Raw genomic sequence first — 56297 nt, 5'->3', positions numbered from 1 at the left:
GCACCGGGCACGGCCTGCAGCAGCGCCAGCGCTTCGGCATCGGCCCGCATCTCCACCCCCTTGGCGGCAAACACCGCGCCAATGCGGGGCAGAAAATCTGCCGCCACGGCGCGCGCCACCAGCAGGCTTTCGGTCGCATTGCAGGGGCTGTATTTCTGCGTCTTGGCGTTTTCGGTCACCTTGACGGCCATGTCCAGATCGCTGGGCGCATCGATATAGGTATGGCAGTTGCCATCCAGGTGCTTGATCACCGGCACCTTGGCTTCGCGGCTGATGCGCTCGATCAGGCCCTTGCCGCCGCGCGGAATGATCACATCGACAAATTCGGGCATCGCAATCAGCTGGCCCACGGCCTCACGGTCCGTGGTCTGCACCAGCTGCACACCGGTGGCGGGCAAACCGGCCTCCAGCAGCGCCTGCTCTACCAGGCGCGCCAGCGCCTTGTTGGAATCGATGGCTTCGGAGCCGCCGCGCAAGATGCAGGCATTGCCGCTCTTGATCGACAGGCTGGCCGCCTCGATGGTCACATTGGGGCGGCTTTCATAGATCATGCCGAAGACACCCAGGGGCACGCGCATCTGGCCCACGCGGATGCCGCTGGGCGTCTGCTTCATGCCCACCACCTCACCCACCACATCGGCCATAGCTGCCAGCTGCTCGCAGCCCTGGGCGCAGGTCTCCAGCACCTTGGGCGTCAGACGCAGACGGTCCACCATCGGCGCCGACAGGCCATTGGCCTGCGCGCGCGCCAGGTCCTTGGCGTTGTCGGCCTGCAAGGCCTCGGTCTGGTCGCGCAGCAAACGTGCCAGCGCCAGCAAGGCCTTGTTTTTGATAGCAGAAGGTGCTTTGGCCATCTGGGCAGAGGCTTGTTTGGCCTGCAGCCCCAGGGCCTGCATGGTTTCCGAAATGTTCAGGGCATTCATGGGGGCTATTGTCGGGCATTTGCGCTAGGGCAGCCAGGCTGCACGGCCAATGGCCCCTGGCAAATCCCAGGCTCGGCCGGCACAAAGGCCTCTACACTGCAGCCATGTTGAGCCACCAGGAGACCACGATGCAATCGGCTGCGCTGCGCCAGTTGGGCGCCTTACAAGACGGGCTGGACCATTTCGAGGCCAGCCACATGGATGCGGCGGCCCTGAGCCAGCAGGCACGCAGCTATACCGATTTGCTCGGCGCGCTGCCTGCGCAGTTCCAGGAGGTCTTGCTGCAGCTGCTCGACCGGCTCGAATCGAGCGCGCTGTTTGACGAGGAGAGTTGCTCGTTCAGCCGCAAAGACCTGGTGGACAGCCTGCGCCTGTGGCTGAAAAAAGCCGATGCCAGGCTGAGCGCCACGGCCTGAGCGGGCCGCAGCACACACCAGTCTGCGGGGCCCATCAGGCCCCCTGCCGTCAGGCCGTCAGGCGTTCCAGCGCTTCGCGGTACTTGGCAGCCGTCTTGTCGATCACTTCTTGTGGCAGGCGCGGTGCCGGGGCCGTCTTGTCCCAGGGCTTGCCGTTGACCTTGGCCTGCTCCAGCCAGTCGCGCACAAACTGCTTGTCATAGCTGGGGGGGTTGGCGCCGGTCGCCAGCGCGTCGGCATAGCCTTCCACCGGCCAGTAGCGCGAGCTGTCGGGCGTCAGCACCTCGTCCATCAGCACCAGCTTGCCGTCTTCGTCCAGGCCAAACTCGAACTTGGTGTCGGCAATGATCATGCCCTTGGTCAGCGCAATCGCGGCGGCCTTCTTGTAGATGGCGATGCTGATGTCGCGGATCTGCGCGGCCAGCTCGGGGCCCACCATCTCGACGGTGCGCTCGAAGGTGATGTTCTCGTCGTGCTCGCCCGCCTCGGCCTTGGCCGCTGGCGTGTAGATGGGCTCGGCCAGCTTGGCGGAATTGATCAGGCCTGCGGGCAGGGGCACGCCGCAGACCGCTTGCGATTCCTGGTATTCCTTCCAGCCGCTGCCCGCCAGGTAGCCACGCACCACGGCCTCGATCGGCACGGGCTTGAGGCGCTTGACCAGCATGGAGCGCAGATGCACCTGGGCCACTTCATCGGGCTGCACGGCCGACTCGGGCGCCTCGCCGGTCAGGTGGTTGGGGCAGATGTCGCCGAGCTTGTCGAACCAGTACAGAGCCATCTGCGTCAGCAACGCGCCCTTGCCCGGGATGGGCTCGCCCATGATCACATCGAAGGCCGACAGACGGTCCGAAGCCACCATCAGAATGCGGTCGTTGCCGACGGCGTAGTTGTCGCGCACCTTGCCGCGGGCCAGCAGGGGCAGGGAATGGAGCTTGGAGGTATGCAGTGCAGAAGGTACGGGCTGGGTCATGGTGATGCAGAACTATGGACAGGCACCCTGCGTAAAGACAGTCAGCACGGACAGCCGCGCAACCTCGGCAAGGCAAGCGCTCGATTGTAGTCGTCCACCCCCATGACCTCGCCCGGGCTGCCGGGATGCCTTGGATTGCGGTGCAGTATTGGGCGCTGCGGGCCCCGAACACGTAGGCCCTTACGTGACAGCGCCCAGCATCGGCATGCCCTGCCAGCGCTTGCAATCGCCCCCAAAGCGCCCAGCACGGCGCATGGGCCCTCCATTTTTTGCAGCACGGCGCAGGCAATTTGTAACCAATGCAGCAGCTTCTGGCGGCCCATGCAAGCCAGAAACCCAGTGGACCGGGTTGTCATAGACTTGCAATTTTGTAGGTCCAGGCGCATCATGGTTTACACGCATGCATGTGTTTCCCCCTCGGGGTGGCCTGGCTTCCAACGGATCCGGTCACTTTTCTTGGTTTGCAGAAGGAGACTTGTTCATGAACCTGACGATCAGCGGTCACCATTTGGCGGTGACCCCGGCGCTGCGCGAATATGTAACATCCAAGTTGATGCGCATTACGCGACACTTTGACCAGGTGGTGGATGCCAAAGTTTTACTTTCGGTGGAAAAGCAGAAGGAAAAGGAGAAACGGCAGCGTGTGGTGTGCAATCTGCGGGTCAAGGGCGACGAACTCTGTGTTCAATGCTCTCACCACGATTTGTACGCCGCGGTAGATGCTTTGGTCGACAGGCTGGACCGTATGGTCGCCCGTCACAAGCAACGTGTTCAATCTCACTACAGCGATGCGTTGCGGCAAGCAATGGCGTAAACCCTCTGCTTTTTGCCGAGGAAAAAGATTCTGTTTGAGTACTGACCGATAATACGTGCAGCAACACCTGCATCCAGGTGTTGCTGCGTTCGTTTGATCATGCTCTCAGTAGCTAGCCATATAGCCGCACTCCACTATGAACTGTCTTGCCTCTATCTTGCCTCCAGCTCAAGTGCTAGTGAGTGTGGATGTTTCCAGTAAAAAACGTGCATTTGAAGAAGCGGGCCTGCTGTTCGAGAGTCTGCACGGCCTCTCGCGCGCCTTGGTCACCGACAGCCTGTTTGCACGTGAGCGACTGGGCTCGACCGGTCTGGGGCATGGCGTGGCCATTCCGCATGGGCGCATCAAGGGCCTCAAGTCCCCGATGGCGGCGGTCTTCCAGCTCGAGCGCGCCATTGGCTTTGACGCGCCCGATGAACAACCGGTCAACCTGCTGATCTTTTTGCTGGTGCCCGAAGCCGCTACCCAGCAGCACCTGGAGATCCTCGGCGAGATTGCCGAGCTGCTGTCCAATGCCAGCCTGCGCGAGCAGATGAAGGCCAGCACCAATGCCGAGCAGCTGCACCAGATGATCGACACCTGGCAATCGTCGGCCAACAACACCTCGACCGCCCACGCCTGAACGCCGCGCGCCTGCGCCAGCAGGCCCCAAGCGAGCACCCGTATCTGCCTTGAACCCCGTTTTTCCTGCTAGTCTTTGACACTGGCGGGTGGCGTTGCTGCGCGCTCTGGCTTTGAAAGGACTGCACCGTGAAACCCAATGTCGTAAGCGCAGATGTGTTGTTCGAGGAGTTCCGTGCCTCGCTGCGCTGGGAATGGCTGGCGGGCCTGGGGGCCTCCGAGCGCCGCTTTGACGAAGTGGCGGTGCGCAGCGCCCGCTCCAGCGCCGACCTGGTGGGCTACCTCAACTACATCCACCCCTACCGGGCGCAGGTGCTGGGCGAGCGCGAGATCGCCTACCTCACCAACTCCACTACCGAAGACTGCCGCCGCCGCATTGCCCGCATCGTGACCCTGGAGCCACCGGTGCTGGTGCTGGCCGATGGCCAGGGCGCGCCCGATGAGCTGCTGTCCATGTGCGAGCGCGCGCACATCCCGATGTTCTCCACCAAGGAGTCGGCCGCCTTTGTCATCGATGTGCTGCGCGCCTTCCTGTCCAAGCATTTCGCCGACCGCACTACCATGCATGGCGTGTTCATGGACATCCTGGGCATGGGCGTGCTGATCACCGGTGAATCCGGCCTGGGCAAGAGCGAGCTGGGCCTGGAGCTGATCACCCGGGGCAACGGCCTGGTGGCCGATGATGCCGTGGACCTCTACCGCATCAACCAGACCACGATCGAGGGCAAATGCCCCGACCTGCTGCAGAACCTGCTCGAAGTGCGCGGCATCGGCCTGCTCGATATCCGCGCCATCTTTGGTGAGACGGCCGTGCGCCGCAAGATGCGGCTCAAGCTGATCGTGCACCTGGTGCGCAAGGAAACCATGGAGCGCGACTACGACCGCCTGCCCGCTGCACCGCTGACCCAGGACGTGCTGGGCATTCCGGTGATGAAGGTGGTGATCCAGGTGGTGGCCGGCCGCAATATCGCGGTGCTGGTCGAAGCGGCCGTGCGCAACACCATCTTGCAGCTGCGCGGCATTGACACCTACCAGGAGTTTGTCGACCGGCACCGCAAGGCCATGGCCAGCGGGCGTGAGTTTTAAAACGATCCAGCGGGATCAGACCAGCCGCAGGTCCTTGACCGAGGCCTGCGGAAACACCTGCTGCAACTGCGCCGGCGACAGGCCGTACATGCGCGCAAACAGACCGCCCAGCACGCTGCGGTACTCGTTGAGCACGGGGTAGTCGCGGTTCTGGAACAGATTCGCCTCGCTCACCTCGATCTGCTCGCCGACAATGCGCCCGCCGGCCTGCGCCGACAGGCCGCCGCCCAGCATCCAGTACGCGGTGCCATGGCCGTGGTCGGTGCCCTTGTTGCCGTTTTCGCGGAAGGTGCGGCCAAACTCGCTGACCACCGCGACCACGGTGTGGCGCCAGGCCTCAGGCCCCATTTCCTGCGCAAAGGCGGCCAGGCCCCGGCCCAGGTCGTCGAGCCGGTTGGCCAGGTTGCCGCTGGCATTGCCCTGGTTCACATGGGTGTCCCAGCCGCCCACATCGACAAAGCCGAGGTCGAACTGGTCGCGCATCAAGGTGGCCATGCGCTGGGCCACCAGGCTGAAGCCCTTGGCGCTGATGGCATCGCGCCCGGCCTTGTCCATCTCCTCCTGCATGCCGCGCAGCACGGCCGCGCGCACCTCAAAGCCTTCGTTGACGGCCGGCGCCAGCGCGGTGCCGGCATACATGGCGGCAATGGCGCGGCTGCGGTTGGCATCCACGCCGCCCTTGCCGACATTGGCCAGCGCAGTGTTGGCAATGCGGGCCGGCCCGCGCATGCACAGCGGCAGCTGCGCGGTAAACGCCATCGGCGCCAGGTCGCTGCGGCCCTGCAAGGTTTGCGCCAGGCGGTTCATGAAGCCGCTGCGTAAACTCTGGTGGGCATCGAGCGGCTGGCCCAGCTCGATCGAATCCTGGGTTTCAAAATGGCTGCGCGAGAGGTCGTCGGTGCCGGCAAAGGGCACAAAGCAGGCCTGCTTGCTGTGCCACAGCGGCAGCACGCTGCCCTCCATCGCCGGGTGCAGACCCCAGCGCGCATCCAGCGGCAGCGCGCCATTGGCCTCGCCCGGGCGGGCGATGGCGATCGTGGGGCGCGCGGCATAGTAGAAATCGCTGTGCGTGGGCACCAGCAGGCTGTTGCTGTCATAGGCGCCGCGCAGGAACACCAGCAAAAAGCGCGGTGTATCGCTGCGGGGCGCGGCTGCGCGGGCCCGCGCCAGGCTGAAGGCCAGCGGCAGGCTGGCGGCGGCGGAGAGAAAGTGGCGTCTTTGCATGGTGGACCTCGTCAGCGAACCATCATTTCGGGGGCGGAGAGAAAGTAGGTGTTCCAGTCGGGCACATTGCGCGCCTTGGCCAGTGCGTCGCGCGATGCCGCGCTCCACTGGGCCACGCGGGCCTGGGCCGTGGCGCGCTGCGCCAAGTCCGGGTACGGCGGCTGCTCCAGCGCGGCCTGTGGTTCGGCGCGGAACAGCACGGCACTGCGCGTCGCGATCTGGCGCGCCACATCAAAGCGCGCGGCCATCTGGCCCGAGCTGGCCCAGTCCGATTGCGAGGCGGGGTAGCCATCGGGCGTTTCATGGCCATAGATGGGCTGGCCCAGACGGTTGATCCAGCCGATCACCGGGCGCACATCGCTGGCCACGCGCCCGTCATAGCCCAGGCGCACGGCGCCCAGCACATAGTGCATGGGGTCCTTGAAGCGCTGGCCTTGCTGGGCCAGTGCCTCGGGCGCGGTCAGCAGCGCACGCAAGGTGGCGGCAATATCACCATGGCTGCGGGCAAAGGCCGCTGCCGTGCGCTGCACCAAGGCGGGTGGCGGGTTGTCGCTGATGAAGAACACCGCCAGCTTGCGCGCCATGAACTGCGCCGTCGCGGGCGAGGCCACGATGCGGTCCAGCGCCTCGTCCACCGCCGCCATGCCCTTGGCCCGCAGCGGCTGGCCCAGCAAGACCTGGGGCGCATAGTCGTGCCGCTTGGGGTTGAACTCGAAAAAGCCATCGCGCAGGTAATCGGCCTGCAGCGCAGGGGCCATCCGGGGCGGCGGCGCATCGGCATCGCGGGTGCTGAAACCCACGCCCGTCAGCACATGGGCCATGGCCTGCACATCGGCCTGGGTGTAGCCGCTGCCCACGCCCATGGTGTGCAGCTCCAAAAGCTCGCGGGCGTAGTTTTCGTTGATGTGGCCCTGGGCGTTGCTGGCGTTGTCCAGGTAGAGCAGCATCGCCGGGTGGCGCATGCTCGCTTCGAGCAGCGTGCGGAAGTTACCCAGGGCGTTGGGGCGGATCGCCCGCTCCTCGTAATCACCAATCCACAGCCGGGTTTCGGCCTTGCGCGTGCTGACATTGAAGTGGTTCATCCAGAACCAGGTCATCTGCTCCTGCAGCTGGGCCGGTGAGTAGAGCGAACGCAGCACCTGGCGCTGCTGGGCCTGGGCGGCGAGCTGGTTCAGGTGGCGCTGCACCTCCTGGCGCAGGCGCGCGCCTTCGCCCTCTCCCTGGCCTTGCTCGGTGGCCGCGCGGGCGGCCTGGCGCTGCGCAGCAATGTCGCGCTGCAGCTCCAGCATACTGCGCTGGCTGATTTCCAAGGCCGCAATCTGCTGCTCTGCCTGCGCGGGCAGGCGGGGCGGCTGGCGCGGCGCGAGCTGCGCATCCAGCCAGCGCTGCAGGCCCAGGCGCTGGAGCTGCTGGTCGGCGCTGTCGCTGGCGCCCCAGCTGACGCGGTCCAGCCATTGCAGGCGCTGGGTGGCGCTGAGCGGCACCACGGCCATATCGGGCAGTGCGGCCTGCGCGCTGGCCGCATCTGGCGGCGCATGGGAGGCGCAGGCGCCAAGCCACAAGGTGCCCGCCAAGGCAGCGGCGCTGAGGGTGAGCAGTCGGGGCAGTCGAAGCAGTCGGTTAGGGCGCATGGGGAGTCTGGAGCCTGGTGCAGAAGGCTCCATGCTGCGCCTGTGCCGTCGCGCTGCTGTAAAGCTATGTATGCAAAACGTAAAAAAGCGAAGCGTTTGAGGCGCTTCGCTTTTCAGGGGTTGGCGGGCAACAGTGGGGCGCTGTGCTTATTTGGCTTTGACGGCGCACTCCGCGCATTGGCCGTACAGGGCCATCGAGTGGTCATGCACGATCCAGCCCTTGCTCTTGGCAATGGACTGCTGGCGCTTTTCGATCTCGGGGTCATAGAACTCCTCGACCTTGCCGCAGCTGGTACAGACGAAATGGTCGTGGTGCTGGCCTTCGTTGAGCTCGTAAACCGCCTTGCCGCTCTCGAAGTTGCTGCGGATCAGGATGCCGGCCTGCTCGAACTGGGTCAGCACGCGGTAGACCGTGGCCAGACCGATGTCGGAGCGCTCTTCCAGCAGCACGCGGAACACATCTTCCGCCGTCATGTGGCGCTGAGCACCATTCTGGAAGATATCCAGAATCTTCAGCCGAGGCAGCGTTGCCTTGAGGCCAGTGCTTTTGAGTTCTTCAATATTTTTCATAACAAGGTCTTTCAAGTGGGCCCGATTGGTATACGGACTTCTGGAGAAGGCCTGGAGACCAGCCGCTACAATGGCCGATCATATCGCTATGTCTAAAACCATGCCTGAATTTGTTCGTTCCGGTGTCCGCATGGCGGCGCTGTTGGCCCTGGGCGCCAGTGTGGCCGCTTGCGGCTCCTTCAATGAAGCCAGCCGTAAGTTCGCCAGCGCCATCACCCCCTACAAGGTGGAGGTGGTGCAGGGTAATGTGATCACCCAGGAGCAGGTCAACGCGCTGCAAAAAGGCATGAGCCGCCAGCAGGTCAAGGATCTGCTGGGCACCCCGCTGCTGGCCAGCGTGTTCCACGCCAACCGCTGGGACTACGTGTTCACCATCAAGCGCAAGGGTGTGCCCGAGCAGGAGCGCCGCTTTACCGTGTACTTCAACGACACCGGCCTGGAGCGCTTTGAAGGCGATGAGATGCCCAGCGAGCAGGAGTTCGTCGCCTCGGTCACGACCTCGATCAAGAACCCCAAGGTGCCGCGCCTGGAAGCAACGCCCGAGGAGCTGGCCAAGTACAAGGCCGATCAACCGGCCCCCGCCCCGAGCGCCGACACCAGCAGCAGCGACACGAGCACCGCCACGCCGCCCGCCAGCTACCCGCCGCTGGAATCCCCCCAGCGCTGATGCCATGGCGCTGGCATGCCCCCGCCCTGCACTGGCAGCGGGTGGCCAGCGCCGTCTTTGGGCCGTGTCCGATGTTTGCTGAGATGCCGCCCGTTTGAGCCCCAGGAAACCACCCATGACCGCCCCCCTCTCCCCCGACAACAGCCCCCGTATTGCCGTCGCCATTGCAGGCGCCAGCGGCCGCATGGGCCGCATGCTGATCGAAGCCGTGCTGGCCAGCACGGATCTGCAACTGAGCGGCGCGCTCGATGCCGCCGGCAACCCCAGCCTGGGCAGCGATGCCGGCGCTTTTCTGGGCCGCAACACCGGCGTGCAGATCACCGCCGACCTGGCCCAGGGCCTGCAAGGCGCGGATGTGCTGATCGACTTCACCCGCCCCGAAGGCACCCTGGCCCACCTGGCGCTGGCGGCTGAACGTGGCGTGGGCGTGGTCATCGGCACCACGGGCTTTAGCGAGGAGCAAAAGGCGCAGATCCGCCAGTTTGCCGACAAGACGGCGGTGATGCTCTCGCCCAATATGAGCGTGGGCGTGAACGTGACCTTCAAGCTGCTGGAGATGGCAGCCAAGGCCTTGCAGGAAGGCGGCTACGACATCGAAATCGTCGAAGCGCACCACAAGCACAAGGTCGATGCCCCCTCGGGCACGGCCTTGAAAATGGGCGAGGTGATTGCCGAAGCCCAGGGCACCCAGCTGGCCGACCGCGCCGTCTACGAGCGTTTTGGCCACACCGGTGCACGCGTGGCCAACAGCATCGGCTTTGCCAGCATGCGCGGCGGCGATATCGTCGGCGACCACACCGTGCTGTTTGCCGGCGATGGCGAGCGCATCGAGATCTCGCACAAGTCCAGCAGCCGCGCTGGCTACGCCAATGGCAGCCTGCGGGCAGCGCGCTACCTGGCACGCCAAAAAGCCGGCCTGTTCGACATGTACGACGTGCTCGGTCTGAAATAAACCCAGCCCGGTACCCCCACCCCGCTTTTACAAGGACGGCCAACCATGACGATGGGGCAATGGCTCTCGCAAGCAGACGGCGTCGCCCGGGCCACGGCCCTGGTCTTGTTGCTCATGTCCGTCACCAGCTGGGTGCTGATTCTCTACAAGGCCTGGTGGCTGGGCCGCGCCCATGGCGCCACCTTGCGTGCCACCGATGCCTTCTGGCAGGCGAGCAGCTGGGAGCAGGCACGCCTGGCGCTGCCAAGCATTGACCGCGCCGCCTTGCTGACCCCGGTGGCTGATGCGATTGCGCACATTGTGGCGGCCGAGCCCGCAGCCAACCACAGCCTGGCCGTGGCCAGCGGCGCCCAGGTGCAAACCACCCGCGTGCTGCGCGAGGCGCTGCATGGCGCCAGCCACCGGCTGCAGTGGGGGCAGACGGTGCTCGCTTCCATTGGGGCCACGGCCCCCTTTGTCGGCCTGCTGGGCACCGTCTGGGGCATCCACCAGGCGCTGGCGGCGCTGGCCGGTGCCGACCATGTCAGCCTGGAGCAGTTGGCCGGCCCCGTGGGCGAGGCGCTGGTGATGACCGCCGCCGGCCTGGCCGTTGCCTTGCCGGCCGTGCTGGCCTACAACCTGCTGGGCCGCAAGCTCGCGCAGGTCGAGGAGCTGCTCGAAGGCTTTGCCCACGACATGCAGACCTGGGCCTTGCAGCAAGCCGCCCAGGCGCCGCAGGCCTACGCCGGCATGCAGGCCCACAATGCCGTCGATAGCATCGCCCTGGTGGGCAGCCGCTGAGCCGCCGCCAACCCAGCCCCTTCGCACCATGGCATTCGGTCGCTTCAACAAAACCCCGGCCAGCGCGCCGATCAGCGCCATCAATGTGACGCCGCTGGTGGATGTGATGCTGGTGCTGCTGGTCATCTTCATCATGGCAGCGCCCTTGCTGGCCGCCTCCATCCGCCTGGACCTGCCCCAGGCCGCCAGTGCCACCCGGGCCAATCCGCCAGCGGCGATTGCGGTGCAGCTCAATGCCCAGGGCGCGCTGTTTGCCGATGGCCAGCCCACCGACATGGACGCCCTCAAAGCCCTGTTCAAGCAGCAGGCCGAGCGCAATCCGCAGACCGAGGTGCAGCTGTCCATCGACCAGAGCCTGCCCTATGCCCGCGCCGTCGAGCTGATGGACGCGGCGCAGAGCGCCGGCCTCAGCCGCATGGGCTTTGTCGCCCAACCCCAGGCCGCCGCGCGCTGAGCGTCCCGGCCCGGTCTCGCCTGGCGGGCTCCGGCAGTATCGTTTGAAGCTACCTGACCTGGCGCACACCTTAGCCCAGAAGCGTTTGGTTATATTGCAGGCTGTGTGCCGGCTGCCTGGGGCGGCTGCACCAGGGCCACCGCTGCACCGCCGTGCAAGCCGGCCCACCAACGAGGAACAAACGCATGGACTCCACCCTGTACCAGGTCAGCGCCCAGTCGGCGCCGGGCGACCCGCGCATCGCGCCGCTGTATGCACTGGCTGTCTCAGCCGGTGCCCCGGCCGATCTGGCCCGCAAGATCCGCGCCGGCCTGCTGCTGGTGGGCGCGCTGCTGGTGGCCAGCGGGCTGATCTTTTGGGTCGCGGCCAACTGGCAGGCGCAGTCGCACTGGTTCAAGCTGGGCCTAATCGAGGGCACGCTGGCGCTGTCCGTGCTGGCCGCCTGCCTGTGGCCGCGCCTGCGGCTGGCGGCGCTGCTGTGCGCCACCCTGGTGCTGGGCGGCCTGCTGGCCTATGTGGGCCAGACCTACCAGACCGGCGCCGATGCCTGGCAGCTGTTTGCCGCCTGGGCGGCGCTCTCGCTCATCTGGGTGGCACTGGCTGCCAGCGATCTGCTCTGGTGCGTCTGGGTGCTGATCGTCGCAGCCGCCATCGTGTTCTGGACCGGCAAGCTCGACCTCTGGCAGGTTCTGGTCGCTGACCGCGATACCCTGCCCCAGCTGCTGCTGCGCCTGGCGCTCTGGCTGGCGCTGGCGCTGGTGCCGCTGCTGGTGTACTGCGTGCCGGCCCTGCGGGTGCGCGGTGGCATGGGCTGGTGGTCGCAGCGCCTGGCGCTGGGCGGCGCGCTGGCAGCCTGGTCGGCCATTGCCACCGTACAGCTGTTTGACGAGGCCACGCGCCAGACCCTGGCGGCCTTTGCGCTCAGCGGCGCCTTGGTGGCTGCCAGCTTGCTGGTGGCGCTGTTCAGCCGTTTTCGCGACTTTATCTGCACCTGCCTGGCCACCTTGGCCGCCAATGTGCTGGTGCTGTCGCTCATTGCCCGCTGGATATTCGAGTGGCATGAAACCGAGGCCCTGCTCGCCTTTGCCGTGGTGGTGATGGTCTGCCTGGGCGCCTCGGTCAAGGCCTTGATGGCCGCGCAGCACTACCTGCATGCCCAGCAGCGCGACCACCAGGAGGTGCTGTGATGGCTGCTATCCGACCTCTGTCATTTCTGCGCACGCAACCGGCCTGGTGGTCCCCGGCCCGCCAGCAAGGCCTGGTGCAAGGCGATGCACCTGTGCAGGATCTGGATGAGCCCCCGGTCCTGGTGCTGGCGCTGGCCATGCTCGGTGCGCTGGCCAGCCTGGTGCCGCTGGCGGTATTTCTGGCGCTGGCGCTGGGCGAGCGTTTTGTCTTTGGTGCCGGCGGCGTGGTGCTGGGCCTGGTGTTTCTGGCCGCAGCCGGTGGTTTGATGCGCCAGTCCCGCCATGCCTTCATCAACTGCGTGGCGCTGGTGCTCTGGTGCGCGGGCGGGCTGCTGGTGCTGGTCAACCTGGGCGATGTGGCTGACTCGCGCCTGGGTGTGCTGCTGATTGGTACCGTCTCGGCGCTGGTGCTGATGCTGGGCGCCGCGCTGGCGCAGATGCGCTGGATCCAGTCGCTGATGGGCCTGGGCTGGGGCATGGCCGTGGTGGTGAGCCTGATGGCGCTGCAGTCCTGGCTGCAGTCCTGGCTGCCGGCCTTGCTGCCGCTGCAGCTCGATGCGTTGCTGCCTGCGCTGCTGTGGTGCCTGTGGTTGCGTGGCGAACCCGCGCGCCTGGCCACGCCGGCGCAGCGCTGGTCCCAGCCGCGCTGGGCCGCCTTTGCCGATGCGGCCATCGTCGGCGTGCTGATCAGCAATTTCGCCTCGGGTTATGTGGCCCGCGCCATCTTCTGGGAGCAGAGCGGCGACTTCATGCCCTGGGCCTTTCCTGCCGGGCGCGCGCTGGCCGTCGTCGTGGTGGCGCTGTCGACCTGGATGCTGGCCCGCCAATGGCGCGCGCGCGGCACCACCAACCGCCAGGGCGAGCACAGCCTGCTGCTGGCGGGCGCCATGCTGGCACTGGCCGCCTGGTTCAGCACCGGGCTGGCCGTTGTTGGCCTGGTCGCTGCGGGCGCCTTGCTGGCGGCGCGCTGGCGCATTGCGGTGCTCTGCGCGCTGCTGGCGCTGGTCGCCCTGGGCCAGTTCTACTACCACCTGGGTTGGTCGCTGGCGGCCAAGGGCCTGGGCCTGGCGCTGGCTGGCGCGCTGCTGCTGGCCTGCCTGTGGGCGCTGCGCCGCGCGGCCGATGCCGGCGCTGGCGCAGACACGCAGCCCGCAGCGCCGCAGCGCCGGCTGCAATGGATCGGACTGGTCGTGGGCGCAGTACTGGCGCTGGGCCTGGTCAACTGGGATGTGCGCGGCAAAGAGCAGGTCATTGCCCATGGCCAGCGCATCCTGGTACCGCTGATCCCGGTGGACCCGCGCTCCTTGATGCAGGGCGACTATATGGCGCTGAACTTTTCGCTGCCCTTTGAGATGCGTGAAAAGCTCAAGGACATCGTCAGCGCCAGCCAGCTGGTGCGCGCCAGCGTTGACGACCAGGGCGTGGCCACCATCTTGGGCTTGCTGACCGCGACCGAACCCTTGCAAAAAGGCGAGCTGGCGCTGCCGCTCAAGCGCCTCAAGGGCCAGTGGGTGCTGGTGACCGATGCCTACTTCTTCCCCGAAGGCCAGGGCCGCCATTTTGAGCAGACCCGCTATGGCGACTTCCGCGTGCTGCCCGATGGCCGCGCGCTGCTGGTGGGCCTGGCCGATGGCGATGGCCAGCCGGTGCTGCCGCTGCCCGGCCGCTCGATCTGGGAAAGCCCGCTGGGCATCACCAGCCCGGAAGCGACCGGCGCGGCCAGCGAAGCGCCAGTGCCAGAGGCCGACGAGCCGGTGGCCGTGGCGCCCGAGCCGCTGCCCGAGGCGGTGGCGAATGTGCCCTCACCGTCACCCGCGCCAGCACCGGCCCAGGGGGCGCGGCGCTAGGCAACAGACAGGCTCAGCGCTGCAGGGCCTGCACTTCGTGCTGGCGCAGCGCCACCTGCATGTCATTGCCCGATGGCACCTGGAACACGCGCAGGCCAAACTCCGGCAGGATGGCGATCAGGTGGTCAAAGATATCGCCCTGGATCGCCTCGTACTCTAGCCAGGCGGTGGTGTCGGTAAAGGCATAGATCTCGAGCGGCGAGCCCTGGTTGGTCGGCTCCATCGCGCGGGCCATCAAGGTCATGTCCTTGCGCAGCTTGGGGTGGGCCTGCAAATAGGCATTGCAGTAGGCACGGTAGGTGCCGATGTTGGTGAGCTGGCGCAGGTTGACGATCTCGTCGGCCATGTCCGGTGCCTTGGCCGAGAAATCCTGGTTGTAGGCAGTGATCTCGGCGACCTTGCCTTCCAGGTAGGGGCGCAGCAGGGCGATATGGCTCAGCTCGGCGATTTCAGCGCGGGTCAGAAAGCGCACCGAGGTGGTGTCGATGCACAGGGGCCGCTTGATGCGGCGGCCGCCCGATTCCGACATGCCGCGCCAGTTCTTGAAGCTGTCGCTCATCAGGCGCCAGGTGGGGATGGTGGTGATGGTGTTGTCCCAGTTGCGCACCTTGACGGTGTTGAGCGCCATGTCCACCACGGCACCATCGGCGCCGACCTGGTTCATCTCCAGCCAGTCGCCCACGCGCAGGATGTCATTGCTCGACAGCTGCACTCCAGCGGTGAACGACAGGATCGTGTCCTTGAACACCAGCATCAGCACTGCCGACATGGCGCCCAGGCCGCTGAGCAAAATCAGCGGCGAGCGGTCGATCAAGGTCGCCACCATCACGATGCCCGCGACCACCATCACCAGCATCTTTCCCAGCTGCACATAGCTTTTGACCGAGCGCGTGCTTTGGGCAGATTCCAGCTGGTTCTCGTTGGCCTCCTGGATGCCGTCCATGATGGCGCACAGCAGGCGCGCCACCTGCAGCGCCGTCACCGCAATCGCCACATTGCGGATCACCGTGCTGGCGATGACCGGCAGGTGCGGCACCGCAGCAATGCCCGTCTGGACCACCAGCGAGGGCACGATCTGCGCCACGCGCACCAGAATGCGGTTGTCCAGCAAGGTACGCAGCCAGGCCGCACCCAGGCTGGAGCGAAAGCGCGGCACGATCTGCAGCAGCGCCATGCGCACCACCAGGCGCAGTGCATAGGCCAGCAATACCAAGGCCGCCAGACCGGCGGCCGTTTGCATCCAGGGTTCGTATTGGTCCAGGGTTTCCCAGGTCACGAGGCAGAGTCCTTTCAAAGGGGGATAAATCGGATGGAAATGGGGAGATGCGGCTGGCGCGGCCCTGGGCGCACCGCCTAGGGCGAGACACCAGCATATTGGCTATCAATACAGAGATAACCATTTATTTTTACATGGCATGTATAACCGCACCCCAGCGTGCGGCACTCGCCATCCACGGGCTATGGCGATGGGCCTACAATCTTTGCCCAATTGACCTCGCCCCGGAAAGCCCGTGGGCGGCCGCTTTTTCCTGACCAGTTCCATGCAAGAAAAATACAACCACTCCGACGTAGAAGCCGCCGCGCAAAGCCAGTGGCAAGCCCAAGATGCCTACCGCGTGTCCGAGGACGCGGGCAAGAAAAAGTTCTACGCCTGCTCCATGCTGCCCTACCCCAGCGGCAAGCTGCACATGGGCCATGTGCGCAACTACACCATCAACGACATGCTCACGCGCCAGCTGCGCATGCAGGGCTACAACGTGCTGATGCCCATGGGCTGGGATGCCTTTGGTCTGCCGGCCGAGAACGCCGCGATCAAGAACAGCGTGCCGCCTGCGCAGTGGACCTACGACAACATCGCCTACATGAAAAAGCAGATGCAGGCGATGGGTCTGGCGATCGACTGGAGCCGCGAAGTGGCGACCTGCGACCCCGACTACTACAAGTGGAACCAGTGGCTGTTCCTCAAGATGCTGGACAAGGGCATCGCCTACCGCAAGACCCAGACCGTGAACTGGGACCCGGTGGACCAGACCGTGCTGGCCAATGAGCAGGTGATCGACGGCCGTGGCTGGCGCACCGGCGCGCTGGTGGAAAAGCGCGAGATCCCGGGCTACTACCTGGCCATTACCCAGTACGCGCAAGAGCTGCTGGACCATGTGCAGATGGGCAACGACAAGGCGACCTTGACCGGCTGGCCCGACAAGGTGCGCCTGATGCAGGAAAACTGGATCGGCAAGAGCGCCGGCGTGCGCTTTGCGTTCACGCATGGCGTGAAGAACGCCGATGGCAGCTTGATCGGCGACGGCAAGATGTATGTCTTCACGACGCGTGCCGACACCATCATGGGCGTGACCTTCTGCGCCGTGGCCCCTGAGCACCCACTGGCCACGCATGCCGCCGCGTCCAACCCAGAGCTGGCGGCCTTCATCGAAGAATGCAAGAAGGGCGGCACCACCGAGGCCGAACTCGCCGTCAAGGAAAAGGAAGGCAAGCCCACGGGCCTGTTCGTCACCCACCCGATCACCGGCGCGCAGGTCGAGGTCTGGATCGGCAACTATGTGCTGATGAGCTATGGCGACGGCGCCGTGATGGGCGTGCCCGCCCATGATGAGCGCGACTTTGCGTTTGCCAACAAGTACAGCCTGCCGATCCGCCAGGTGGTGGCCGTCGAGGGCGAAGGCCCCTACGACAGCCAGCAATGGCAGGACTGGTATGGCGACAAGGAACGCGGCGTACTGATCGCCTCGGGCGACTTTGATGGCCTGCACTACAAGGAAGGTGTGCAAGCCGTCGCCAAGGCGCTCGAAGCCAAGGGCCTGGGCGAGCTGAAAACCACCTGGCGCCTGCGCGACTGGGGCGTGAGCCGCCAGCGCTACTGGGGCACCCCTATCCCGATCATCCACTGCGAAGACTGCGGTGCCCAGCCCGTACCCGAGAAGGACCTGCCGGTCGTGCTGCCGCAAGACCTGGTGCCCGATGGCTCGGGCAACCCGCTGATCAAGAGCGAAGCCTTCCACGCCGGCGTGGTCTGCCCTTGCTGCGGCAAGCCGGCCCGCCGCGAGACCGACACCATGGACACCTTTGTGGATTCGTCCTGGTACTTCATGCGCTATTGCGATGCCAAGAACAGCGAGAAGATGGTGGCCGACGGCGCCGACTACTGGATGCCGATGGACCAGTACATCGGTGGTATCGAGCACGCGATCCTGCACTTGCTGTACGCACGCTTCTGGACCAAGGTCATGCGCGACCTGGGCCTGGTCAAGGTCGACGAGCCCTTCACCAAGCTGCTCACGCAAGGCATGGTGCTCAACCACATCTACAGCCGCCGCACCGCCAAGGGTGGCAAGGAATACTTCTGGCCCAAGGATGTGGAGCAGGTATTTGACGAGACCGGCAAGGTCGTGGGCGCCCAGCTCAAGGTGGCTGTGGACAGCGCCGATGGCCTGCTGCCCGTTGGCACCGCGATCGACTACGAGGGCGTGGGCACCATGTCCAAGTCCAAGAACAACGGTGTCGACCCGCAGGACCTGATCGAGAAGTACGGCGCCGATACCGCGCGCCTCTACACCATGTTCACCGCACCGCCCGAGCTGACCCTGGAGTGGAACGAGTCGGCCGTCGAAGGCAGCTACCGCTTCCTGCGCCGTGTCTACAACTTCGGCAGCAAGCTGCATGCGCCAGAGTTCGATGCTGCGCGAGCCCAGGCGGCCAGCGCTGCCGGCGCCGCCTTCGGCAAGGAAGCCAAGGCGCTGCGCCTGGAGATCCACACCGTGCTCAAGCAAGTGGCCTATGACTACAGCCGCATGCAGTACAACACGGTGGTGTCAGGCGCGATGAAGATGATCAACGCGCTGGAAGATTTCAAGGCCGTGGACAGCGAAGGCGGCCGCGCCGCGTTGGTCGAAGGCTTTGGCATTTTGCTGCGCGCGCTCTACCCGGCCACGCCCCACCTCACGCAGGTGCTGTGGGATGCGCTGGGCTACCAGCAAGCCTTTGGCGGCCTCCTGGATGCCGCCTGGCCCGAGGTCGATGCCCAGGCGCTGGTGCAGGACGAGATCGAGCTGATGCTGCAGGTCAACGGCAAGCTGCGCGGCTCCATCATCGTCGCTGCCGGCGCTGACAAGGCCACGATTGAAGCCGCTGCTTTGGCCAATGAAGACTTCCAGAAAATCGCCAATGGTGCGACCCCGAAGAAAGTCATCATCGTGCCGGGCCGCCTGGTGAACGTGGTAGTCTAAGCGCCATGCAAAAACGCACGCTGCTTACTGCCCTGGCAAGCGTGCCGCTGCTGGCGGCATGCGGCTTCAAACTGCGCGGATCGGTGGATTTCGCCTTCAAATCGCTGTATTTGAACGGCAACGCCAATTCGGGCTTCCTCAAAGAGCTGCAACGCCACCTGGAGGCTGCCGGCAGCCTGCAGGTGCTGCGCGACCCGAGCCAGGCCACGCAGGCCGAGGCCATCTACGATGACCTGGGCCAGCGCCGCGAGCGCGTCGTCGTCTCGCGCAATGCGGCCGGCGAGGTGCGCGAGCTGCAGATCCGCCTGATCACGCGCTTTCGGGTGCGTGATGCCAAGGGCGCCCTCTATGTGCCCGATTCCGAGCTGATGCAGTACCGCGAGATCAGCTACCTGGAAACCTACGCACTGTCCAAGGCGAACGAAGAGGAAATGCTCTACCGCAACATGCAGACCGACATCGTTCAGCAGATCGTGCGGCGCCTGGCCATCGTCAAGTCCGTCACCCCTACCGAATGACAAGCGCTGCGGCCACGCAGCGCTGGAAGCGCCACCAAGCATGCAAGTGCCGTTGAATCAGTTGAGTGCCCAGCTGGGCAAGGGGCTGCGGTCTCTGTACACCGTGCATGGCGACGAGCCCCTGCTGGTGCAGGAGGCCGTCGATGCCATCCGCGCCAGCGCGCGCGCCAACGGCTATACCGAACGCAGCAGCTTTACCGTTGCCGGCGCGCATTTTGACTGGAGTGCGGTGCTCGCTGCCGGCGGGAGCCTGAGCCTCTTTGCCGACAAGCAGATCATCGAAGTGCGCATCCCCAGCGGCAAGCCCGGCAAGGACGGCAGCACGGCGCTGCAGCAGCTGGTCAGCAGCAGTGTGGACAACGACAGCACCTTGACCATCGTGGTGCTGCCGCGCCTGGACAAGGCCACCAAGACCGGCGCCTGGTTTGCCGCGCTGGAGTCGCATGGCGTCACCCTGCAGGTCGACAGCATCGAGCGCGCCGCGCTGCCCGCCTGGATCGCCCAGCGCCTGCAGCAGCAAAAGCAGCATGTCAAAGCCGGTGAGGAAGGCCAGCGCACCCTGGCCTTTTTTGCCGACCGGGTCGAGGGCAACCTGCTCGCCGCCCACCAGGAAATTCAAAAGCTCGGCCTGCTCTACCCGGCAGGCGAGCTGGGCTTTGAGCAGGTCGAGCAGGCAGTGCTGAATGTCGCCCGCTACGACGTGTTCAAGCTCTCGGATGCCGTGCTCTCCGGCCAGGTGCTGCGCACCGAGCGCATGCTCAACGGCCTGCAGGCCGAGGGCGAGGCCGAGGTGCTGGTGCACTGGGCGCTGGCCGAAGACATCCGCGCGATGAAGCGGGTGAAGGACGCGCTGCGCAACGGCCGGCCCATGCCCATGGCCCTGCGCGAGAACCGCGTCTGGGGCAACAAGGAGCGCCATTTCGAGCGCGTGCTGCCCCGCATCAGCGATGCCACCGTCGCCCGCCTGCTGCACTCGGCCCATGCGGTCGATGGCATCGTCAAGGGCCTGAAGGTGCCCGAGTGGCCGGCCAACGGCTGGCAGGCGCTGCACCGCCTGGCCCTGCAAACCTGCAAGGCCTGCAGCAGCCGCTAAAGTCCCTCAGCCCCACTCCCTGCCGTGGTCTGAACACGGTCTCGGGCGCTCGGCAAGCGCTGCATGGCCCGCTGGTGCGGGTCCAGGAATATGTTCTAAAAAAAAGGCGCCCACCATGCAAGCACTGCAGTTCGGCTACACCATCGTCTATGTGCCCGATGTTGCCGCATCGCTGGCCTTTTTCTCGCAGGCCTTTGGCCTGGCCACCCGTTTTCTGCACCCCTCGGGCAGCTACGGCGAGCTGGAGACCGGTGCCACCACCTTGGCCTTTGCCGACCATGCGCTGGGCCATGCCAACTTCAGCGGCGGCCATGTGGCGGCCATGTGGCGGCCTCTGCATCGGCTCAGCCGCTGGGTGTGGAGATTGCGCTGGTCAGCAGCGATGTCGCTGCGGCCTACGAGCGTGCACTGGCCGCCGGTGCAACCGCCTTGGCAGCACCGACCACCAAGCCCTGGGGCCAGGTGGTGGCTTATGTGCGCTGCCCGGATGGCAGCCTGGTGGAACTGTGCTCGCCGGTGGCCAGCTCCTAGCTTATCGCCTCCACCAGCGGTTGCGCATCAAACATCGTGCGCCGGGTGTTGGTGAAATGCGGCCGCACGCGCGCGCTCCATGGGGTACCCCGCACCGCCAGCCAGGCCGGGCAGCCCATCACCTCGGCATCGACCAGGTCATAGCAGGCCAGCGACAGCGGCCCATGGTCCAGGTTCAGGTAGCGAAAGGCCTGGGCGGTGCCGGCCACGCTGGCCAAGCCAGGCAGATGCTCCTGGTCATACCAGGCAAACAACTCGTCCTGCCAATCGGCCTCGGGGTCCATCTCGACGGCGTAGTGCACCGGCGTGGCTTCACCATTGGCCGGACCGATACAGTGCATCACCAGCTGCAGGCGCGAGAGCTCGCAAGCGGCCAGGCCGGCGCTGCCTGCGCTCTGCAAGCGGCGCTCGGCCTGCCGCGTTTGATCGGCGCTCAGCGGCTGCGGGCTGCCGAGTGCGAAGTACAGATAGGCGATGCCTTGGGGCTGCTGGGCCACGCGTACTAGCCGCAGATCAGCAAAATCCCTGCGCAGCAGCGCCAACGCGGTCTGCGCCAGCGCGCTGGCGGTTTCATGGGCTGCCGGCGTGCAGCGCAGCAGCAGGCTGTCGATAGCGGTAGCAGGTGCGGGTGCGGGCATCAGTGGCCAATCTCAAAAGCGTTCAAAAAGCGCGACACCATGTTGTAGGCGCCGATGGTGGCAAACAGCTCCACCTGCTCTTGCGCATTGAAGCGCGCGGCCACTTGTGCAAACAGGGGCTCGGGCACCTGCAGATCGCGGGTCAGCGCATCAGTCACTGCAATGGCCAGCTGCTGCAGGCCATCCCAGGCCGGGCTGGCGGTGGTGCCGGTGTCGCGCGTCGCATCGATGGCGGCCTGCGTCACGCCGGCCTTGAGCGCATGCGGCACATGGGCCTCGAACTCATAGGCCGCCTGGTTGAGCATGGCCACCCGCAGGATGATCAGCTCGCGCAGCCCGGCATCGATGCTGCTGTAGTTGCGCACGGCAGAGAGCATCTGCTCCCAGCCTTTGGCAATGGCGGGGCTGTGCAGCAGCACCTGGTAAAGCGGCGAGATGCGGCCGCGCTCGGCGCGTATCTGTTGCTCCAGCTCCGCCAGCGCACTGCGGCTGCCTGGCTCAATCGCTTCAATGCGCATGGCAGTCTTTCAATCTCAATCGGGGGTGATACGGTTGCGGCGGATGATGGCGGTCCACTTCTCGGTATCGGTCGCCAGCTGCTGGGCCAGCGCTTCGGGGCTGGAGCCCACCACCTCGGCGCCCGAGGCCTCGATCTTGCGCTGCACATCGGGTGCATGCAAGGCCGCATGGATGGCGCGGCTCAGACTGGCCGCTACCTGGGGGCTGGTGCCCTTGGGTGCAAACACCGCATACCAGTTGTTCGAATCCACGCCCTTGTAGCCCAGCTCGTCAAAGGTGGGCACGTTCGGGTAGCGGGCGCTACGCTTGGCAGCGGCAATGCCCACGGGCCGGAACTTGCCGCTGTCAATGGCGCCCACCAGGCCGGGAATATCGCCAAAGAATCCATCGACATGGCCGGCCATCAGGTCGGTGATGGCGGGGGCCGCGCCCTTGTAGGGCACATGCATCAGGTTCAGGCCTGCCGATTCATTGAGCTGGATGGCTGCCAGATGCGGCACGCTGCCGGTGCCCGAGGAGGCCATGGTCATCGGCTTGTCCTTGCGCTGGCTGGCGGCCTGCACAAAGTCCTTGCCGTCCTTGAAGCTGGTCTGCGCGTTGACCACCATGATCTCCACGTTGTTGACCACCAGCGAGACGGGCACCAGATCGCTGGCAGGCTTGTAGTTCAGCTTGGGGTAGAGCGCGGGGTTGATCGCTACCGCGCCCACGCTGGTCAGCCACAGGGTCTTGCCATCGGGGGCCGAGCGGATCACGCTGTCGGCGGCAATCGCGCCGTTGGCGCCGGGCTTGTTTTCCACAATCACCGGGTGGCCCAATTCCTTGGCCAGCTGCTGCGACATCGTGCGCGCAATGAAGTCCACCGGGCCGCCGGGCGGAAAAGCCACCAAAAGGCGCGTCATCTCGCTTTGCGCCATGGCGCTGCTGGCGCAGCCCAGGGCGGTGCCGAGCAAGGCAGCGTGCAGCCACTGGCGGGCTGCGGGAAAGGCTTGGAATCTCATCGTTGTCTCCTTCAATAATCTTGCTTTATCCGCAGCGCACGGTCATACCGCCGTCCACCACAATCTCGGTGCCCGTCACAAAGCGCGATTCGTCACAGGCCAGGAACAGCGCCGCATTGGCGGTGTCGCGCCCATCGCCCATGAAGGGCAGCGGAATACGCGCCTGGCGCTGGGCCAGCAGCGCCTCGACATCGCCACCTGCGCGCTGGCCGGCCAAGCGGGTCTCAACCATCGGCGTGTGCAACTGGCCCGGCACCACGGTGTTCACGCGGATGCGGTGCGGCGCGTACTGCACGGCCAGCACCTTGGAAAACTGGATCACCGCAGCCTTGCTCGATGCATAGGCAATCTGCGCCGCGCCGGTCCAGCGCATGCCCGAAGTCGATGAGATATTGACGATGCTGCCCGCGCCCTGCGCCTGCATCAGCGGCAGCACCGCCTTGCAGCACAGAAACACGCTTTTGAGGTTGTAGTCCAGCTGGGCATCCCAGACCGCTTCGTCCATCTCGACCGGCCCACCCTTGGCCGAGCCGCCCACGTTGTTGACCAGCACATCGATGCGCCCCAGCGCCGCCTGGCAGGCCTGCACCGATGCCGCTATCGACGCCGGGTCCATCACATCGCAGTGGCCGGCGACAAACTGGCCGCCCGCACTGCGGATGCTGCCCTCGGTCTCGCACAGCGCCTGGGCATTGCGGTCCACGCCAAACACCAGTGCGCCTTCCTGCGCAAAGCGGATCGCCGTCGCCCGGCCGTTGCCCCAGCCTGCGCCTGCGGCCCCGGCACCGGTGATGTAGACCACCTTGCCGGCCAGCCGGCCTTGCGGGTTGACGGGGGTGTGGGCATCAAAAATCGCCATGCTTTTTTCCTTGTGCACGTTTCAGGCTGGGAAGCGGTAGAGGCGCTGGGGGTTGTCCACCAGCAGGGCCTGCAGATGCGCCGGGTTGGGGCTGAACTGCGCGAGCGCATCGACCAGCACGCCGTCATCGGGCACATGCGTGTGGTTGGGGTGCGGCCAGTCACTGCCCCAGAGCACGCGCTCGGGCGCATGGGCCACCAGCTCCTGCGCACGCGCAATGCCGTGCTGGTAGGGCGGCGTTGCATCGATGCGGTCGATACCGCTGACCTTCACGTAAAACAGTGGCTGCTCCAGTAGCCGCAGCAGTGCCTGGAAATCGGCGCCTTCCCGGCCCAGCGTCGCGTCAACACGGCCCATATGGTCAATCACCACCGGGCAGGCCGATTGCTGCAGCACGGGGCCCAGGCTGTGGATCAGCGCGCTCTCAAAATGGATCTGCAGGTGCATGCCCAGCTCGGCCAGCATCGGCGTCAAGGCCACCACGTCCTCGACCGATGCGCCGGTGTTCAGGTGCTTCATGAAGTTGAAACGGATCGCCCGAAAGCCTGCTGCGGCCAGGCGCTGCAGCTCGGTGCGTTCGACCGACAGCGGCACCAGCGCCACACCCAGGTAGCGGCCGCCGCCATGCGCAATCGCATCCTCAACCACGCGGTTGTCATAGCCATGGCAGGCCGATTGCACGATCACGCAGCGGCTGATGCCCAGATGGCGGTGCAGCGCGAACAAGGTCTCCTTGCCCGCATCGGCGGGGGTGAAGCTGCGCGGCTCGGCATACGGAAAAGCATCCACCGGGCCGAACACATGCACATGGCTGTCGCAGCTGCCAGCGGGCAGCACCAGGCTGGGCTTAGAGGGCGCCAGCATATAGGTCTGTACGGGCTGCTGGAGGTCGGGGGTCGGGGCGTTCATGCAAGGCCATCAAAGAGTCGTCTTGAGCGCATTGTGGAACTGCCAGTTTTTTGATCACCTATAAAATCCAAATATCAGATATAGAGGTGATGCATGGATTTTGTGCGCTTGCAGTACTTCATGGCGGTCGCCCAGGCACAGAGCTACAGCAAGGCCGCTGCGGCGCTGAACCTGAGCCAGCCGACCCTGAGCCGCCAGGTGCAGCTGCTGGAGGCTGAGCTGGGCCAGCCGCTGCTCGAGCGCCATGGCCGGGGCGTGCGGCTGACTGAATCGGGCAAGGCCATGCTGGCCCATGGGCGCAACATCAGCGCGGCCGTCGATGCCGCCAAGGCCGACATGGCCGCGCGTCTGCAAAGCCCGCGCGGCAAGGTGCGCCTGGGCCTGCCGCCTTTGGTAGCCAGCCTGGTCACCCCCGATGTGGTGCAGCAGTTTTTGCAGGCCTGCCCCGATGCCTCGATCATTGTCGAAGAGAGCCTGAGCATTCGCCTGCGCGAATGGCTGCTGGCCGACCGGCTCGATGTGGCCGTGTTGTTTGACCCCAGCCCCACCCCGCAGCTCTTGACCGAGCCGCTGACGCGCGAGCCCCTGGTGCTGATCAGCACCCGCCCCTTGCCCGAGCGGGTCAAGGTCGCCCAGCTGGTGGACTACCCGCTGGTGCTGCCCAGCCGCCCGCAGGCACTGCGCATGATTTTTGACGACGCGGTCGAAGACCAGCAGCTGCCGCTGCGCATCGTCGCCGAGGTTGATTCGATCAAGATGGTGCTGTCCCTGGTCGCCCGCAATGTGGGCTGCTCGGTCGTGCCCGCCAGCGCTGTGAAGACCTGGCCGGGCAGTGCGCCGGTGTTCACCGCCCAGGTCAGCCATCCGGTGATCCGCAACCGCATCGTGCTGGCCACACCGGCCGCGCGGCCGCACAACCGCTTGGTCAAGGCCGTGCACGGCATCCTCAAGCCGCTGATGAAGCAGCATTTCAGCGCCTGAATCCACGTCGCTTCAGCGCGCGCCCCAGCGGCATTTGCGCCAGCCCATGGCTGCTTGGCGGCTATTTGTTTCAGAAATTCTTGAAATATCCGGTACACATCAGCCAGCGATGGACTTTATTTCTCACCACAATGGACATTTTTTCTCACACAAGACAAGGTCTGTAGCAGCGACTGCTTCGGGCCCTCTGCACAACGCCCCTCCCGGGCCTGGTGCAGAGGGCTGCTGCGCCTGCCAGGCCCAAGACAGATTCGAGGATCGATATGACACAACAAGCGCGTGTACCGTCACTGGCCGTGCGCCTGCTGCTCGGCGTGCTGGGCGCAGTGCTGGCTATCGCCGGCCTGGCCTTTCTGGTCGGCGGCGGCAAGCTCATCAGCCTGGGCGGCAGCTGGTACTTTTTGCTGGCAGGCCTGGGCCTGCTGCTGTCGGGCGTGCAGGTGCTGCGCGGCCGCCGCTCGGGCGGCTGGCTGTACCTGGCGACCTTTGCCGCCACGGTGCTCTGGGCCTTGGCCGAAGTGGGCCTGGACTACTGGAGCCTGGTCTCGCGCCTGCTGGCGATGACCTTTGGCGCAGCGGTGGTCAGCGCCTGCCTGCCGCTGCTGCAAGCGGGCAGCCCCCGCGCGCGCAGCAGCAAAGGCCCGTTGGCACTGGCGGGCGTGCTGCTGCTCGTGGGCCTGGTGAGCTTTGCCTCCATGTTCCAGATCCATCCTGAGGTGCAGAACCAGGCGGCCATCAGCCGCAAGCCGGTGGATGCCGCCAGCGCGCAAAAGGACTGGAGCCATTACGGCAACGGCACGAACAACGACCGCTTTGCGGCGCTGGACCAGATCAATGTGGACAACGTCAACCAGCTGCAGGTGGCCTGGACCTTCCACACCGGCGATGTGCCCCAATCCACCGGCGCCGGAGCCGAGGACCAGACCACGCCGCTGCAAGTGGGTGACAAGGTCTTTGTCTGCACGCCCAGCAACAACGTGATTGCGCTCGATGCCGACACCGGCAAGCAGCTGTGGCGCCACGACACCAACTCGCATGTGGGCGGTGTCTGGGAACGCTGCCGGGGCCTGGCCTACTTTGATGCCAATGCGCCGCTGCCGGTGCCGCAGGTGGCGGGTTCGTCGCCCGTGCAGCCCGTTGCGCTGCCCGCAGGCGACCAGTGCCAGCGCCGCATTGTGATGAACACCATCGACGCGCGCCTGTTTGCGATCAATGCCGACAATGGCCAGCTCTGCGCCGGCTTTGGCAACCAGGGCATTGTCGATCTGAAGCAGGGCCTGGGCGCCATTGCCAACCCGGCCTACTACACCCTGACATCGGCCCCCACCGTGGCCGGCACCACCATCGTCGTCGGCGGCCGTGTGGCCGACAACGTGCAGGTCGATATGCCCGGCGGCGTGATCCGTGGCTTTGACGTGATGACCGGCGCGCTGCGCTGGGCCTTTGATGCGGGCTCCAACACGCCCAACGAGGTGCTGGCCCCTGGCGCCACCTACACGCGCTCGTCCGCCAATGTGTGGGCCGGTACCACCTACGACCCCAGCTCTAACACCGTCTACCTGCCGATGGGCTCGCCCTCGGTCGATCTGTATGGCGTGCCCCGCTCGGCCGCCGATCTGAAGTACGGCGCCTCGATCCTCGCACTCGATGCCTCCACCGGCCATGAGAAATGGGTCTACCAGACCGTGCACAACGACCTCTGGGATTTTGATATTCCGATGGCCCCGACCTTGATCGACTTCCCCCAAAAGGATGGCAGCAGCACGCCCGCACTGGTGGTAGGCACCAAGGCCGGCCAGATCTTTGTGCTGGACCGCCAAAGCGGCCAGCCGCTGACCCAGGTGGACGATGTGCCCGTCAAGCCCGCAGGCATTGCCGGCGAGAAATACGCCCCCACCCAGCGCGTCTCCGTCGGCCTGCCGCAGATTGGCACCCAGACCCTGACCGAAGCCGACATGTGGGGCGCGACGCCGCTGGACCAGCTGGTCTGCCGCATCAAGTTCAAGTCGATGCGCTATGAAGGCCTGTTCACCGCGCCTGACACCGATGTGTCGCTGAGCTTCCCCGGCTCGCTGGGCGGCATGAACTGGGGCGGTATCTCGGCCGACCCGAACAACCACCTGATCTTTGTCAACGACATGCGCCTGGGCCTGTGGGTGCAGATGATGCCGCAAAAGCCCAAGGCCGCGCTGTCCGATGGTGGCGAGCAACCCAACACCGGCATGGGCCAAGTGCCGCTGGGCGGCACGCCTTATGCCGTCATCAAGGACCGCTTCATGTCGCCGCTGGGCATCCCTTGCCAAAAGCCCCCTTTTGGCACGCTCTCAGCCATCGACATGAAGACCCAGCAAGTGGTCTGGCAGGTGCCCGTGGGCACCGTGCAGGACACCGGCCCGATGGGCATCAAGATGCGCATGCCGATGCCAGTGGGCCTGCCCACCCTGGGCGGCAGCCTGTCCACCCAGGGCGGCCTGGTGTTCTTTGCCGGCACGCAGGACTACTACCTGCGCGCCTGGAACACCGCCAACGGCCAGGAGATCTGGAAAAGCCGCCTGCCCGTGGGCAGCCAGGGCGGCCCGATGACCTACCAATCGCCCAAGACCGGCAAGCAGTATGTGCTGATCTCCGCTGGCGGCGCGCGCCAGTCGCCCGACCGTGGCGACTATGTGATCGCCTACGCGCTGCCTGACAAGGCCCAGTAAGCACCTGCATGGGGTCGGACCCAGCCCCTTGACCCACAACCCGCCATGGCCTGCACTGCAAGCCATGGCTTTTTTATCGCCGACGCTCCGCGAAGGGCGCCCATGGTACGCTTGCCCGCTTGTGTCCACGGAGATCCGGCAGTGAGCAAGCAGCAAGGCCAGCAAGAGCCAACCTCTCAACCCCCCCAGGCCGATGAGCCCGGCGCATCGGCAGGCATGCGCCAGGCGCTGCTCGATGCTGGCAAGACCGAGTTTGCCAACTATGGCTATGACGGCGCCCGGCTCGAACGCATTGCCGCCAAGGCCGGCTGCGCCAAGCGCATGCTGTACTACTACTTCGGCAACAAGAAGGACGTGTACCTGGCCGTCATCGAGCAAAGCTACACCGATATCCGCGCCTCCGAAGAAAGCCTGAACCTCGACGCACTGGCGCCGCTGGAAGCGCTGCATGCGTTGGCGCAAAAAAGCTTTGACTACCACGCCAACAACCAGGCCTTCACGCGCCTGGTGCTGCAGGAGAACTTCCAGGGCGGCGAAATGCTGGGCCAGATCTCCAATACCGACTCATTGCGCCGGGCGGCCCTGACCCCCCTGGAGCGCATCCTGGAGCGCGGCGTGGCCCAGGGCCTGTTCAAGCCCGAGGTCACTGCCACCGATGTGCACTACCTGATCTCTGCGCTGAGCGGCTTTCGCATCGACCACGCCGCCACCTGGCGCAGCCTGCTGCAGGTGGACCTGCTGGGCGACAGCTTGCGCGAGCGCCATCTGCAGATGCTGCTGGACCAGGTGGATGCGCTGGTGTGTGTGCGGGCGGCGCAAGGCTGAGGACGGACGCAGAAACACGGGCCGGTGAGCCGTGTTTCGAGTTCACACTGACTTCATCCTCATCTGCATGCGCGCTTTGATAATCCGCGCATGCACCCCGACAACCCCCCTCTATCGCCATGGCCGCATTGGGAAGTCATGGCCACCTTCTCTTTCATGCTGGCCTACGCCGCGGGTGTGTACTTCCATGCTGCCACCGCATCACTTTCGGATGCCTACCAGCCAGGGTTGGATAGCCTCAAACGCTATGTGCAGCCGGACATTGCCCTGTGGGTGCTACCGCTGATCGCCTACGGATGGAAGTCTGTTCACCTCGCCAAAGTCGCACAGCGCTGCGCGTTGGGTGGCTTGGTTTGCTGCGCCATGCTGTATGTCTTCTGTTCAGTCCACCAATCCACAGCGGGCATGTCCTGGGTCGCTCCTGCAGATCGCACGCTCGCCAGCACCGTTCAGCGGTCGCTTTTCAGCCCCTCCTTTTCCGGCCGCTCTATGGGCTCTATCACGGGCAGTGCCATATTCGCAGCGATGGCGTGGGGGCTGAGCATCCGGATCAACCGAATGCTCAAGCAGCGCCCATCCGGCACACCCAGCGACTGACCGCATGAGCGCCTTGTCCGCGCTCATTGTTGGTAGAACTGGCGTTCCTGTCGCGTCGTTTGCCAAACCCTCCAAAAGCACGTGCAGCCGCATCCATGCCAGCGTCCCCATCCGCGGCCTTTGCACCGGCCTCAGCGTTGGCCAGTGCAAAAAAACATTAGTCGCTTGCTGTGGTTCCTAGCGATATCCCGGTGGGCCAAGTACGCACGGAACCCAAGCACCGGGAAAGCGCCAGCAGCGATCACTGCGGACGTTGGCGTGCAGCGACGCGTGTGGACAGTGCAGGTGAGGTGTAGCTCGTATCAAAGCTACAGCCCTTGCCGTAGGTCGCTTCCAGGGCCAGGCAGGCACTGGCGATGCCGGAAGGCGTGGGCTTGGTGCCGGTGTTCACCCACTGCAGCAGCGCGTCCATCAGCGCGGGATAGGTGGGATCGCTGATAAAGCTGTGGGTGCCGTTTGTCGTGAAGGTCTGCACCAGACGAGCAGCACTGCCGCCTTCTTGCATCACCTCGCGGAAACGAGAGTCGAGCTCCACAAACGCGGTCGGGTCGCTGATCCATTTGGTGGACAGCACCGGCACAGGAATCTTGCCGACCGGGTCGGTGTCGGTGGCGAACTTCTGGTAGGCGGCAGGGTTGGCTTTGTAGCGCAGCACGCCGGCGTTCAGGGCCGCATCGTCGGTAGAGCCGGTGTAGACCGCGCCTTCATTGCCGAACGGGCTCTCGCCGCCGGTGCGCTTGGCAGAGATATCCTGGAAGTGCATGGTCGCCCAGTTCATGTGCGACTGGATGGCGCTCTCGGGAATCTTGATCACATCGACGATGGTCTGGATTTTGGCCTTCTGCTCGGGTGTGCGCTCGGCAGCGGGCTTGTTGAGCGCCAGGCATTCGTTGACGCGCAGCGCCACATCTGCCTGCTTCATCGTGACATTGGCGGGCAGGCCGAGGTTGAGCGCGTAAGGCTGCTCGTTGGGGCGTGGGTGGTTGCCACACAGGTACTGGTAGACCACACGCAGATCGAGCCGGAAATCGTAGGAACGGGTGCCCCCGCCCAGCACGCCACTGGTCAGCAAAACGCCATCGTAGGGGCGCTCGCCGACGGTATCTAGCGTGAACATCTCCGCGCCCTTGGCTGCCACGCCAGCGCCCCAGGACTGGCCATGCAAGATGGTCTTGCTGGGGACCGCCACATGCTTGCGGAAGATGCCGCGCAGACGCTCCGTGTCTTCAGCGGCAGCGCGCACTTCCACCCCGCCCTGGCGGTAGGAGGAGCCCGCCCATGCGTAGCCTGACTTCACCATGATGGACCAGCGGGTCAGGTCTTCCATGGAGCGGTCCAGATCGGGGGCGGCGAGATCGGGGCCTCCATGCGCATGCATCACCAGGATGCCATTCCACTTTGCCGGCACGGCAATCATGTAGAACGCGCCCTTGGAGTCGCGGCCGGACAGGCATTTCGCGTCGCTGGGCACATCGGCAGGGCAAGTGGCCGTCACGGGCGCTGCCTCGTTGGAGGTGGACGGCCCTTGCAGCACCAGGGAGCCGTCACCGCAGCCGCTGAGCGCGAGCAGCGCCAGCAGGGGCAGGCCGAGTTTGGGAAGAGGTGATTTCATGGTTTGTCTCCTATCAAGCGTTTTTTATGGGTGCGGCTCCCCGCAAGGCTGGCGGACCAGCGCTTGGTTGGCGAGGGCCTCCCTATTCTTGGTCGGCTTGCGAAATATTTCAAAGATTTCTAAGATATCAACTGCATACTTTTTAAATATATGGAACTGCGTCATCTCCGGTATTTTCTTGCGGTGGCCGAATGCGGCCATATCACGCGTGCCGCAGAGCGCCTGGGCATCCAGCAGCCGCCGTTGTCGCAGCAGATTCTGGCGCTGGAAAACGAGCTGGGCAGCGCGCTGTTTCGTCGCCATCCCAAAGGCGTGGATCTCACCGATCTGGGCCATGAGCTGCGCGCAGAAGCCGAGCGGCTGCTGGGCGACTTTGCTGCCATGCAGCAGCGCATCGAGGCGTATGCGCGCGGTGAGCGGGGCCATCTGCGCATTGGCTTCACCAGCTCGGCGGCGGCGCATGCCTTCACCCCGGAAGTGCTGCGCACCTGCCGCAAGTCACACCCCGACATCCTGCTGAGCGTCAGCGAAAACAACGCCGCTGAAATCACCGAAGCGGTCGCGGCCCAACGTCTGCATTGCGGCTTTTTGCGCGTGCCGGTGGCACACCCGGAGGGATTGGCGTTTGAGCCCCTGCTGCGGGAAGAAGCGCTGCTGGCCATTCCGGTGGACCACCGGTTGGCGCACAACAGCGCCCAGCCCGTCATGCTGGAGGAGCTCGATGGCGAAAAACTGGTGCTGGTGCGCAGGCCTGGTGCGCCGGGCCTGTATGCCAATCTGCTGGCGCTGTGTGCACAACGCCATGTCCATGTGGAGGTGGCCGCCGAAGTCGAGCGCATGATGACCAATGTGAACCTGGTGGCTGCAGGCGTGGGCTTGTCCATTGTTCCTGCATCGATCAAGGGATCACATCGCCATGCCGTGGTGTACCGCTCGCTCGATCCGTCCCTCGATCTTTGGGCGCCGTTGACCTTGGTGTACCGCGCGCATGACTGCGATGGCCCGCTGGGCACGGTGATCGCCTTGGCCAAGAAGCTGGCCAAACGCCATGGCGCCAAAAGCCGGTGAATCGATGTCCAGATCGCCCAAGCTAAGCCCGGCAAACGCCCCACGATGGTCGCGCAGAGCCATGCTGCTGAGCGGCTTGATGGGCGCGTCGCTCGTGGCCACTGAGGGACTGGCCGCCCAGAAAAGGCCAGGCGCTGCGCTGAAGATTTTGGTGGCCTATCCCCCCGGCGGTGTCAGCGACCTGGTGGCACGGGCCTTGGCCAAGGAGATGGTCGGTCAGCGCCAGGCGCCGGTGATCGTCGAGAACCGGCCCGGCGCGAGTGGAACCTTGGCGCTGGAACTCTTGCAACGCAGTCCGCCCGATGGCCAGACGCTGGTCTTTACCGCCGCCGCTGCCGTGGGCCTGCTGCGCCACGCGGCCGCGCGGCGTACCCGAACTCCAGCGGGTGCAGCGCCATTGCCGGTGCAGCCCGTGGCGGGTGTCATGCGCACGCCGCTGCTCCTGGTGGGCACCTCCGCGCTCGCACCCTCCACGTTCGCCGACATGGTCGAAGCGGCGCGCAAGCACCCGGGCATGCTGCGCTGGGCGACGACGGGTGAAGGCACGACCGGACACACCGTCTTGCAACGCGTGAGTCAGCTTGCGGGCGTGCGCATCAGCCATATTCCGTACAAGGGCGGCGGGCAGCAATTGACCGATGCGCTCGGTGGCCACTTCGAGCTGCTGTCGACCAACGTCGCACCAAACCAGCTCAGCGCCTTGCGTGACGGGCGCTTCAAGGCCTTGGCGGTTGGCGCACCGCGCCGCCTGCCGGTGCTCCCCGAGGTGCCGACCCTCGCTGAGCTGGGTTACCCATCCGCAAATCTGGATTCCCTGTTCGGGCTCTTCGCCCCACCGGATACCCCCTCCCAGGTGGTGCTGCATCTGCATGCATTGATCGAGCAAGCCCTTCGCTCGCCTGCCATTCGCCAGACCCTGCTCGATGCCAACAACCAGCCCTACGAGGGCTCGGTGCAGGACTTTGCACGGCAGGTGGAACACGAAACCGATCGTTGATCCAAGCTGGTTGGTATGACATGTTAGGACCGGTGCATGGGGCTTGCGCATCCGGATCAGTCGAGGTTTACACCCCATCCGCACGGAGAATCCTTGCCTCGGATGTCCATTCGCACTGAGTTTCTAACTCCGCATCACGCTAAAACAAGCGCTTGCACGAAGATGGATCATCAACTTTTAAATTCGTGTTTCACTTAGTTTTGAATTTTCAGGTTCACGGATCACTGAGTTTTGCACTTTGCGATCGCACGAGTGCTGTGTTGCAAAGATCCTGCGCACCTGCTAGCTGGCCGAGCTCGATTCGATGGCGGCTTGCGACTCAGAGCCGCAATCGAGCTATAAGCTCCAAAGCCGTCATTCAGCCAGCTGCAAGGCCAACGCATCCAACGGGCTGGAGGTTGCGGCAGCGACCTTCAGGACATGGGTATAGATCATCGTCGTGCTCACGTTCGAATGCCCAGCAGCTGCTGCACCGTGAGGATGTCGACGCCCGACTGCAACAAATGCGTGGAGAAGCTGTGGCGCAAGGTGTGCACTGACACGGGCTTGCAAATAACCTTCGATGTCCTGCTTCCCCATGTCTCGCGGATCCTGCAAACCGTGCCATTTCACAAACGCACGCACCCACTGCACATTAGGCCTGTTCGGTGGGCAGGCTATAGTGTCTGTACCGAATTAGTTGACGGACCTGATCCAGCAACCGTGTGGAGCGCAACATAGGAGGGGCGGCGGGGTTCATGGCTAACTTTGGGACTGTATTTTCATGCAGTATGCTTGCGAAGAGCTTGGCTAGAAGCCGCTTACCACGTTCTTTTCGTGCCAATTTAGACCGCAAGCACCTGATATGGCTTGCGGCTTGGTGCGGTCTACATTACTTTGGACGTCTAGTTTTTCTCGGAACACACGAAATGGCTAAAAAGAATTGGAATGATTATGTTGCAGCCCACACGGTTCGAGCAACGTTCATGTCTTCAGTCTCTGCAAGTCTTCCGGATGGAATGCAGTTTGACAATAACAAGAAGAAACTGCCCACGCCATATGGCCTCTTTGTTGAATGGGCTAACGCTAACCTGACGGGAGATTGGTCGGCGATGAAGGTCACCGGCGGTTTCTACATTTCTGTGTCGGAGAAGCAGGATGCGGGAGTCATTAAGAACAAGTTTGGGACCACTCCTCAGGCCAAGAAGACTCCAGCTAGCGATAAGACTTTTGGCATCAATTACAGCGACTCGAATTACAGTGCTTTGGCGAAGTCTCTCGGGTACGCGATATGACGGGAATAGAAGATTTATCTTGCAATCGCGATGCTTAACCGAACATTGCAGCGAACGGCTTCGCCGCCCGCTGAATTTCAACGTTAGCCCGCTGAACTCACCGCAACGCGACTCATCCGCCAAATGCCAAGCCCCATCACTGGAATGCTCATTCGCTTCGATGAAGACCGACGCGCTGAGCTCCTGCGAGAGCGAGTCGAAGGTGACTTCTCGCCTTTCACCGACGCCCTGAGCGTCAGAGACTGGGCTCTTGGCGACGCAGCGATTGCTCTGCTGTCGTTCTCCGAAGAAACAATCGATTTCATTTGCCTTGCGCGAAAGCGCAATCAGGTTGTCACGTCAAAGAATCGGATTGAGTTCTCAAGCATAGTAAGCCTGAACGGAATCCTGATCGCAGCAATAGAAGCTCACCTCTCCCAACAGATTCAGAGACACTTTATCCGGGTTTCTAGGGGAGTTGGAGGAATATTCCCACCAGCCACTTGGGCTCTGCTGCTGGATGCGATCAAACTCGAACGGCCGGATATCGCTACCGAAATTGATCGCTTGGTTGCATTACTTCAGTTCGCTGGATACAGAATATTCGGCGAGGCCGCAGAAATTCTCCTTCAAGAGCGAGACGCACTTGGTATTGCGCTTGACATCTTTTCAGGCTCCAACAAGCTCCGCGACCGCGTGCTCGGCGAATGGGCGCCTGACGAGGAACAGCTTACAGAAGTCGACAAGGGCGAAAAAACGGCAAGATTTGTGTCGCGGCCCGGCGCTATTTCATCGTTTATCGAAGGAATTCCGCAGCAATATATCCAAGAGGAAGCCGCGATTCAACACGACCTGTTCAATTGGCCAGGAATGACGCCAATGCACCAAGCTGGCGTGAGCGTTTTTGAGTCTGGAGAACGACGACTAGAGGTGATCTACGCGAACCGCAACGACTTGGAACACACCCTCGGAGTCGATCTTCTGTACTACAACGAGGATTTTCAGCTGTTCGTCCTTGTTCAGTACAAGCTGATGCGCGAAGAAGGTGATGAGATGCTGTATCGACCGGATGCTCAATTGCGTTCGGAACTGGCATCAATGGATGAGTTCAGCGCCACTTACAGGAGGACCGGCTCAATATCGACTCACGAGCAGTTCCGGTTGAACGATGACGGCTTCATGCTAAAGCTCGTCCCGCAGAAGGGGCTCAAACCTGCCTCGGGGGAACTGATCAAAGGCATGTATGTGTCGCGGGAGTACATGCGCTTTCTCGTTGGTCCAAATGGGCCAGTTGGCTCTAAGGGCGGGTCAAAGATCACTTTCAACAATGCACCGCGATACATGACCAACTCACAGTTCACCGCCTTCGTCAACGAAGGTTGGATAGGGACACGGGGTGTTCAGACCGCTGAGATTCGCGCCATGTTGGAGCGGTTCTACAAAACAGGTCGTGCTGTCGTGGTTGCTCGGGAAAGCCGTGCTCGCGCTACCTAGCCGCCTCGCGTAGCGACCTAACCGCTCGTTCAACCGGACCCGTTACGGTGCTCGCGTCCGCAGGCCGGTTAACTCAAACGTTGAGCGTCCGCTTTTTCTCGCAGCCACCGTCTGCTCCTGGCCGTTAGCCGGCATCCTACCGCCAATTTGCCTAGGCACCCCAGCGGCCTGCCCAGAAGCTTCACGGGCCGGCGACAGGCTGGCAGTTGCCCGGTACCCCCCTCCGGCTGATCCGAGGCGTCTCCGAGTTCAAACTTCAGGGAGAAAAATTCAAATCTTACGGAGAACCCGCACCTGTAAAAAAGGTGTGCTTTTACAACAAACTCCCACCCTTTCCCATCTGCATTTTCCCCAGATCGGCATAAATTAGAACGAGTGTGCTTTTTTTGCTGAAATTCAGCGCTTACCCTGTCGACATGGCCTGCCAGGCTTCCTATGCTCTGTCTTCGAGACAAGCCAGATTTGACGATCGTTCAAACAGCAACCCAAGGAGACAAAGCAATGAAACAAGCCAAGAAATGGATGTGGCTGGCGGCCACCGCCTTGCTCGCAAGCAGCGCTTACGCCCAAAAGGCAGGCGACTGGGTGTTAGGGGCCGGGGCGCTCAATTACTCGCCCCAGGACAAGAGCAAGCCGCTGACCTTTGTCGAGCCCTTTGAGCGCCAGATCCCTGGCTCGGGCGCCGATCTCAAGAGCGCCACCACCTTGGGCCTGAATGTGCACTACTTCCTGACCGACAACTGGGCAGTCGAAGGCGTGCTGGGCATTCCGCCACGTCTCAAGCTCCATGGCGCCGGCACCCTGGAGCCCATTGGTGAGCTGGGTAATGCGCGTCTGTATGCACCTTCGTTGCTGGGCAAGTACTTCTTTGGCAATGCCGATGACAAGTTCCGCGTCTCGCTGGGCCTGGGTGTCACCTATTCGCAGTTCCGCAATGTGCGGCTGACCAGCGGCTTGCAAAACACGCTGGGCAGTGTGATCGGCGCGCCTCCAGGGGTTGCCAAGACCACCGCCAAGATCGACAGCCAGTGGGCGCCGGTCTTCAACATCGGTGCCAACTACGCGATCGACAAAAACTGGGGCATTACCTTCTCGGTGTCCTATGTGCCGATGAAGACCGATGCCAAGCTGACCACGACGGTCAATGGCAACAAGGTGGCGGTATCGCAGACCCGCCTGACGCTGGACCCGATCATCCCGTTCCTCTACGTCACCTACAAGTTCTGATTTTTCCGAGAGGAGAAGCCCGTAGCGCCTGCGCTGCGCCCAAGATGTGGCCTGTATCCATGAACGCCACAGCATGCGATGGCTCCAAGCCATCTTTTGCCACCCTGCTCCACTAGCAGGGTTTTTTTTGCCCGCGCGCCGCCCTTGGCATCCGGGCCCACCCGGCCCACAATGGCGCAGGCAGACCCGCCTGAACCCAACCTTTGGAGACCCTATGCCGGCCAAGAAAATTCTGATGATCTGTGGTGACTACTGCGAGGACTACGAAACCATGGTGCCCTTCCAGACCTTGCTGGCCGTGGGCCACCAGGTGCATGCGGTCTGCCCGGACAAAAAGGCCGGCGACCATATCAAGACGGCGATCCATGACTTTGAAGGTGCGCAGACCTACAGCGAAAAGCCCGGCCACAACTTCACGCTGAACGCGAGCTTTGCCGACGTCAAGGCAGAGGACTATGACGCGCTGGTGATCCCCGGCGGCCGCGGCCCCGAGTACCTGCGCAACAACGAAGCGGTGCTGGCTGCCGTGCGCCATTTCTTCACGGCCAACAAGCCCGTTGCAGCGGTATGCCATGGTGCGCAGCTGCTGGCGGGCGCCGGTGTGCTCCAAGGCCGCACCTGCTCGGCCTACCCGGCCTGCAAGGCCGAGGTGGTGCTGGCCGGCGGCAGCTATGCCGATATTGCGGTGGACCAGGCCCATACCGACGGCAATCTGGTGAGCGCCCCCGCCTGGCCTGCCCACCCGCAGTGGCTGGCGCAGTTCCTGGCCTTGCTCGGAACGCGTATTTCGCACAGCTAAACCGTCCGCGCGGTGGCAAGTGCTGGGCCGCCTGCAAGCCCTTGCCATCGCTGCTACCATCGCAGCCCCATGACCGCAGACAGCTACAGCCACCACCTCGCCACCGGCAACCAGTTCGTTGCCGAGGCACAAAAGATTGCCACCACCGATTTCGCTGCCGCCCGCGCGCTGTGGCAGCAGGCGGGCCAGGCCTTTTACCGCGCCCACCAGGCCGACCGCAACCAGCCCGAAGCCGCGCTGCGCCTGGCCCAGGCCTGGATGGCCGAGGCCCATGCCTTGCACAAGGAAGGCTCGCCCAATGCCACGGTGATGTGGCAAAACGCGGCCGCCCAGAACGAGCTGGCCTTTGACCTGGACCCGCGCAATGCCCGCATCGCGATGGCTGCGGCCAGTTGCCACCACTTTGCCGGCGATGCCGAAGCGGCCCAGGCCTGGATGCAGATCGGCCAGCACCTGGCATCGGGCGGCGATCAGGCTCCAGAACCTGCGGATCCGACAGACGACTAAGCCGCTCCATATAGCGAATGGCGTCTTTGGTTATTCGATAATATTATTTTTTAATCTGAGCGATCGAACGTAGCATGTGGGCCCGTCTACTTGTCCCTGACTGCCTTTCATGCTCAAGCGCCATTTCACCCTCGCCGCCCTGCTGGCGGTTTCTGCCGCCTTTGCCGCGCCTGCCTTTGCGCAGGACAAGCCCCTCAAGCTGGGTGTAACGGCGGGCCCCCATGCGCAGATTGCCGAGGCCGTCAAACAAGCGGCCGCCAAAGAGGGCCTCAGCATCCAGGTGATCGAGTTCAGCGACTTCATCCAGCCCAATGCCGCACTGGTCGCTGGCGATCTCGATGCCAATGCCTACCAGCACCACCCCTATCTGGACCAGCAGGTCAAGGACCGGGGCTACAAGCTGGTGGCAGCGGCCAACACCGTGGTGCTGCCGATTGCGCTGTACTCCAAGAAGGTGAAGTCGCTGGCCGACCTGCCCGCCGGCGCGCAGATCGGTCTGCCCAACGACCCCACCAATGGTGGCCGCGCGCTGCTGCTGCTGCAGGAGCACGGCCTCATCAAGCTGCGCGCCTCGGCCGGCATCAAGGCCACGCCGCTGGATGTTGTTGACAACCCCAAGAAGCTGCGCCTGCGCGAGCTCGATGCCGCCCAGCTGGTGCATGCGCTCAATGACCTCGATGCCGCCGTCATCAACACCAGCTATGCGATTGCCGCCAAGCTCAACCCCACCAAGGACGCCATTGCCCGCGAGTCGGCCAAGTCGCCCTACACCAACCTGATTGCCGTGCGCCAGGCTGACAAGGACAAGCCCTGGGTGGCACGCCTGGTCAAGGCCTACCATTCGGACGAGGTGCGCCAGTTCATCGACAAGGAGTTCCAGGGCTCCATCGTCCCCGCGTTCTGACAGGGGCTAACACCCGTTCAACGCCAGCGGCGCGCAAACTGGCGCGCCTTTTTCCATCACCCTTTGACAAAGCCAGCCCATGAGTGGACAGATCACCCTTAGCCGCGACGGCCATGTCGCCACCTTGTTGATCGACAACGTGGCCAAACGCAATGCCATCAGCCACCAGATGTGGATCAGCCTGGCCGAGCAGCTGGAGGTGCTGGTGCAGGACAGCGATCTGCGCTGCATCGTGCTGCGCGGCGCAGGCACCCAGGCCTTTGGCAGTGGCGCTGATATCGACGAGTTCGAAGCGCTGCGCTCGTCCAAGGAAAAGGGCATTGCCTTTGCCCAGCAGGCGCATCGGGCCATGGCCCTGCTGCGCCACTGCCCCATCCCCACCTTGGCAGCGATCCGTGGCGCCTGCGTCGGCGGTGGGCTGGAGCTGGCGGCCTGCTGCGACCTGCGCCTGGCCAGTGATGACGCCCGCTTTGGCATTCCGATTGGCCGCTTGGGCGGTGTGCTCGCCTACCCGGAGCTCGAGGCACTGCTGCATGTCGCAGGCCCCCAGGTGACGCTGGAGCTGCTGCTCGAAGGCCGCCTGCTCGATGCCCAAGAGGCCCTCAGCAAAGGCCTGGTGACCCGCGTGGTGCCCCAAGCTGCCTGGGACGAGGAGCTGGCCCAGACCATCGCCCGCATCAGCAATCTGGCGCCGCTGTCAGCACGCTGGCACAAGAAATTCATCGCCCGGCTGCAAAGCGGTACACCCTTGACGGATGCCGACCAGCAAGAGGGCTACGCCTGCTTTGACACGCAGGATTTCATCGAAGGCTACCGCGCCTTTTTGGACAAGCGCAAGCCGGTATTCACAGGAAAGTAACAGCGTTCATGCAGCCATCCCCTTCCCCGCGCACAGGCCCGCTGTCGGGCCTCGTTGTTGTTGAGCTCACCAATGTCATGGCAGGGCCTGTTGGCGGCTTGCTGCTGGCCGACATGGGCGCCGAGGTGGTCAAGGTCGAGCGCCTGCCCGGCGGCGACGACACCCGCCGCGCGATCCCGCCCGAGATCCAGGGCGAGTCCGCCACCTTCATGATCGTCAACCGCAACAAGCGCGGTATTGCGGTCGACCTCAAGCACCCCGATGGCCTGCAGGTGGTGCGCCGCCTCATCGACAAGGCCGATGTGGTGATCGAGAACTTCCGCCCCGGCACAATGGAAAAACTCGGCCTGGGCTACGACGTGCTGCGCGCCAGCAACCCCGGCCTGATCTACTGCAAGATCACCGGTTTTGGCCTCAACGGGCCCTATGCCAAGCGCGCAGGCTACGACCTGATTGCGCAGGGCATGTCCGGCATCATGAGCCTGACGGGCGAAGGTCCGGGCCGCCCGCCCGTCAAGGTCGGCGTGCCGATTGGTGATGTGACCGCCGGCATCCTGGCCTCGACCGGCGTGCTGGCCGCCTACATCGAGCGGCTGCGCACCGGCGAAGGCCAGTATGTCGACACCTCGCTGTACGAGGCCTCGCTGGTCCACACCTACTGGCAGGTGGCGATGGCCTTTGCCACCGGTGAGTCGGCGGGCCCCATGGGCTCGGCCCACCCGGTGGCCGCGCCCTACCAGGCGATACCGACGCAGGACGGCTGGATCAATATCGGCGCGGTGAGCCAGGCCACCTGGGTCGGCATGACGCGCGTGCTGCAGCTCGAGCACCTGCTCGAAGACGAGCGCTTTGCCAGCAACCGCGAGCGCATGGCCCACCGCGATCTGCTGATATCCATCATCACCGAGGCCATGCGCAGCAACACCACTGACTACTGGGTCGAGAAGTTCGAGCAGGCCGGCGTGCCTGCCGGCCCGGTGCGCAAGATCAAGGACATGCTGGAAGACCCGCAGACGCTGGCGCGCGACATGGTGATCGAGGTCGACCACCCCGTCGCCGGCCAGGTGCAGGCCCTGGGCCTGCCGATCAAGTTCTCGCACGGCAATGGCGTCACGCGGCGCGGCGCGCCGCAGTATGGCGAGCACACCGCCGAGGTGCTGCAGGAGCTGGGCTACAGCAGCGAGGACATCGCCGCACTGGCCGCCAGCCAGGCGGTGCAGCTGCACGGGCGCTGAGACCTGCTCCCTGCCCGGCTCGCTGTAGCGGCGGGCTGGGGCGCTAGGGCGCGGTGAATGATGCGCGGTATGCCCTGGGGGACACCCCCAGGCTGCGCTTGAACTGGTCGCGCAGCACCTGCACGCTGCGGTAGCCTGCCTGGTCGGCAATCTGCTCCACACGCAGGTTGGTGCTCTCCAGCAAACGCCGCACTTCCTCCATCCGCGCCTGTGCCAGCCAGGCACTGGGCGCCATGCCGGTGCCTGCCGTGAAACGGCGCAAAAAGGTGCGCCGGCTCATCGCCAGCACCTCGGCCATCGCGGCCACCGTCCAGTCCCGCCGCAGATCGGCGCGTACCTGGTCCAGCAGCTGCGCCAGCTTGCCCGATGTATCGGCCACCAGCGGCTGCTCGATGAACTGCGCCTGCCCACCGCTGCGGTGCGCAGCAACCACCAGGCGCCGCGCCACGCTGTTGGCCGCCTGCACGCCAAAATCGCAGCGCACCAGATGCAGCATCAGGTCGAGGCCCGCCGCGCTGCCCGCCGAGGTAAAGATGCGCCCATCCTGCACGTACAGCACCTGGGCATCCACGTCGATGGCCGGGTAGCGCTGCGCCAGCGCCTGGGCGTAGCGCCAGTGGGTGGCGGCACGGCGCCCGTCGAGCAAGCCGGCGGCGGCCAGCACAAACGCGCCCGAGCATATCGATGCCAGGGTGGCCCCGCGCTGCGCCGCGCGCCGCAGGGCTTGTTGAAGCGCGGGCGGGACCGGCTCGTCCATGCCGCGCCAGCCGGGCACCACGATCAGGTCCGCCTGCTCCAGCAAGGCCAGGTCGGCACTGGCCTGCACCAGCAAGCCCCCCTGGGCCCGCAACGGGCCCGGCTCCACGGCCACGCTCGCAAAACGGTACCAGCCCTCACCCATCTCGGGCCGCTCCAGGCCAAACACCTCGGCCACCATCGAGAACTCAAAGGTGCAAAGACCGTTGTAGACCGGCGCTACGACCAGCGGGCCCAGCAAGCGTGCAGACATTGGCGCAAATCCTTCTCTTTATGTCTTCTGCGCCAATTGTAGACAACAGGGTCGATCCGCAAAATCGCTGCCATGTTTACCAGGAGTACTTCATGAGCCGCTATGTCAGCCAGATTCCCGCCGCCGCCAGTGCCGATGCCGTGGCGCATTTTTCCCGGTCCTTCACGTTCGAGACCGACTGCTAGGATGTGCACGATACTTTGTGCTGCTCGATGTGCGCAGTGCCGCGCTGTATGCGCAAGGCCATGTCCCTGGCGCGCTGCATCTGCCGCACGGCAAGATCGTTGCGAGCAAGCTGGCGGCCTGGCCCGCCGATACGCTGTTTGTGACCTATTGCGCCGGCCCGCACTGCAATGGCGCGGCCCGGGGCGCCTTGCGCCTGGCGCAGCTGGGCAGGCCCGTCAAGATCATGGCCGGCGGCATCACCGGTTGGCTGGATGAGGGGTTTGCGCTGGCAACGGCACCCTGACAGCGCGCAACAAGGGATGCATGCAATGGCATCCCTTGTTGCGCAAGCTTCCGTGCCCCCGTGCCCCATCGCGCTGGCACTGGGTCAGCCGCCGGGGGCAGGCACCCGGGATGCGCGCTTCCTCAGCGTTGGCCCCACACCTGCTTGAGCTGCGCCGTCGTCTGCAGCATCGCCTGCGGGCCGGCCACACCCAGCAGGTACCAGACCTGCGGATCCAGGAACACCAGCCGGCCCTGCTGGCCCGCAGCGCTGTTGCGGATGGCCTCGTTGTTGAACAGCTCGGTGCTGGCGACGACGGGCTTGCCGTCGCGGCCGGTGGTGCTGCCGGTACCGGCATTGCGGTCGATCACATAGAGCCAGGCGGGATTGAGCTGGCGGATCTCTTCCATCTTCATCGGCACGCCGCGCGGCTTGCTGGCATCGGCGGGCAGCGCAGGTTTGACGCCCAGCACATCGTGCAGCAGGCCAAAGCGTGCGCCGGGTGGCTGGGCATTGATCATGGTGCTGATGGCCAGCACCAAGAGGCCGGGTGCCTGCTGCTGGGCCAGTGCGCGGGTGCTGTCCACCTCGGCGCGCACCCGCTGCATCAGCTGCTCGCCCTGGGCCTCTTTACCCCACAGCGATGCGAGCGCCACCACATTGCGCTGCATATCGGCCAGCAGCTGCTGGTTGTTGACGCTCAGGTCCACGGTCGGCGCAATCTTGCTCAGGATGTCGTACTTGCCGGCGCTGCGGCCCGCCACGACGATCAGGTCCGGCTGGATGTGGCTGAGCGCATCAAAATCGGGCTCGAACAGGGTGCCCGCTGGCAGGTAGCGCGCATCGGCATAGGCCTGCATATAGCTGGGGAAGTTGGCCTTGGCCAAGGCGGTCACCGGCAGGTTCAGCGCCTGCATCGTGTCGAGCGATGCCAGGTCATACACCACCACCCGCTTGGGCGCCAAGGGCACTACCGTGCTGCCCTTGGCGTGTTGCACGGTGATCGTTGCCGGGGCCTTGGGGCTGGGGGCTTGCGCAAAGGCGGCAGGTGCGGCAAACAGCGACGTGGCGAGGGCGGCAGCGGCGCTGGCGCGCCAGCAGGCCGTGGTCAATGGCTGGGTCATGTCTTTCTCCAATGCATGTCAATCAAGTTGAGGCGGCGCCCGCAGGCATGCGGGACGCCGCGCGGTGGGTTTAGAACTTCAGGTTCATGCCCACCCAGTAACGGCGCCCGTCCTGCACGGTGGCGTAGTCTTCGTAGTACACATCCTTGTCGAACAGGTTGTAGATACCAGCAAAGAAGGTGGTGTTCTTGTTGTAGTGGAACGAGCCGCCGACATCGAACATCGCATAGCTGCCAGCGACCCAGGTGCGGGCCGAGCGGCCGCCGGTGGGCTGGCTTTCCTTGCCCCGGTAGGACAGCTTGGTCCAGCCGTTCCAGCGGTCAGACGGCTTCCAGTCGAGCGCAACATTGAGCATGTGGCGCGGCAGCTGTGACAGCGGCTGGCCGGCAAACTCACCGCTCTTTTGCTCCGACCTGGTGAAGGTGTAGCTGGAGTTCAGGTCCAGGCTGCGCGCCAGCGGCATGGTCAGCGTTGCCTCGATGCCGCGCGTCACCGCCTTGTCGATATTGATATTGGTCGTGGGCGTGTTGCCGGACGCATTCAAGGGGCCGCATTCGGGGCAGGCAATGCGGGTGATCTTGTCGCGGAAGTCGTTGTCAAACACCGTCAGGCCTGCCGACAGGCCAGCGCCATCGTTGTAGAGCACGCCCACTTCCTTGGACAGCGATTTCTCCGGCTTCAGGTCCGGGTTGCCATAGATATTGCCGCCCCGGCTGGCCTGGCCCCAGTCACCCAGGGTCTGGCGCAAGGATGGCGCGCGGAAGCCGGTGGAGACGCCGCCCTTGACGGTCCAGCGCGGGCTCAGGTTCCACACGCCATAGAGGCGCGGGCTCCATTGCGAGCCGCCCTTGCTGTCGTGGTCATAGCGCAGGCCACCGGTCAGCGCAAAGTCCTCGCGCAGGCGCCATTCGTCTTCGGCAAACCAGGCGTACTGGGTGCGGTCGGCGGTGGTGCGGTTGCTGCCGGGCAAGGTGTTGGTGGTGGTGTCGGTCAGGTCCTGCTGGTTGTAGTACAGGCCGGTGCTGACGATGTGCGCCTCGCCCACCGGAATCACCCAGCTGCTGTTGGCCACCGTATTCTTGATGGTCATCTCGCGCGAGATATTGCGCGTCTTCTCATGCTGCACATAGGTATCGGACGAGGCCCAGCCCCAGCGGCCCTTGTGCTGCAGCGAGTAGTTCTCGCGCTCGAACTTGCGGTCGGACAGCTCGCCGGTCTCCAGCAAGGTCTTGCCCGGGGTGGAGATGAAGTGCTGCCTGGCCGATCCCAGCTCGGCAATGATGTCGTGGTCCTTGTTGGGCGTGAGCGCAATGCGGGCGTTGAGCGCCTTGGTGTCGCTGTCGTTGTAGCCCTGGTAGATGCGGTCTTCGTCGCGCTTGCTGTAGTTGCCGTAGAGGCTGATGCCCAGCAGCTCTTCCTTGATCGGGCCCGAGAGGTAGAAGTTGCTCTGGTAGGCATTGCCGGATGCGGAGCGCTCCTGCAAGGTGGCATCGGCACGCAGCGAGCCATGCCACTTTTTGGCCACCTTGCGCGTGATGATGTTGACCACGCCGCCCATCGCGTCCGAGCCGTAGAGCGAGGACATGGGCCCGCGCACCACCTCGATGCGTTCGATGGCCTCGAGCGGCGGCACCCAGCTTTGGTCGGTCCCCGTCGAGCCATTGGTCTGCGTCTCGCGCGTGCTCATGCGCTTGCCATCGACCAGGATCAAGGTGTAGTTGGCACCCATGCCACGCAGGCTGATGTCGTTGGAGTTATTGTCCGACGGCGTCATGATGACACCGGGCACATCGCGCAGCGCATCGTGCAGGTTGCTGTACGCGCCCTGCTCGAGCTTCTCGCGCGGAATCACGGTGATCGAGGCCGGCGCCTGGGTCACTTCCTGCTCAAAGCCTGCGGCTGTCACCACCACGGTGCCCAGCGTTTTGTCGCTGGCAGCTTGCTCGGCAACATCGGTGGCATCGGCCGCCTGCGCGGCCGCTGCGCCATGGACCAGCATGCCGGCCACCACGCCCGCGATGGCGCGCAGTGCATGGCGCTGGGGCGCCGATGGCAGTGGGTGGAAATCAAGACGCAGAGGCCGTGCTGGCGCGCGACCCGCTGCCAACGGGGCAGAGGAGGACATGGGAAAAATCGGTAATCAGGTAGACAACAGCGCGCCCCAGGCGCCAGCAGATGGAGACCACCCGCAGGCACTGGCGGCGGGCCAGCGATGCTTCGCTTGTTGTGCAGGTCTGCGGTCACGGCGCTTGTCAGGGCGCCGTCCCGGGAAGGCATGGCTGCGCTATCGCGCGATAGGCAGCAAGAGGGACGCGAGACGTTTATATGCGAATAGTTCTCATTATAGAGATTGATGAAGAATTGTTACGGTTTGCGAAGTTTCGCAACTGTAAAGTTATTTCGGGCGCAACCATGCCGCGCCGCCTGACTGCTGTGTGAAAGCCAGGGATGGCGCGGGTTTGCAAGCACTGGCGCCATCCTGCGGCACCAGCGCTTGGCTATGGTTTAAAAGCTACAAGCTTAGAAACCCACCGTCACCTTGGCCCAGTAACGGCGGCCGTCATAGACCGCGTCATAGGTGGCGCTATCGACCCGCTTGTCAAACAGGTTGTAGATGCCGGTGCTGAAACGCACATCCTTGCTGTAGGCATAGTTCAGGCCCAGGTCCATGAACGTAAAGGACGGCGTGCCCTTGGCCATTGAGGTGCGGCTGAGGTAATCCGAGCTCTTGCCCCGGAAGTTGAGGCGGCTCCAGACGCCCAGCTTGTCCGTGCCCTGCCAGTCCAGGGTGGCGTTGAGCATGTGCTTGGGCATCTTGTTGAGCGGCTGGCCGGCAAAGTTGCCGCTCTTTTGCTCCGAACGGGTGAAGGTGTAGTTGGCCGCCAGGCGCAGCGCCTCGCTGGCCTTCCAGGTCGCAGTCGCTTCCACGCCGCGCATATTGGCCTTGTCGACATTGGTGCGGTCGCTGATGAACTTGTAGGGCGTGCCCAGCACCGTGCAGTTGCCGGTGACGATGGCGCGGCCGCCGCCCTCGGTGTCTTCACAGCTGCGCACCTCGGTGATCTTGTCCTTGAAGTCGGTGTTGAACAGGGTCAGGCTGCCGGTGAAATCGCGGCGGTTGTCCCAGATCACGCCCAGCTCCTGGCTGGTGCTTTTCTCGGGCTTGAGGTTGGGGTTGCCGCGGATGATGGCGGGGTCGCCACCGCCGCCGGTGATCTGGCCCCAATCGGCCACCGCAGCGCGCAGGCTGGGCGATTTGAAGCCGGTCGAGATACCGCCCTTGACGCTCCACTCGGGCGTTGCATGCCAGACGCCATAGACGCGCGGCGTCCAATCGGTGCCGTAGTTCTGGTCATGGTTCATGCGCAGGCCGGTGGTCAGCGCAATCGCATCGGTCACCTTCCATTCGTTCTCGGCAAACAGCGCCCACTGGTAGCGCTTGAGCGTGTTGATCGGGTTGTCCACCTTCATCTGGTTGCCGTTGTCCATCAGCTTTTCATGCTTGTAGCTCAGGCCCAAGGTGGTCAGGTTGCGCTCGCCGATCGGCAGCACGATCTGGCTGTTGAACTCGGTGTTCTTCAGGTTCATCTGGCGGCCGGGGTTGTCGATCTCCTCGTGCTGCAGGTAGGTCGTCGAGGTGCCAAAGCCCCAGCGCCCGGTGTGCGAGAGGGCAATGTGGTTGCGCGCATAGTCCGAGTAGCTGGAGGCGCGGCTCGCGCTCTTGCCGGCCGTTGCATAGCGGTCCTGCAGGGTGCGGCCCACTTCGAGCGCCAGGTCGTGGTCCTTGTTGGGGGTGAGCGTGAGCTTGGCGGTGCCCGAGCTGCTGTCCTGCTCATTGAAGCCGCCAACAAACTTGTCTTCGAGGCGGCGCGATTTCTGGCCGTAGATCTGCAGGCCCAGCACCTCGCTCTTGATCGGGCCGGCCAGGTAGAAATTGCTCTGGTAGATATCGCCCGACGATGAAGACTCCTGCTGCGTGGTCTCGGCGCTCAGGGTGCCCGTCCACTGCTTGGCCACCTTGCGCGTGATGATGTTGACCACACCACCCATCGCGTCCGAGCCGTAGAGCGAGGACATGGGGCCGCGCACGACCTCGATGCGCTCGATGGCGCTGAGCGGCGGCAGCCAGCCTTGCTCGATGCCGGCGCCATCGCTGTTGGGGCGGGTCTCGCGCGAGTTTTGCGGCTTGCCGTCCACCAGGATCATCGTGTAGTTCGAGGCCATGCCCCGGATGCTGATGTCGCTGGAGCTGCCGCCACCGGTGATGACCACGCCGGGCACATCACGCAGCGCATCGGTCACATCGCGGTAGGCCTTTTTCTCCAGCTCCTGGCGCGGAATCACCGTGATCGAGGCCGGTGCATCTTCCACCGCCTGCTCGAAGCCCGAGGCCGTCACCACCACGGTCGACAAGGTCTTGTCGGCCTCCGCCTCGGTCTGCGCCAGCGCAGGGCCCGCAGCCAGCAGGGCAGCGGCCACCAGCGCCGTGGCGCGCCATGCATGGGGCACGGCACTGCGCGGCGATGGGCTGGCGTGCAACAGCAAGGAAGGGCGGGCAGCAAGGGCTGCACAGAGGGGGCGGGCGGTCATGGAAAAGCTCCGGTTCAGATCAAGGTATGGCATGCGGCAGCGCTACCTGCTCGCTCGTGACGGGCAGGCAAAAGCGCAGGCGCGGGGCCAGCGGTTATTCGCGGGGGTTGGCGCTGTCAGTCGCGGCGCGGCAGGGTCAGGACGGGCTGAGCCTGGGCCGCCCTGGCGTGCATGCCGGGCTGTGCGGCATGGAGATGGCTGGCGCCACCTGGCTGGGCAACGAAGAACGTGGATTGACGCTTAGCAAATGCGAATGCTTCTTATTATATAGAACGATAAAGAAGTGTTGACTAATGTGAAGCCGGCGTGAAGCATAGATGCCGCCCACTGTTGCGGTTTTGCCTACACGGAGCCCGCGCCCAGGTGGTTCACGAGCCAGCCCAGCCAGAACAGCGCAAAGCCGATCAGTCCGCCCACCAAGGTGCCATTGATGCGGATGTACTGCAAGTCGCGGCCAATGTTCCACTCGATCAGCTCGCCCAGCTCGCGCGCATCCCAGCGCTTGACGGTGTCGGCAATATGGGTGCCGAAGAACTGCGAAATCTCGGGCGCCAGCTCTCGCACCCACAGCTCCATGCGCGTATTGAGCGCGGTGCGCAGCGCCGAGTCGCCCGCTAGCGACTTGCCCAGCCACAGGCCCATACCGCGCACATTGCGCGCCATCGCCGAATGCTCGTTGGCCAGGTCGGCCTGCAGGCTGGCGCGCAGGCTTTGCCACAGCTCCTGCACATACTGGCCGACAGCGGGGTCATGCTGCAGGTAGCGGCGCACTTCTTCGCCCTTGGCATGCCAGGCAGGATCCTGGGCCAGGCGCTCCACCCATTCCTGCATGGTCTGGTCAAACTTGGCGCGCAGCACATGGCTGGGGTTGTCGGCAATGGCGTCGAGCAGGTGCTCCAGGCTGCTGGCAATCATCGCCGAGCCCTTGTCACTGAGCCAGCCGGTGGGCAGCATTTTTTCCTTGAGCGGGTGCTCGGTCTTGAGCCAATGCGCAATGGTCTGCGCGATCAGGGCGCGGGTCTCGGCCTCGTGCAGCAGCTCGACGAGCTTGTCCAGCGCCTGCGCCAGCAGCACCTGGTGGCGGCCGTTGTGCGTCAGCACCGCCAGCACCTTGGACAGCGACTGCGACAGATCGATCTGGCCGAGCAAGGTGCGCAGCGCCAGCTTGATAAAGCGCTCGACCTGCGCATCCTGCACCGTGGCCAGCGCAGCGGCGGCCAGGCGCGCCACCTGGTGGCCCAGCAGCTCGGCATTGGCCGGCGACTTGAGCCACTGCGCCAGTTTGTCGGCCGGCTGGTGCGTGCGCACCAGTTGCACCAGCGAGTCGCCATCGAGAAAACGCTCGCGCACAAAGACGGCCAGGTTCTCGCCAATGCGGTCCTTGTTGCGCGGAATGATGGCCGTGTGCCGCGAGATCCACGGTATCGGGATGTGCTTGAAGAGCGCGGCCACCGCAAACCAGTCGGCCAGCGCGCCAACCATGCCCGCTTCGGTCATCGCGCGCAGGCAGCGCAGCGCCAGCTGCCAGTGGCGTGACTGCGCAAAGGGCTGGCCCAGGCACCAGCTGGCCACGATGAACAGCAAGGCCACCAGCAGCAGCAGCAGCAAGGGGGTGAGCTTGGCGCGGCGCAGCAAACGCTGCTGCTCGTCGGTCAGTAGCAAAGGCATGGCGACCACTGTAGCGGCAAGCAGCGGGCCTTGCCAAGTCAGCCAACTGCGCGGTTTGCCTGCCTCTTGCCTGCCATCTCCCCTCGTTTCCCTCCACCATGCGAGGTGCCGCCAAAGTGTGGACAATGGCGGCCTGTGCGGCCCAGGGCCGCGTTCTCTTCTGCACCAACCATGACCGATACCACTGCCCGCCCCGAACTGCCCGACCACCTGTCCATCGACCCCAAGAGCCCGCACTTTGTGCGCGAGGTCTTCAACCATGACATCGGCATCCGCTTCAACGGCACCGAGCGGGTGGATGTCGAGGAATACTGCGTGAGCGAAGGCTGGGTCAAGGTGCCCGCCGGCAAGACCGTGGACCGCAAGGGCAAGCCCCTGCTGATCAAGCTCAAGGGCAAGGTCGAGGCCTATTACAAGGACTGAGTCCTGGGCTGATCGCCCCCCGCTGGGCTGCATAGAATGCGGCCCGTAAAACGAAAACCCGACCCAGGCGGGCCTTTCAAGGCGAGCATGGCTCGGGTTTTTGTATGTGGCGCGGTCGATGCCGCGCGCCTCAGCGCTTCAGAAGCTTGCGATCAGGCCAGCGCCTCGGCCGGGCCAAAGAACTCATAGCGCACCTGGGCATCGGGCACGCCGAGCTTGCGCAGCGAGGCCTTGACCGAGCGCATAAAGGGCTTGGGGCCAAGAAAGTAGACATCGGCATCGCGCGAGGCCGGCAGCCACTGGCCCAGCAGGTCCTCGGTCAGATGGCCCTGGGCAGCCACCGCCTCGCCGTCGGCCACCTTGTCGTACACATAGAGCGGCTGCAGCTGGCGGTGCGCCTGGGCCAGCGCATCGATTTGCGGGCGGAAGGCATGCACGGCGCTGTCCCGGGCGCAGTGGATAAAGGTGATGGGGCGCTCGGTCTGCAGCGCGGCTTCGAGCATCGGCAAGGTGGGGGTGATGCCCACGCCACCGCTGATCAGCACCAGCGGGCGCTCGCTCGCCTGCAAGGTGAAATGGCCGGCCGGTGCAAACAGCTCCAGGGTGTCGCCCACTTGCAGGTCATGCAGGTAGTTGGAGACCTTGCCACCGGGCTCGCGCTTGACGCTGATGCGGTAGCTGCGGCCATTGCTCGGGGCCGACAGCGAGTAGTTGCGGCGCTGCTCGGTGCCACCCACGATGGCGCGCAGGCCGATGTACTGGCCCGGCTGGTGGGTGATCACGGCCTTGCCGTCCACCGGCTCCAGGTAGAAGGAGCTGATCTCGGCGCTCTCGGCCACCTTCTGCACCAGCTTGAAGCTCCGCGCACCGCGCCAGCCGCCTTCAGCATGGGCAATGTCGTCATAGGCCTTGGCCTCGGCAGCGATCAGGATGTCGGCCAGCTGGGTGTAGGCAGCGGCCCAGGCATCGATCACCGCATCGGTGGCAATTTCGGCGCCCAGCACCTCGCGGATCGCGCGCAGCAGGCAGCTGCCAACGATCTGGTACTGGTCCGGCTGCACCTGCAGCGCCACATGCTTGTTGATGATCTGGGCGGGCAGGTCGCCCAGGTTCTCCAGCTTGTCGATGTGCTTGGCGTACATCAGCACGCTATGGGCCAGTGCGCGGGGCTGGGCACCGCTTTGCTGGTGGGCCTGGTTGAACAGCGGGCGCACCTCGGGGTACTCGCTCAGCATCATTTGGTAGAAATGCGTGGTCAGCGCTTCCCCGCCGGTCTCCAGCAGCGGGACGGTGGCCTGGATGATCTGTTTTTGGCTATCGCTCAGCATTTAACTCTCCTTGCATGTGGTTGGTCTTGACAATGCATGCAGCGTGCCAACACCGTGTTTGTGGAATATCAATACCTTGCACAATGCATGCAGTCATACTGACATCACCTAAATGCTGTGTTTTTGACACCCCGAGTCGTTTTGACATCCTCCAAAATCCTCAACGCCGTGATTCCGCTGGTGGCCGATCTGGCCCAGGAGCTGCCCGAGCGCGAGCGCCTGCGCCGCCTGCTCGCGGCCCTGCGCACCTTGTTGCCCGCCGATGCGGTGGCGCTGCTGCGCCTCAACGGCGAGTGGCTGGAGCCCGTGGCCATCGATGGCCTGGTGCCCGATACCCTGGGCCGGCGCTTCAAGGTGGCCGAGCACCCGCGCCTGGCCCAGCTGCTGGCCGCTGGCCAGGCCATGCGCTTTGCGCCCGACAGCCCCCTGCCCGACCCCTATGACGGCCTGATCACCACCCCGGGTGAGCTGCATGTGCATGACTGCATGGGCTGCGTGCTGCAGACCGGCGGCCTCGCCTGGGGCCTGTTGACCCTGGATGCGCTGGAGCCCGACCGTTTTGCCGATGGCAATGCGCTCGAACTGCTGCAGGCCTTCAGCAACCTGGCTGCCGCCACGGTGGCCACGGCCGAGCGGGTGCAGCAGCTGTCCCAGGCCGCCCGCAGCGCCAGCGCGCCGGCGCCGCGCAACCCGGGCGCGGATCGCAGCCGCCAGATCCTGGGCACCAGCCCTGCGATCCGCCAGCTGCAAAGCAGCATTGCGCTGGTCGCCGCCAGCGACCTGTGCGTGCTGATCACCGGCGAGACCGGCACCGGCAAGGAGCTGGTCGCCCAGGCCGTGCATGCGCAGTCGCCGCGCGCGGCACAACCGCTGGTCAGCATCAACTGCGCCGCCCTGCCCGACAACCTGGTCGAGAGCGAGCTGTTCGGCCATGTGCGCGGCGCCTTCACCGGCGCGTTGAGCGAGCGGCGCGGCAAGTTTGAGCAGGCCCAGCATGGAACTCTTTTCCTCGACGAGGTCGGCGAGCTGTCGCTGTCGGTGCAGGCCAAGCTGCTGCGCGTGCTGCAAAGCGGCCAGCTGCAGCGCCTGGGCTCGGACCGCGAGCACCAGGTCGATGTGCGCGTGATCGCCGCCACCAACCGCGACCTGGCCGCCGAAGTGCAGGCCGGCCGTATGCGCGCCGATTTCTACCACCGCCTCTGCGTCTACCCGGTCGTGGTGCCGCCGCTGCGTGCGCGGGACAGCGACACCCTGGTCCTCGCCGGCTGCTTTCTGGAAGAGAACCGCGCCCGCCTGCAGCTGGGCGGTCTGCGGCTCGATGCCGCCGCCCAGGCCGCCCTGCTGCGCTACCCCTGGCCTGGCAATGTGCGCGAGCTGGAGCACTGCATCAGCCGCGCCGTGCTCAAGGCGCTCAGCCGCACCCTGGGCCAGCGCAAGGACAGCAGCAAGCCGCGCATGCTGAGCATTGGCGAGGAAGACCTCTGGGACGGCGCCGCCGCCGCACCGCTGCCGCCCGGCCAGCAGGCAACGGGCCTTATCGCGCCGCTACCCGCTGCCGAAGTGGCCGAAGGGCTAGCCGCCAGTGCCGAGACCTTGGGCCTGCGCGCCCAGGTGGAACGCTACGAGCGCCAGCTGCTCAGCGCCAGCCTGGCCCGCCATAACGGCAACTGGGCGGCAGCCGCGCGCGAGCTGCAGCTGGACCGCGCCAACCTGCAGCGGCTGGCCAAGCGGCTGGGGGTGGAGCGCTGAGCCGTCAATGCACCCATCGCCTAAACAACAAAAAGCCTCCGCGCCAGCAAGACGCGAAGGCTCTACAGCGTGTGGGAAGCGCGGCTTAGCGGCCCTTGACGCCCAGCAGTTCCACTTCAAAGTTCAAGGTGGCGTTCGGCGGGATCACGCCGCCCGCGCCACGGGCGCCATAGGCGATGGAGGCCGGGCAGGTCAGCTTGGCCTTGCCGCCGACCTTCATCAGCTGCAGACCTTCGGTCCAGCAGGGGATCACGCCACCCAGCGAGAACTCGATCGGCTCACCGCGCTTGTAGGAGCTGTCGAACTCCTTGCCGCTGTCGGGGAAGGTGCCCTTGTAGTGCACCTTGACGGTATCTTCCTTCTTGGGGCTGACGCCGGTGCCGTCCTTGATGCTTTCAAACACCAGGCCGCTCTTGGTCGTCACAGGCTTGCTTTGTGCCTGGGCGAAGCCAGCGGTCAGGGCGATGGCAGCGAACAAGGCGCTGGCGGTCAATGCTTTCATGGCGAAATCCAATCCAATGTTCTTCAGAAAAACCAGCATTCTGCACCCGTATAGCAGGTGCAGAACACGTTAAAAACACAAGTTAACCCTTGATACCCAAACCATCGAGCGCCTGGCGCAAGTGGCCCACGGTGCGATCGACGTTGTGCCATTTGTCCAGGCCAAACAGGCCGATGCGGAAGGTCTTGAACTCCGGCCCTTCGTCGCACATCAGCGGCACGCCAGCGGCGGTCTGCAGGCCCACGCTGGCGAACTTCTTGCTGTTCTGGATCTCGGGGTCGGTGGTGAAGCTGACGACCACGCCGGGCGCCTCAAAACCTGGCGCCGCCACGCTCGGAAAGCCGCGTGCCTTGAGCAGTGCGCGCACTTCCTTGCCCAGCTGGGTCTGCTCCTCGCGCAGCTTGTCCAGGCCATAGGCCTCGGCCTCCTGCATCACCTTGCTCAGCTGCACCAGCGAATCGGTGGGCATGGTCGCGTGGTAGGCATGCTGGCCCTTTTCGTAGCCTTCGGCAATCTGCATCCACTTCTTCAGGTCGCAAGAGAAGCTGCTGCTCTTGGTATCTTCGATGGCCTTGCGCGCACGCTCGGACAGCATCACCATCGCGCAGCAGGGCGGGCCGCTCCAGCCCTTTTGCGGCGCGGTGATCAGCACATCGACGCCGGTCTTTTGCATGTCCACCCAGATGGCGCCGCTGGCCACGCAGTCGAGCACCATCAGCGCGCCGACCTCATGCGCGGCGGCGCTGATGGTCTGGATGTAGTCGTCGGGCAGCACAATGCCGCTGGCCGTCTCGACATGCGGGGCAAACACCACCTGGGGCTTTTCCTTGCGGATCGCGGCGGCTACTTCTTCGGCCGGGCATGGGGCCCAGGCATCTTGCGGGCCCGTGCCCTGGGGGCGGGCCTTGCAAATGACAGCACTGCCGCCCAGGCCGCCTTCGTCGAAAATCTGCGTCCAGCGGTAGCTGAACCAGCCATTGCGCACAATCAGCACCTTGGCGCGGTTGGCAAACTGGCGGGCGACGGCCTCCATACCAAAGGTGCCGCTGCCCGGCACGATCACGGCCGTGTGTGCGTGGTAGGTGGTCTTGAGGATGCGCAGCACCTCGCCCATCACACCGATGAAGCGGTGCGACATGTGGTTGAGCGCGCGGTCGGTGTAGACCACCGAAAACTCCAACAGGCCATCGGGGTCAACGTCGGGTAGCAATCCTGGCATGGGGGTCTCCTGTCTATTTGAGGGGGTACACAGAACAATCGGGGGCCAGCTTAGCACGCAGCTTCAAGCGCTGCTGCGGGCTGGCGGGTTGGCAGAGGGGACCCTTCAGTGGGCGCTGCCGTAGTCGCGCTGGCCAAAGATGCCGCTGCCCACACGCACCATCGTCGAGCCGGCCTCAACGGCGGCCGGCAGATCGGCCGTCATGCCCAGCGAGATGGTGTCCCACTGCGCCAGCTGCGGCAGGCCCAGTGCGGCGATGTCATCGAACACGGCCTTGACGCGCTGGTGCACGGCCAGCTGGGCGGCAAAGTCGGGCAGCACATCGGGGATGCTCATCACGCCGCGCAGCTGCAGCTGGGGCAACTGCGCAATCTGCTGCACCAGCGCCGCGGCTTCGGCCGGCGCGACGCCAGACTTGGTGATGCCGCCATCGACATTGAGCTGGATGCAGATCTGCAGCGGTGCCAGCTGCGCGGGCCGCTGGGCGGAGAGGCGCTCGGCCGTCTTGAGCCGGTCCACCGTATGCACCCAGTCAAAGTGCTCGGCCACCAGGCGCGTCTTGTTGCTCTGGATCGGGCCAATGCAGTGCCAGATGAGGCCCTGGTCCTTCCAGCTGTCATGCTCGGCAAAGTAGCGGATCTTCTCGACCGCTTCCTGGATGTAGTTTTCGCCAAAGGCGCGCTGGCCGGTTTCGGCCGCCTCGGCAATGGCGTCCACGCCAAAGGT

Annotated in this window: 50 protein-coding genes and 3 pseudogenes (2 of these 53 only partly in view); 31 read left to right on the top strand and 22 right to left on the bottom strand. The window is 64.6% G+C overall.

Features of this window, described 5'->3' with window-relative positions:
* Positions 1–932, bottom strand: the 5' portion of a protein-coding gene (locus WH367_RS11315; protein ID WP_339536135.1) for a glutamate-5-semialdehyde dehydrogenase. It extends 358 nt beyond the left edge of the window; only the first 932 of its 1290 coding nucleotides appear in the window; the start codon lies at positions 930–932; its stop codon lies off the left edge, out of view.
* A gap of 95 nt (positions 933–1027) precedes the next feature.
* On the opposite strand from WH367_RS11315, the gene WH367_RS11310 reads away from it, so the two are divergent.
* Positions 1028–1339 (top strand): hypothetical protein, encoded by a 312-nt coding sequence (locus tag WH367_RS11310; protein ID WP_445228102.1) that lies wholly within the window; start codon positions 1028–1030, stop codon positions 1337–1339.
* Positions 1340–1388: 49 nt separating this feature from the next.
* Here the strand turns inward: WH367_RS11310 and WH367_RS11305 are convergent, their stop codons facing one another.
* Positions 1389–2309: a phosphoribosylaminoimidazolesuccinocarboxamide synthase gene (locus WH367_RS11305; RefSeq protein WP_021026709.1), complete on the bottom strand. Its 921-nt coding sequence runs from the start codon at positions 2307–2309 to the stop codon at positions 1389–1391.
* A gap of 481 nt (positions 2310–2790) precedes the next feature.
* On the opposite strand from WH367_RS11305, the gene hpf reads away from it, so the two are divergent.
* From hpf to hprK, 3 genes are all read left to right on the top strand, one after another.
* Positions 2791–3123, top strand: a complete 333-nt coding sequence (gene hpf, locus WH367_RS11300; protein ID WP_116927826.1) for a ribosome hibernation-promoting factor, HPF/YfiA family — start codon at positions 2791–2793, stop codon at positions 3121–3123.
* A 136-nt stretch (positions 3124–3259) separates the two neighbouring features.
* Positions 3260–3745, top strand: coding sequence for a PTS sugar transporter subunit IIA (locus tag WH367_RS11295; protein ID WP_021026711.1), 486 nt, complete (start codon positions 3260–3262; stop codon positions 3743–3745).
* Between the two features lie 128 nt (positions 3746–3873).
* Positions 3874–4830, top strand: a complete 957-nt coding sequence (gene hprK / locus WH367_RS11290; protein ID WP_021026712.1) for an HPr(Ser) kinase/phosphatase — start codon at positions 3874–3876, stop codon at positions 4828–4830.
* 15 nt (positions 4831–4845) lie between these two features.
* Here hprK and WH367_RS11285 read toward each other — a convergent pair whose 3' ends face one another.
* The 3 genes from WH367_RS11285 to fur form a co-directional block, all read right to left on the bottom strand.
* On the bottom strand, positions 4846–6054 hold the full coding sequence (locus WH367_RS11285; protein ID WP_339521081.1) for a DUF1501 domain-containing protein: 1209 nt from the start codon (positions 6052–6054) through the stop codon (positions 4846–4848).
* Between the two features lie 11 nt (positions 6055–6065).
* Positions 6066–7685 (bottom strand): DUF1800 domain-containing protein, encoded by a 1620-nt coding sequence (locus tag WH367_RS11280; protein WP_339536110.1) that lies wholly within the window; start codon positions 7683–7685, stop codon positions 6066–6068.
* A 147-nt stretch (positions 7686–7832) separates the two neighbouring features.
* Entirely contained in the window at positions 7833–8255 is a 423-nt protein-coding gene (gene fur / locus WH367_RS11275; RefSeq protein ID WP_021025553.1) for a ferric iron uptake transcriptional regulator, read from the bottom strand.
* 100 nt (positions 8256–8355) lie between these two features.
* Here fur and WH367_RS11270 point away from each other — a divergent pair, with 100 nt between their 5' ends.
* The 6 genes from WH367_RS11270 to WH367_RS11245 all read left to right on the top strand — a co-directional run bounded on the left by WH367_RS11270 (position 8356) and on the right by WH367_RS11245 (position 14142).
* The gene (locus tag WH367_RS11270) at positions 8356–8922 is read left to right on the top strand and encodes an outer membrane protein assembly factor BamE (protein ID WP_027010572.1); all 567 of its coding nucleotides are present in this window, start codon (positions 8356–8358) and stop codon (positions 8920–8922) included.
* Between the two features lie 115 nt (positions 8923–9037).
* Positions 9038–9874, top strand: a complete 837-nt coding sequence (gene dapB, locus WH367_RS11265) for a 4-hydroxy-tetrahydrodipicolinate reductase (protein ID WP_339536109.1) — start codon at positions 9038–9040, stop codon at positions 9872–9874.
* Positions 9875–9925: 51 nt separating this feature from the next.
* Positions 9926–10654: a MotA/TolQ/ExbB proton channel family protein gene (locus WH367_RS11260; protein WP_409515755.1), complete on the top strand. Its 729-nt coding sequence runs from the start codon at positions 9926–9928 to the stop codon at positions 10652–10654.
* A gap of 28 nt (positions 10655–10682) precedes the next feature.
* On the top strand, positions 10683–11108 hold the full coding sequence (locus tag WH367_RS11255) for an ExbD/TolR family protein (RefSeq protein WP_339536108.1): 426 nt from the start codon (positions 10683–10685) through the stop codon (positions 11106–11108).
* A 185-nt stretch (positions 11109–11293) separates the two neighbouring features.
* Positions 11294–12295: a DUF2157 domain-containing protein gene (locus WH367_RS11250; RefSeq protein ID WP_339536107.1), complete on the top strand. Its 1002-nt coding sequence runs from the start codon at positions 11294–11296 to the stop codon at positions 12293–12295.
* A complete protein-coding gene (locus tag WH367_RS11245) occupies positions 12295–14142 on the top strand; it encodes a GDYXXLXY domain-containing protein (protein ID WP_339536106.1) in 1848 nt (615 codons plus the stop codon). Before WH367_RS11250 ends, WH367_RS11245 begins: the two co-directional genes overlap by 1 nt.
* A gap of 13 nt (positions 14143–14155) precedes the next feature.
* On the opposite strand, the gene WH367_RS11240 is transcribed toward WH367_RS11245, so the two are convergent.
* Positions 14156–15382, bottom strand: coding sequence for a mechanosensitive ion channel domain-containing protein (locus tag WH367_RS11240; RefSeq protein WP_052329826.1), 1227 nt, complete (start codon positions 15380–15382; stop codon positions 14156–14158).
* Between the two features lie 301 nt (positions 15383–15683).
* On the opposite strand from WH367_RS11240, the gene leuS reads away from it, so the two are divergent.
* From leuS to WH367_RS11220, 4 genes and pseudogenes are all read left to right on the top strand, one after another.
* On the top strand, positions 15684–18383 hold the full coding sequence (gene leuS, locus WH367_RS11235; protein WP_339536104.1) for a leucine--tRNA ligase: 2700 nt from the start codon (positions 15684–15686) through the stop codon (positions 18381–18383).
* 5 nt (positions 18384–18388) lie between these two features.
* Entirely contained in the window at positions 18389–18901 is a 513-nt protein-coding gene (locus WH367_RS11230; RefSeq protein ID WP_312990235.1) for an LPS-assembly lipoprotein LptE, read from the top strand.
* A 40-nt stretch (positions 18902–18941) separates the two neighbouring features.
* Positions 18942–19994 (top strand): DNA polymerase III subunit delta, encoded by a 1053-nt coding sequence (holA, locus tag WH367_RS11225; RefSeq protein WP_339536102.1) that lies wholly within the window; start codon positions 18942–18944, stop codon positions 19992–19994.
* 124 nt (positions 19995–20118) lie between these two features.
* Positions 20119–20525 (top strand): annotated as a pseudogene (locus WH367_RS11220) (VOC family protein).
* Here WH367_RS11220 and WH367_RS11215 read toward each other — a convergent pair.
* The 5 genes from WH367_RS11215 to WH367_RS11195 are packed head-to-tail and all read right to left on the bottom strand — an operon-like array spanning position 20522 to position 24451.
* The gene (locus WH367_RS11215; protein ID WP_339536100.1) at positions 20522–21163 is read right to left on the bottom strand and encodes a hypothetical protein; all 642 of its coding nucleotides are present in this window, start codon (positions 21161–21163) and stop codon (positions 20522–20524) included. The pseudogene WH367_RS11220 and the gene WH367_RS11215 sit on opposite strands and share 4 nt — an antisense overlap.
* A complete protein-coding gene (locus WH367_RS11210; protein ID WP_339536098.1) occupies positions 21163–21681 on the bottom strand; it encodes a carboxymuconolactone decarboxylase family protein in 519 nt (172 codons plus the stop codon). Before WH367_RS11210 ends, WH367_RS11215 begins: the two co-directional genes overlap by 1 nt.
* A 15-nt stretch (positions 21682–21696) precedes the next feature.
* Entirely contained in the window at positions 21697–22683 is a 987-nt protein-coding gene (locus tag WH367_RS11205) for a Bug family tripartite tricarboxylate transporter substrate binding protein (protein ID WP_339521069.1), read from the bottom strand.
* A gap of 25 nt (positions 22684–22708) precedes the next feature.
* The gene (locus WH367_RS11200) at positions 22709–23542 is read right to left on the bottom strand and encodes an SDR family NAD(P)-dependent oxidoreductase (RefSeq protein ID WP_339536096.1); all 834 of its coding nucleotides are present in this window, start codon (positions 23540–23542) and stop codon (positions 22709–22711) included.
* A 21-nt stretch (positions 23543–23563) separates the two neighbouring features.
* Positions 23564–24451 (bottom strand): amidohydrolase family protein, encoded by an 888-nt coding sequence (locus WH367_RS11195; protein ID WP_339536094.1) that lies wholly within the window; start codon positions 24449–24451, stop codon positions 23564–23566.
* A 93-nt stretch (positions 24452–24544) separates the two neighbouring features.
* On the opposite strand from WH367_RS11195, the gene WH367_RS11190 reads away from it, so the two are divergent.
* From WH367_RS11190 to WH367_RS11175, 4 genes are all read left to right on the top strand, one after another.
* The gene (locus WH367_RS11190) at positions 24545–25432 is read left to right on the top strand and encodes a LysR family transcriptional regulator (RefSeq protein ID WP_339536092.1); all 888 of its coding nucleotides are present in this window, start codon (positions 24545–24547) and stop codon (positions 25430–25432) included.
* 263 nt (positions 25433–25695) lie between these two features.
* On the top strand, positions 25696–28134 hold the full coding sequence (locus WH367_RS11185; protein WP_339536090.1) for a membrane-bound PQQ-dependent dehydrogenase, glucose/quinate/shikimate family: 2439 nt from the start codon (positions 25696–25698) through the stop codon (positions 28132–28134).
* Between the two features lie 141 nt (positions 28135–28275).
* Positions 28276–28959 (top strand): TetR family transcriptional regulator, encoded by a 684-nt coding sequence (locus WH367_RS11180; protein WP_339536088.1) that lies wholly within the window; start codon positions 28276–28278, stop codon positions 28957–28959.
* A 138-nt stretch (positions 28960–29097) separates the two neighbouring features.
* On the top strand, positions 29098–29556 hold the full coding sequence (locus tag WH367_RS11175) for a hypothetical protein (protein WP_339536086.1): 459 nt from the start codon (positions 29098–29100) through the stop codon (positions 29554–29556).
* A 241-nt stretch (positions 29557–29797) separates the two neighbouring features.
* Here WH367_RS11175 and WH367_RS11170 read toward each other — a convergent pair whose 3' ends face one another.
* A complete protein-coding gene (locus WH367_RS11170) occupies positions 29798–31168 on the bottom strand; it encodes a hypothetical protein (RefSeq protein ID WP_339536084.1) in 1371 nt (456 codons plus the stop codon).
* A 150-nt stretch (positions 31169–31318) separates the two neighbouring features.
* On the opposite strand from WH367_RS11170, the gene WH367_RS11165 reads away from it, so the two are divergent.
* Positions 31319–32236 (top strand): LysR family transcriptional regulator, encoded by a 918-nt coding sequence (locus WH367_RS11165; RefSeq protein ID WP_339536082.1) that lies wholly within the window; start codon positions 31319–31321, stop codon positions 32234–32236.
* Positions 32237–32330: 94 nt separating this feature from the next.
* Positions 32331–33233, top strand: coding sequence for a tripartite tricarboxylate transporter substrate binding protein (locus tag WH367_RS11160; RefSeq protein WP_339536080.1), 903 nt, complete (start codon positions 32331–32333; stop codon positions 33231–33233).
* Positions 33234–33587: 354 nt separating this feature from the next.
* On the opposite strand, the pseudogene WH367_RS11155 reads toward WH367_RS11160, so the two are convergent.
* Positions 33588–33787 (bottom strand): annotated as a pseudogene (locus tag WH367_RS11155) (tyrosine-type recombinase/integrase); the annotation flags it as partial.
* A gap of 354 nt (positions 33788–34141) precedes the next feature.
* Between WH367_RS11155 and WH367_RS11150 the strand changes: the two are divergent.
* The 8 genes from WH367_RS11150 to WH367_RS11115 all read left to right on the top strand — a co-directional run bounded on the left by WH367_RS11150 (position 34142) and on the right by WH367_RS11115 (position 41511).
* Complete coding sequence (locus WH367_RS11150; protein ID WP_339536078.1) at positions 34142–34507, top strand: hypothetical protein; 366 nt, start codon at positions 34142–34144, stop codon at positions 34505–34507.
* 123 nt (positions 34508–34630) lie between these two features.
* The gene (locus tag WH367_RS11145) at positions 34631–35980 is read left to right on the top strand and encodes a hypothetical protein (protein ID WP_339536076.1); all 1350 of its coding nucleotides are present in this window, start codon (positions 34631–34633) and stop codon (positions 35978–35980) included.
* 501 nt (positions 35981–36481) lie between these two features.
* Complete coding sequence (locus WH367_RS11140) at positions 36482–37207, top strand: OmpW/AlkL family protein (RefSeq protein ID WP_027010678.1); 726 nt, start codon at positions 36482–36484, stop codon at positions 37205–37207.
* 214 nt (positions 37208–37421) lie between these two features.
* The gene (locus WH367_RS11135; protein ID WP_339536074.1) at positions 37422–38006 is read left to right on the top strand and encodes a DJ-1/PfpI family protein; all 585 of its coding nucleotides are present in this window, start codon (positions 37422–37424) and stop codon (positions 38004–38006) included.
* Between the two features lie 69 nt (positions 38007–38075).
* Entirely contained in the window at positions 38076–38513 is a 438-nt protein-coding gene (locus tag WH367_RS11130; RefSeq protein WP_339536072.1) for a hypothetical protein, read from the top strand.
* Between the two features lie 109 nt (positions 38514–38622).
* On the top strand, positions 38623–39417 hold the full coding sequence (locus tag WH367_RS11125; RefSeq protein ID WP_021025977.1) for a MetQ/NlpA family ABC transporter substrate-binding protein: 795 nt from the start codon (positions 38623–38625) through the stop codon (positions 39415–39417).
* Between the two features lie 79 nt (positions 39418–39496).
* The gene (locus tag WH367_RS11120) at positions 39497–40276 is read left to right on the top strand and encodes an enoyl-CoA hydratase-related protein (RefSeq protein WP_339536069.1); all 780 of its coding nucleotides are present in this window, start codon (positions 39497–39499) and stop codon (positions 40274–40276) included.
* A gap of 8 nt (positions 40277–40284) precedes the next feature.
* On the top strand, positions 40285–41511 hold the full coding sequence (locus WH367_RS11115) for a CaiB/BaiF CoA transferase family protein (RefSeq protein ID WP_339536067.1): 1227 nt from the start codon (positions 40285–40287) through the stop codon (positions 41509–41511).
* A gap of 43 nt (positions 41512–41554) precedes the next feature.
* On the opposite strand, the gene ftrA is transcribed toward WH367_RS11115, so the two are convergent.
* Positions 41555–42520 carry a transcriptional regulator FtrA gene (ftrA, locus tag WH367_RS11110; protein WP_339536065.1) on the bottom strand — a complete coding sequence of 322 codons (966 nt, stop codon included), beginning with the start codon at positions 42518–42520 and terminating at the stop codon, positions 41555–41557.
* Between the two features lie 92 nt (positions 42521–42612).
* On the opposite strand from ftrA, the pseudogene WH367_RS11105 reads away from it, so the two are divergent.
* Positions 42613–42989, top strand: a pseudogene (locus WH367_RS11105) (rhodanese-like domain-containing protein).
* Positions 42990–43111: 122 nt separating this feature from the next.
* On the opposite strand, the gene WH367_RS11100 reads toward WH367_RS11105, so the two are convergent.
* The 4 genes from WH367_RS11100 to WH367_RS11085 all read right to left on the bottom strand — a co-directional run bounded on the left by WH367_RS11100 (position 43112) and on the right by WH367_RS11085 (position 50350).
* Positions 43112–44092, bottom strand: a complete 981-nt coding sequence (locus tag WH367_RS11100) for a siderophore ABC transporter substrate-binding protein (RefSeq protein ID WP_339536064.1) — start codon at positions 44090–44092, stop codon at positions 43112–43114.
* Between the two features lie 70 nt (positions 44093–44162).
* Entirely contained in the window at positions 44163–46217 is a 2055-nt protein-coding gene (locus WH367_RS11095) for a ligand-gated channel protein (protein ID WP_339536062.1), read from the bottom strand.
* Positions 46218–46612: 395 nt separating this feature from the next.
* Complete coding sequence (locus WH367_RS11090) at positions 46613–48682, bottom strand: ligand-gated channel protein (protein ID WP_339536060.1); 2070 nt, start codon at positions 48680–48682, stop codon at positions 46613–46615.
* Between the two features lie 342 nt (positions 48683–49024).
* The gene (locus tag WH367_RS11085) at positions 49025–50350 is read right to left on the bottom strand and encodes a DUF445 domain-containing protein (protein ID WP_339536058.1); all 1326 of its coding nucleotides are present in this window, start codon (positions 50348–50350) and stop codon (positions 49025–49027) included.
* A 171-nt stretch (positions 50351–50521) separates the two neighbouring features.
* Between WH367_RS11085 and WH367_RS11080 the strand changes: the two genes are divergently transcribed.
* A complete protein-coding gene (locus WH367_RS11080) occupies positions 50522–50773 on the top strand; it encodes a DUF3297 family protein (protein WP_133858265.1) in 252 nt (83 codons plus the stop codon).
* A 152-nt stretch (positions 50774–50925) separates the two neighbouring features.
* Here the strand turns inward: WH367_RS11080 and hmpA are convergent, their stop codons facing one another.
* Positions 50926–52101 carry an NO-inducible flavohemoprotein gene (hmpA, locus tag WH367_RS11075; protein WP_339536056.1) on the bottom strand — a complete coding sequence of 392 codons (1176 nt, stop codon included), beginning with the start codon at positions 52099–52101 and terminating at the stop codon, positions 50926–50928.
* A gap of 141 nt (positions 52102–52242) precedes the next feature.
* On the opposite strand from hmpA, the gene norR reads away from it, so the two are divergent.
* Entirely contained in the window at positions 52243–53850 is a 1608-nt protein-coding gene (norR, locus tag WH367_RS11070; RefSeq protein WP_339536055.1) for a nitric oxide reductase transcriptional regulator NorR, read from the top strand.
* An 85-nt stretch (positions 53851–53935) separates the two neighbouring features.
* On the opposite strand, the gene WH367_RS11065 is transcribed toward norR, so the two are convergent.
* From WH367_RS11065 to WH367_RS11055, 3 genes are all read right to left on the bottom strand, one after another.
* Positions 53936–54352, bottom strand: a complete 417-nt coding sequence (locus WH367_RS11065) for an FKBP-type peptidyl-prolyl cis-trans isomerase (protein WP_339521046.1) — start codon at positions 54350–54352, stop codon at positions 53936–53938.
* 82 nt (positions 54353–54434) lie between these two features.
* A complete protein-coding gene (locus tag WH367_RS11060) occupies positions 54435–55571 on the bottom strand; it encodes a pyridoxal-phosphate-dependent aminotransferase family protein (RefSeq protein WP_312989947.1) in 1137 nt (378 codons plus the stop codon).
* 105 nt (positions 55572–55676) lie between these two features.
* Positions 55677–56297, bottom strand: the 3' portion of a protein-coding gene (locus WH367_RS11055) for a YggS family pyridoxal phosphate-dependent enzyme (protein WP_027011006.1). 108 nt of this gene lie beyond the right edge of the window; the window shows 621 of its 729 coding nt (coding positions 109–729); its start codon lies off the right edge, out of view; it ends in the stop codon at positions 55677–55679.

It is taken from the genome of Comamonas sp. MYb21 (assembly GCF_037479395.1).
GTDB lineage: Bacteria > Pseudomonadota > Gammaproteobacteria > Burkholderiales > Burkholderiaceae_C > Comamonas.
This window is presented reverse-complemented; position numbering and strand designations above follow the sequence as displayed.

What these genes read in the sequence shown, in the direction of transcription:
- WH367_RS11310 (WP_445228102.1), top strand. Translation starts at nt 1,028, where the DNA reads ATGTTGAGCCACCAGGAGACCACGATGCAATCGGCTGCGCTGCGCCAG.
- WH367_RS11305 (WP_021026709.1), bottom strand. Translation starts at nt 2,309, where the DNA reads ATGACCCAGCCCGTACCTTCTGCACTGCATACCTCCAAGCTCCATTCC.
- hpf (WP_116927826.1), top strand. Translation starts at nt 2,791, where the DNA reads ATGAACCTGACGATCAGCGGTCACCATTTGGCGGTGACCCCGGCGCTG.
- WH367_RS11295 (WP_021026711.1), top strand. Translation starts at nt 3,260, where the DNA reads ATGAACTGTCTTGCCTCTATCTTGCCTCCAGCTCAAGTGCTAGTGAGT.
- WH367_RS11285 (WP_339521081.1), bottom strand. Translation starts at nt 6,054, where the DNA reads ATGCAAAGACGCCACTTTCTCTCCGCCGCCGCCAGCCTGCCGCTGGCC.
- WH367_RS11280 (WP_339536110.1), bottom strand. Translation starts at nt 7,685, where the DNA reads ATGCGCCCTAACCGACTGCTTCGACTGCCCCGACTGCTCACCCTCAGC.
- fur (WP_021025553.1), bottom strand. Translation starts at nt 8,255, where the DNA reads ATGAAAAATATTGAAGAACTCAAAAGCACTGGCCTCAAGGCAACGCTG.
- WH367_RS11270 (WP_027010572.1), top strand. Translation starts at nt 8,356, where the DNA reads ATGCCTGAATTTGTTCGTTCCGGTGTCCGCATGGCGGCGCTGTTGGCC.
- dapB (WP_339536109.1), top strand. Translation starts at nt 9,038, where the DNA reads ATGACCGCCCCCCTCTCCCCCGACAACAGCCCCCGTATTGCCGTCGCC.
- WH367_RS11260 (WP_409515755.1), top strand. Translation starts at nt 9,926, where the DNA reads ATGGGGCAATGGCTCTCGCAAGCAGACGGCGTCGCCCGGGCCACGGCC.
- WH367_RS11255 (WP_339536108.1), top strand. Translation starts at nt 10,683, where the DNA reads ATGGCATTCGGTCGCTTCAACAAAACCCCGGCCAGCGCGCCGATCAGC.
- WH367_RS11250 (WP_339536107.1), top strand. Translation starts at nt 11,294, where the DNA reads ATGGACTCCACCCTGTACCAGGTCAGCGCCCAGTCGGCGCCGGGCGAC.
- WH367_RS11245 (WP_339536106.1), top strand. Translation starts at nt 12,295, where the DNA reads ATGGCTGCTATCCGACCTCTGTCATTTCTGCGCACGCAACCGGCCTGG.
- WH367_RS11240 (WP_052329826.1), bottom strand. Translation starts at nt 15,382, where the DNA reads ATGCAAACGGCCGCCGGTCTGGCGGCCTTGGTATTGCTGGCCTATGCA.
- leuS (WP_339536104.1), top strand. Translation starts at nt 15,684, where the DNA reads ATGCAAGAAAAATACAACCACTCCGACGTAGAAGCCGCCGCGCAAAGC.
- WH367_RS11230 (WP_312990235.1), top strand. Translation starts at nt 18,389, where the DNA reads ATGCAAAAACGCACGCTGCTTACTGCCCTGGCAAGCGTGCCGCTGCTG.
- holA (WP_339536102.1), top strand. Translation starts at nt 18,942, where the DNA reads ATGCAAGTGCCGTTGAATCAGTTGAGTGCCCAGCTGGGCAAGGGGCTG.
- WH367_RS11215 (WP_339536100.1), bottom strand. Translation starts at nt 21,163, where the DNA reads ATGCCCGCACCCGCACCTGCTACCGCTATCGACAGCCTGCTGCTGCGC.
- WH367_RS11210 (WP_339536098.1), bottom strand. Translation starts at nt 21,681, where the DNA reads ATGCGCATTGAAGCGATTGAGCCAGGCAGCCGCAGTGCGCTGGCGGAG.
- WH367_RS11205 (WP_339521069.1), bottom strand. Translation starts at nt 22,683, where the DNA reads ATGAGATTCCAAGCCTTTCCCGCAGCCCGCCAGTGGCTGCACGCTGCC.
- WH367_RS11200 (WP_339536096.1), bottom strand. Translation starts at nt 23,542, where the DNA reads ATGGCGATTTTTGATGCCCACACCCCCGTCAACCCGCAAGGCCGGCTG.
- WH367_RS11195 (WP_339536094.1), bottom strand. Translation starts at nt 24,451, where the DNA reads ATGAACGCCCCGACCCCCGACCTCCAGCAGCCCGTACAGACCTATATG.
- WH367_RS11190 (WP_339536092.1), top strand. Translation starts at nt 24,545, where the DNA reads ATGGATTTTGTGCGCTTGCAGTACTTCATGGCGGTCGCCCAGGCACAG.
- WH367_RS11185 (WP_339536090.1), top strand. Translation starts at nt 25,696, where the DNA reads ATGACACAACAAGCGCGTGTACCGTCACTGGCCGTGCGCCTGCTGCTC.
- WH367_RS11175 (WP_339536086.1), top strand. Translation starts at nt 29,098, where the DNA reads ATGGCCACCTTCTCTTTCATGCTGGCCTACGCCGCGGGTGTGTACTTC.
- WH367_RS11170 (WP_339536084.1), bottom strand. Translation starts at nt 31,168, where the DNA reads ATGAAATCACCTCTTCCCAAACTCGGCCTGCCCCTGCTGGCGCTGCTC.
- WH367_RS11165 (WP_339536082.1), top strand. Translation starts at nt 31,319, where the DNA reads ATGGAACTGCGTCATCTCCGGTATTTTCTTGCGGTGGCCGAATGCGGC.
- WH367_RS11150 (WP_339536078.1), top strand. Translation starts at nt 34,142, where the DNA reads ATGGCTAAAAAGAATTGGAATGATTATGTTGCAGCCCACACGGTTCGA.
- WH367_RS11145 (WP_339536076.1), top strand. Translation starts at nt 34,631, where the DNA reads ATGCCAAGCCCCATCACTGGAATGCTCATTCGCTTCGATGAAGACCGA.
- WH367_RS11140 (WP_027010678.1), top strand. Translation starts at nt 36,482, where the DNA reads ATGAAACAAGCCAAGAAATGGATGTGGCTGGCGGCCACCGCCTTGCTC.
- WH367_RS11135 (WP_339536074.1), top strand. Translation starts at nt 37,422, where the DNA reads ATGCCGGCCAAGAAAATTCTGATGATCTGTGGTGACTACTGCGAGGAC.
- WH367_RS11130 (WP_339536072.1), top strand. Translation starts at nt 38,076, where the DNA reads ATGACCGCAGACAGCTACAGCCACCACCTCGCCACCGGCAACCAGTTC.
- WH367_RS11125 (WP_021025977.1), top strand. Translation starts at nt 38,623, where the DNA reads ATGCTCAAGCGCCATTTCACCCTCGCCGCCCTGCTGGCGGTTTCTGCC.
- WH367_RS11120 (WP_339536069.1), top strand. Translation starts at nt 39,497, where the DNA reads ATGAGTGGACAGATCACCCTTAGCCGCGACGGCCATGTCGCCACCTTG.
- WH367_RS11115 (WP_339536067.1), top strand. Translation starts at nt 40,285, where the DNA reads ATGCAGCCATCCCCTTCCCCGCGCACAGGCCCGCTGTCGGGCCTCGTT.
- ftrA (WP_339536065.1), bottom strand. Translation starts at nt 42,520, where the DNA reads ATGTCTGCACGCTTGCTGGGCCCGCTGGTCGTAGCGCCGGTCTACAAC.
- WH367_RS11100 (WP_339536064.1), bottom strand. Translation starts at nt 44,092, where the DNA reads ATGACCCAGCCATTGACCACGGCCTGCTGGCGCGCCAGCGCCGCTGCC.
- WH367_RS11095 (WP_339536062.1), bottom strand. Translation starts at nt 46,217, where the DNA reads ATGTCCTCCTCTGCCCCGTTGGCAGCGGGTCGCGCGCCAGCACGGCCT.
- WH367_RS11090 (WP_339536060.1), bottom strand. Translation starts at nt 48,682, where the DNA reads ATGACCGCCCGCCCCCTCTGTGCAGCCCTTGCTGCCCGCCCTTCCTTG.
- WH367_RS11085 (WP_339536058.1), bottom strand. Translation starts at nt 50,350, where the DNA reads ATGCCTTTGCTACTGACCGACGAGCAGCAGCGTTTGCTGCGCCGCGCC.
- WH367_RS11080 (WP_133858265.1), top strand. Translation starts at nt 50,522, where the DNA reads ATGACCGATACCACTGCCCGCCCCGAACTGCCCGACCACCTGTCCATC.
- hmpA (WP_339536056.1), bottom strand. Translation starts at nt 52,101, where the DNA reads ATGCTGAGCGATAGCCAAAAACAGATCATCCAGGCCACCGTCCCGCTG.
- WH367_RS11065 (WP_339521046.1), bottom strand. Translation starts at nt 54,352, where the DNA reads ATGAAAGCATTGACCGCCAGCGCCTTGTTCGCTGCCATCGCCCTGACC.
- WH367_RS11060 (WP_312989947.1), bottom strand. Translation starts at nt 55,571, where the DNA reads ATGCCAGGATTGCTACCCGACGTTGACCCCGATGGCCTGTTGGAGTTT.